Source organism: Enterobacter sp. PI-10 (genome assembly GCF_027947695.1).
Lineage (GTDB): Bacteria > Pseudomonadota > Gammaproteobacteria > Enterobacterales > Enterobacteriaceae > Enterobacter > Enterobacter vonholyi.
The window spans coordinates 229,512-285,398 of record NZ_JAJNOG010000001.1 but is presented as its reverse complement, the minus strand read 5'-3'; the positions used below and the strand labels follow the sequence as shown (position 1 = coordinate 285,398).

Here is a 55,887-nt window from a genome sequence, read left to right as displayed (position 1 = left end):
CCATTGCAAGTAAAAACGACATCAATTTAAACCTAAATAATCTGAATAATCTGCGCAGCGGAGACATCAAGTCCGACCGTAACATCACAATCAATGCCTCAGCTGTGACTACAGAAGCGGGCAGCCAGATCCAGGCAGGAGGTGACACCACACTTTACCTGATGAATAACCTGCAAAACGATGGTGAAATCCGCTCTGCGAATGATATCAACATGTTCATTTCCGGCGGCTACGGCTACTATCCGTCTTCAGTTTATAACACAGGTGTTATCAGCGCTGGCAATAAGCTGAATGCTCAGATGGAACGGATCAACCTTATCAACGGAGGAACACTGTCGGCAGAAAATGGTATCAATGTCACCAGCAACTCTTTGACGAATAGCGGTAACATAACCAGTGCCAATGATGTTCAGTTAAACACTTACAATGGTATAAGTAACGAAAAGAGTGGAATTATCACTGGCAAGTATGTCCGAACCACTGGTTTCGTAAATAACATGGGAGTAATTAATCAGACTGGCGCTGACAATCCGAACAATGATGTAATTACACCTGATAGTAACAATACTTCCACCGACAACTCCGGCTTTATTAATGATAATAACAGCTGGAATGGAAATAATATGAATAATAGCATCAGCTATAATTCAATTAAACCAAACGGCACCCCCGAGGGTAATGGTGTTTGGGAAAATGGCATGGTCTTTTATCCTGGCGATACCTACTTCGGCAGAACCATTACTGAAATAGTCTATTTCCCTGGCGGATATGGCATTAACACCGCTATGTAATAATTCATGACTCTCAAAGCCCCATTTTAGTTATGGGGCTTTTTATTTCTTTAAACCAGGGTTAAACATCCTCAGAATATCTGAAGCCAATAACATGATTATCTCTTACCCTCGTCTCGCCGTCGTTTTAGCGTCGCTCCTCGTAACGTCGCCCTGTTACGTAAAGGCTGAGTCTGCGACCACTCAGCAACAGGATCAGGCCAGGCATGACCAGCTTGCGCCTCAAAGTAAGTCGCTACTTTCTGCAGAAGGAACGCGCGCAAGTGATACATTGATTCTGACCAAAGAAGCTGTTTGCTATGATATCCAGCACGTCGTTATTGATGGCGCAGAGTCACTTCCACATTGGCTGACTTTTCGCGATCTCATAAAGCAAACAGAAAAACAGTGTGTTGGTATCAGGGGTATTAAAAACCTTCATACTGCGATGCAGAATCGCCTGATTTCTCATGGATTTATTACTACTCGCATATTAGTGCCCACGCAGAATTTACGTAATGGTATTTTGCATTTTACAATTCTGCCTGGCCGCATCAGCGAAATAGACATAAAAGAGTTAAACGGTCATTCTTTAAATGCGTGGAACAACATTCCGGAAGGCCAAAACGATCTTCTCGATTTACGAGGGCTGGAGCAAGGCTTAGAGAATATGCAGCGCATACCCGGCACTCAGGCGAGTATACGTTTGCTACCGGGCAATCGACCCGGGGATACACATATTGAAGTGACCCGCACACAGCCACAATCATGGCGCCTGGGCTCCTGGTTTGATGATTCAGGCAGTAAACACACCGGCCGTTATCAGGGAGGGCTCGCTTTTTATCTTGATAACCCAACTTCATTAAATGACATGTTTTACATTGCTTATGGTGGTGGGTTCAAAAATGAAGATGGACGTCGCAACGATAACAGCTCGGCCTTTTATTCTGTTCCATTGGGATACTGGTCGCTTGACCTTTATGCCAGCCATTATCGTTCCACGCAAACTCTCCGCAACGGTGAATTTCGCTACCAGTACAGCAGCGACGAAAAATTAATGACGGCTGTCCTTAACCGCGTGATCTTCCGCAGCGCCAGTCAGAAAACCACGCTGGCTTTTAAAACGATCAAGCGTGACTCACGCTATGACCTTAATGACGTGGAAGTGGAAGTACAGCATCGGGATACCAGCAGCTGGCAGTTAAGCCTGAATAACATTGCCTATTTTTCAGCGGGTCAACTTACGACCAGTTTCGGATACCAGCATGCGGCTCCGTGGTTTGGCGAACAACCTGATGCAGAAGAACTGGTGGGCAGCGCTGATCCACTGGCAAGGATCCTTACGCTTAAAGTTGATGGGGTCTTCCCTTTCAAACTGGCCGGAAATGCTTTTAGCTACGAGCCGCATTTTATGCAGCAAACGTCACCAGATCGGCTCACCCAACCGGATAAGTTCACTATTGGCAACCGCTGGACTGTGCGAGGGTTTGATGGAGAAATGTCGATCTATGCGGATAAGGGCTGGTATCTACGCAATGACATTGATCTTAACCTGCCAAAGTGGGGGATGCAGCCCTATATTGGCGTGGATTACGGTGAGGTTAGCGGCTCTGAAAATGATTACTGGAGTGGCGCACACCTTGCCGGGGCAGTGGCTGGCATTCGAGGCGTCAAAGGTCAATTTGGCTATGACTTTTTCATCGGTACCCCGCTTTCAAAGCCAGATGAACTGCATACCAGTCCCGTCACGCTGGGTGTTTCGCTCCAGTGGCAATACTGATGCCTGACCGCCCGCTCGAGACATATCAGGATCAATCACTCCCTGAGAGGGTTAAAACGTGTTTTTACCCTCTTCAGGCTACTCGTTTGCGCAGCGATGTTCACCTCTGCTGTAATCTGAACACCACTGGCAGCTTAACCTATTACCGCAACACCTTATGCGGAAAGTGTTTACAGTCAAAATATAAATATCACTTCGCCCATAATTCTGACTTGCTAATAGCCGATCCCGACACGTTATCTTCTCTATGTTTTTGTCCTTTGTTATCCTCAGCGTTTTAAGGACGGTTTATTTTCATCAGTAATGATCTTAGCAACTCGCAGGAATATGTAATTTGCGTTCTACACACTCAGTTATTTTGATTAAATGCAAGCACTCCCAGGAATAATACAAAATCATGAAACCTGAAAATGAAGAAAAAAGAATAATTGCAGCAATTACAAATCCACACCGTGTCCGACAAGCAGTTTCACGGCAAATAATCACTATGGAGAAATATCCCGAACCGATGACGCTGGTTATCCATGAGGGGATGCTGGCAGCCTATCGCACCAGAGGAAACTTGCTCATGAAATACTTTCAGGGCCCGATGTTAGTGGGTATGAACGCCCTGATGGACATGAATGCGAATTTCTATTTTAAAGCCTGCGGTGAGGTTAAATATGAAATCATTCCACGAAATGAAGTATTGAATATCATCGACCGGGAACGCCTCTGGAAAGAGGCTGCTCTACTCTATATGTTTGGAATCAAGCGACTCATTGAAATCAATAACGTCTCTGTAGGCCTGTCAACTTATGAGATAATACGAGAAAACATCATTGCATTAATAAATGAGAAAGACGATTTACGCCTGACAGTTAATGTCTGCGATTATATCCAGGAAAAAACACGTCTTTCGCGCAGCCGCGTCATGAAAATTCTGAGCGATCTGCGCATCGATGGTCATATAGACATTAAACGCGGCATACTTATAGCAGTGCATAAACTGCCAGAAAAGTACTAGTTAACACCTGGCGCGAAGCCACTCGCGGTGCTAAATCTTTTTTTTCTCCAGCCATGCCATCGCCCGCTCCCCTGCTTCATCCACCGGCAGATACACCAGCAGCCGCGAGCCGTTTCGCGGCGCGGAGTACCAGTACATCTGCTGCAGCGTAAAATCCCCCAACTCGGGATGGGTAAACAGCTTGAGCTGGTTCTCCACGCCGCGCACGTCGTTGCGCTGGTGCCACAGGGTTTTGAACTCTTCGGAGACCGCGAAGAAGCGCGCCAGTTTGGCCTCCCACAGCGGATCGCCCCGGTGTTCGGCCATCGCCGCCCGGAAATAGGAGACAAAGATGGGCAGCACGTCGTCGCGTCTGCCGAGGCGGGCGCGCCACGCCGGATGCGTGAGGAACAGATAAATACAGTTGCGATCTTCGGGAGGGATGTCATTGAAATCGACGCCCATCAGATGCCCGAAGCTGTCGTTCCACGCCACGATATCGAAGTTCGGTTTCTGAATGCTGGCGGGTTTCGGCATCAGCGTATCCAGCAGGCGGCGCGTGCCTTCGCTGATGCCCTCGCAGCAGACCGCCTGCGGCGCTTCACCCGGCGGTAAGCCGGCTAATACAAACAGGTGCCGGGCTTCAGTTGGGGTACATTGCAGCGCTTTTGCCACGGCCGCCATCACCGCGCTGGACGGATTGACGTCCCTGCCCTGCTCAAGCCAGGTGTACCAGGTCACGCCCACGTCCGCGAGCATCGCCACCTCTTCCCGACGAAGACCCGGCGTGCGGCGGCGGCCGCTGCGCGGCAGGCCGAGACGCTGCGGATCGAGGCTTTCACGCCGGGCGCGTAAAAATGCCCCGAGCTGTTTTCGGGTGTCATCCTGAAGTGAGACGACAGGTTCAGACATCAGCGCCATAAATCCCCCTGCATGGTAGTGCCAGTACCAGTATAAGCAAGAACTGGTACCCGTTTATTTGATGGTAGATGCTACGACCATCTGTTGAATGACGCAATGGAGTTACCATGAATACGTCAGTTGTTTCACCGGGCCGCGCTGGCCTGATATTGCTGCTAACTGGCCAGATGCTGCCGATGATTGATACCTCAATCACCAACGTGGCGCTGGACGCCATCACCCATTCGCTGCACGCTACCGCCACCGAGCTGGAGCTGATTGTGGCCCTTTACGGTGTGGCCTTCGCCGTCTGCCTGGCGCTCGGCAGCAAGCTGGGGGATAACTTTGGCCGTCGGCGTCTGTTCATGTGGGGTGTAGCGAGCTTTGGCCTGGCCTCGCTGCTGTGCGGGATGGCGGGGAACATTGAACAGCTGCTGGCCGCGCGCATCGTTCAGGGCGCGGGTGCCGCACTGATCATGCCGCAAATTCTTGCCACGCTGCACGTAACGCTGAAAGGTACGGCCCATGCAAAAGCCATCAGCCTGTTCGGCGGTATCGGCGGGATTGCGTTTATCGTCGGGCAGATGGGCGGCGGCTGGCTGGTATCGGCGGATATCGCCGGGCTGGGCTGGCGAAACGCCTTCTTTATCAACGTGCCGATTTGTCTGGTGGTGCTGGCGCTAAGCCGCCGCTTCGTACCGGAAACCCGTCGTGAGACGCCGTCACGCATCGACTGGCCGGGTACAGTGTTGCTGGCCATAATGCTTTGCTGCCTGCTGTTTCCGATGGCGCTCGGCCCGCAGTGGCACTGGTCCTGGCCGCTGAAGGCGATGCTGCTCGCCCTTGTCCCGCTGGCCTGGCTGATGGCGCTGAATGCGCGCAAAAAAGAGCGTGAGAATGCTCACCCGCTGATCCCGCCGCGCCTGCTTTCGCTTCGCAGCGTGCGCTTTGGCATTCTGATTGCGATGCTCTTTTTCAGCGTCTGGTCCGGTTTTATGTTCTGTATGGCGCTCACCATGCAAACCGGTCTGGGGATGGCCCCATGGCAGTCCGGAAACAGTTTTATCGCCCTTGGCGTGACCTACTTTGTTTCGGCCTGGTTCGCGCCGCGGCTGATTGCCCGCTACAGCACCAGCACTATTCTGCTGACGGGTCTGGCAATCCAGATTACCGGCCTGCTGGCGCTGATGGCGACGTTCCGGCTGTGGGGCATGAACAACACCACCCTGACGCTGGCACCCGCCACCGGACTGGTGGGCTACGGGCAGGCGCTCATCGTGAACAGTTTCTACCGCATCGGGATGCGCGATATTCAGCCTGACGACGCCGGGGCAGCGAGCGCCATTCTCAGCACCCTGCAGCAGGCCGCGCTGGGGCTTGGCCCGGCCATTTTTGGCGCCATTTTGCTGCACGCGCTGCAGAACCATCACGGGGATTACACCCAGGCAGTTAACGTCTTCCTGATGGTGGAAACGGCGATGATGGTGGTGCTTGCCCTGGCGACGCTGCGCATCCGCCATCGCCTGTGTCTGCCGGTGGCGAAGATCTGCCAGGCCACCAAATAAGCCTGTGAATTTGCATAATAGATCCGCAGCCGCCATTATGGGGCTGCAAAAATACAGGAGACGTTATGCAGGAATTGATTGCTCAGGTTGAAGAGTTAGGCATTGAAATTAATCACACCACCTCTTTAGTGATTATCTTTGGTATTATTTTTCTTACCGCCATCATCGTTCATTTTATTCTGCACAAAGGCGTGCTTCGCGCATTCGAAAAACGCGCGCAGGCCAGCAGCCATTTATGGCTGCAGATCATCACCCAGAATAAATTATTTCACCGTCTGGCCTTTACCCTGCAGGGGATAATCGTCAACGTCCAGGCGGTACTGTGGCTGCAAAAAGGCAGCGAAGCGGCGGAAATACTCACCACCTGCGCGAAGCTGTGGGTGATGGTGTATGCCCTGCTCTCCTTCTTCTCGCTGCTGGACGTGATTTTCAATCTGTCGCAGAAAATGGCGACCGCGTCACAGCTGCCGCTGAAGGGGATCTTCCAGGGCATCAAGCTGGTGAGCGCCATCCTGGTGGGAATACTGATTATCTCCCTGCTGATTGGTCAGTCCCCGGCGATTCTGATCAGCGGTCTGGGCGCCATGGCCGCCGTTCTGATGCTGGTGTTTAAAGACCCGATACTGGGACTGGTGGCGGGGATTCAGCTTTCCGCCAACGACATGCTCAAGCTCGGTGACTGGCTGGAGATGCCGAAATACGGTGCCAACGGCACGGTGACGGACATCGGCCTGACCACCGTTAAGGTGCGAAATTTCGATAATACGATTACGACCATTCCGACGTGGGCGCTGGTCTCCGACGCCTTTATCAACTGGAGCGGCATGTCGGCCTCCGGCGGTCGACGCATTAAGCGCAGCCTGAGCATTGATACCACCAGCATTCATTTTCTCGACGAGCAGGAACAGCAGAAGCTCATTCAGGCGAAACTGCTTAAGCCCTATCTGGCCGCTCGACATGAGGAAATAAACCTGTGGAATCAGAAGAACGGTGAAGGAGAATCGGTATTAAACCTTCGCAAGATGACCAATATCGGCACCTTCCGCGCCTACCTGAACGAATATCTTCGCAACCACCCGCGCATTCGCAAAGATATGACGCTGATGGTGCGTCAGTTGGCGCCTGACGCGAATGGCTTGCCGATTGAAATATATGCCTTCACCAATACGGTGGTCTGGGCAGAATATGAGGAGATACAGGCCGACATCTTCGACCATATTTTCGCGGTGGTGGATGAATTTGGTTTGCGTATTCACCAGTCGCCGACGGGGAATGATATTCGCTCCCTGTCGGGGGTCATCGTCAGATAATCAGTTTCGGACACCTGGAGTGAAGGCAGGTGCGGTCTGGTGCCCTCACCCCAGCCCTCTCCCACGGGGAGAGGGTGAAAAGCAGATCACTTTTTTCGGGATAGCTTAAACGCCACAAACAGGAATATAACCCACACCGGCAGCAGCATCGCGGACAGGCGCATCTCATCCATGGTGCACATCAGCACCAGAATCAGCCCCAGGAAAGCGATACAGATATAGTTCCCCGCCGGGTAAAGGAGCGCTTTGAACTGCGTTTCGCGTCCCTTGCGGCGCATCGCGGCGCGAAAGCGCAGGTGCGCCAGGCAGATCATGATCCAGTTCAGCAGCAGCGTGGCGACAACCAGCGCCATCAGCAGGCCGAAGGCCTCTTTCGGCAGGAGGTAGTTGATCAGCACCACCAGCGACGTGATGGCCCCTGACAGCAACAAAGAGTTCACCGGCACGCCGCGACGGCTGACGCGGGTTAAAAAGCGCGGTGCGTTGCCCTGTACGGAGAGGCCAAACAGCATACGGCTGTTTGAGTAAACGCCGCTGTTATAGACCGACAGCGACGCCACCAGAATGACGAAATTCAGCGCAGAAGCGACCACGTTGCTGTTCAGATCGTGGAAAATCATCACGAACGGGCTGCTGTCGGACTTCACTTCCACCCACGGATAGAGGGCCAGCAAGACCACCAGCGAGCCGATGTAGAACAGCAGGATCCGATACACCACCTGGTTAACCGCTTTTGGAATGCTTTTATGCGGGTCGCGCGCTTCGGCGGCGGTAATGCCAATTAGCTCCAGCCCACCGAAGGAGAACATGATCACCGCCAGAGAGAGAATCAGCCCTTTCCAGCCGGTGGCGAGGAAGCCGCCGTGCTGCCACAGGTTGTCGATCGTGGCGCGCTCGCCGCCGTGGCCAGAGAACAGCAGCCACAGGCCAAAGCCGATCATGCCGATAATCGCCAGCACCTTGATCAGCGCAAACCAGAATTCGGTTTCGCCATACAGGCGGACGTTGACGAGGTTAACAGCGTTAATAATGATGAAGAAGGCCGCCGCCCAGACCCACGTCGGGACATCCGGCAGCCAGTACTGCATATAGATGCCTGCGGCGGTTAACTCCGCCATCCCCACCAGCACGAACATTACCCAGTAGTTCCAGCCGGACAGGAAGCCGGCAAACGGGCCCCAGTATTTATAAGCAAAGTGCGCGAAGGAGCCTGAAACCGGCTCTTCAACGACCATCTCGCCAAGCTGGCGCATGATCAGGAAGGCAATAATCCCGGCGATACCATAACCCAGCAGAACCGCCGGGCCAGCCATCTGAATAGCGGGGCCGATGCCGAGAAACAGCCCGGTACCGATTGCGCCGCCAAGGGCAATTAACTGAATATGTCGATTTTGCAACCCACGTTGCAGCGTCGGATTCTGATCCGACGAGGCTTCGGCGCTACCATGGCCTGAAGCGGATGACGCGTCTTTCACGTCCTACCCCTGTCTCTTTTTTAGAAGGGGCACGTTTTAACACTTCATGCTGGAGGTAGCAAGGGATTGGGGCATCCCTGCCCCGGATAACGAGATGGAACGCTTAGAATTCGTAGCCAACCGAGACCTTAAAGGTGCGCGGTTCGCCCTGCGTAATATAGGTACCGGAATCGTCCACGCTGGCCCAGTAGTTTTCATTGGTCACGTTGTCGATGCCCGCGCGCACGGTCATCTGGTTTGCATTGTGGTTCACCGCGAAGCGATAGCGCATCCCCAGATCCAGCGTGGTGTAGCTGTCCAGCTTTTTGGTGTTTGCAAGGTCAGCATATTGCGCGCCGGAGTGATTCACGCGGGCGGTGGCAGTCAGGCCGTCAATCGGCTTAATGTCGTACTCTGCGCCCAGCACGGCGTAAAAGTTCGGAATACCGATCGCATCGTTACCCTGATTTACGCCGTTTTTGGTTTTGGTTAGCTCAGCCTGCAGCCAGGTAGCGCTGGCGTTCAGACGCATCCCCAGCATTGGCTCGCCGAAGACGTTCAGCTCCACGCCACGGTTACGCTGTTCAGCGTCAAGGCCGTAGTGACCGCTGTCGTCGAGGATAGCCGACGGCATTTTGATTTCGAACAGCGCAAGCGAGCCGCCTACGCGGCCAAAGTCCGCCTTCACGCCCACTTCATTCTGCTTAGAGTGAACGATACCGGTGCTCTGGCCGTAGTTGGTGGCGGTATTAGGCGCGGTTTTGCCCGGCTGCAGCGCTTCGGTATGGTTGGCATAGAGGGAAAGCGTCTCCCACGGCTTGTAGACCACGCCGTAGGTTGGCATCCAGCGGCTGCCGTCGAAGCCGTCCGCCGCGTTTTCCGCACCGGTAATTTTGTTATACCCGCGAATGACCACCTTCTGGTGGCGGGCGCCTGCGGTGAACAGCAGTTTGTCGTCCAGTACGCCCAGCGTATCGCTCAGCAGCCAGCCCTGTGTGCGCGTGCGTCCGCTGGTCAGCGGGTCGCTGTACTTTCCGCCGGAGCCGTTGAAGTTGCTGCTGTCCGGCATATCGACGCCGGTATTGTGGTAGATGTTGGTGGTCGGGTTATCCTTCGCAGCCGACATTTTCCACGCGATTTTTTCGTTTTTGGTCATCGCCGAATAGCCGACATTGACCTTGTGCGAGATAAAACCGGTATCAAAGTTACCGCGAATGCCCGCCATGCCGCTGACGGAATCGCTGATACGGTTGGTATCAAGGCGGCTGGCCGTTGCCTTGCCGCTTTTATCCACCAGCTTCGGCGCGCTGTAGATCCCTTCCTCGTGCGCGTGCTGCGCGCCCAGGCCGGTGTAGGCGGTCCAGCCGTCGGTGATGTCGTACTCGCTGCGCCACATCCCAAACTCGTTTTCGATGTCGCTGTAGGCCCACTTCTGCGAGAAGTTGCGATCGTTTTTCGGCGGCTCGGGTACGAAATCCACCGCGGAGATATTGACGCTGGTCGGGCTGCCGTGGAAGGTTTTCTTCTGATAGCCGAGATCCAGCGAGGTGCGGAAGCGGTCACCGCTGTAATCCAGGCCGGTAGAGAGCAGCGTGGTGCGGCGGCGGTCATTCGGTATGCCGGTTTCCCCTTCGCGATGGACCAGGTTCACCCGCGCGCCAAACTGGTCGCTGTCGCCGTAGCGACGGCCCGCATCCAGCGTGGTGCCTATCTGGGAATCAGAGGTATAGTCGATGCCCACTTTCGCCTGCGGGAGTTCGCTCGCGTGTTTGGGCTCAAGGTTGATCATCCCGCCCACGCCGGAGCTCGCCGCGCCGTTCATCAGCGAGTTGGCCCCTTTGAAGATCTCGATGCGATCGACCATCTGGGTATCTACTACCTGCCGCGGCAGCACGCCGGACAGACCGCCAAAGGTCATGTCGTCACCGTCAAACTTCAGGCCGCGGATGCGGTAGGTTTCCGCGCTGTTGCCATACCCCTGAACGAACTGCACGCCTGCGTCGTTAGCGACCACGTCAGCAATGGTTTTCGCCTGCTGATCTTCCACCAGCTTTGAGGTGTAGCTGATGATGTTGAACGGCACGTCCATGGCGTTCTGCTGGCCCAGCATTCCCATGCGTCCGCCGTTCGCCACCTGTCCGTCAAGGAAGGCCGGTACCAGCTGGTCGCCACCGGGTTTGAACTCGCTGGCAGGCTTAGCCTGCACGATGAGGGTATCTTCTTTTTGATCGTCAGCCGCGAAGGCGGAATGTGTTATTGCGCCAACGGCGAGCGCCAGCAGCGTTTTGTGTATGTTGGTGTTGTTCATCGTTAACTCATTTGAAAGTGCGCGCAAAAATGACCCGTTGTCGGGCCTTAGAATGTTTTTGCTGAAATGCAAATGAGAACTATACGCATTATAAATGCATTAGCAAGTGTAACCGCGTTCATGAGGAGGTATGGCGAGAAAAGAGGGTGAACAACCACCCCGTTTCGGGGTGGCTGCAATGACGTTATTTTTTCTTGTAGATATTGGCCGTACCGTGAATTTTATTGTTGGTGTTCCCTGAAGTGAGCACCAGGACATCCGCGCCTTTCTTATCGGCTTTCTCAATCAGTTCTTTTTTTGCATCATCCACCGATACTTCATTCGAGGTGTTTACCGTACCGATTTTTTTATATTGAGATGCAACTTTTTTGAACTCGCTTTTAGTGAGTAGCTGTGCAGCAAAAGCATTGGTTGTAAACAGTAACGCCGTTCCCAACAAAATAGCAGTCGTCTTTTTCATAACCTTTTTCCTTGAGATTAATCAGCAACTACGAAAAACCTCACGCATTGCGGTGAGGTTTTATGAGCATGGTAGAGAATCTCAGAGAATGCTATACGTTCGGGAAAAATCTTTTATAACAACCCGTTGCATGAAATTACTAACGAATATTAAGAATATTCGAATACACGCGCGGTGCCAGCAATATCAATGCGTACCGCCGTGCCAGGGTTCCATCCAGGCTGGCTGACGGTCTTCAGGGTCACGGGCTCGTGCTGCCCGGCGAGCCCAAGGGTGAGCGTCGACAGCTGGCCGGTGAAGTCCACATCAAGAATCGAGATTGGGCTTTCATGGGAGGCACATGCCGTCACGCTCAGCTGTTCCGGGCGCAGCATCACTCTGCCCTGCCCTGTAGCCTGCGCGTTGTCCGTGGGCACCTCACCCAGGGCGCACAGGGCGTAGCCCGCGGTGAGCTGCGCAGGCAGGATCAGCGCATCGCCAAGAAACAGCGCCGTCTCTTCGTCAACGGGACGGGTGTAGACGTCATAAGGCGTCCCGACCTGGGTGAAGCGCCCGGAGCGCATGACCGCGACCTGCGTGGCAAAGGACAACGCTTCGTTCTGATCGTGGGTGACCAGAATCGAGGCCACGCCCGCTTCGGCCAGCAGATCGGCCGTGGCTTTACGGGTCATGGCGCGCAGGCCGGTGTCCAGCGCCGAGAAAGGTTCATCCAGCAGCATCAGTGAAGGACGCTGGGCCAGCGCACGGGCAAGCGCCACGCGCTGCTGCTGTCCGCCGGAAATCTCATGGGGCCAGTGCGTTGCGAGCTGCCTGTCCAGAGAGACCATCTCCATCAGCGCCTCAACGCGCTGGCGCTTCTCGTGGCGGGTACCGTCCAGCCCCCAGGCAATGTTGTCTGCCACATTGAGGTGAGGGAAAAGCGCCCCTTCCTGAGGTACAAAACCGATCCGGCGCAGGTGGGCGGGAACAAAGTTGTTTTCATCAAACAGCGTTCTCCCCTGCATGACAATGCGCCCCGTGTCGGGCGTTTCAAAGCCGGCAAGAATACGCAGCAGCGTGGTTTTACCCGACCCGGACGGCCCGACAATCGCCGTCCTGCTCCCCGGCGCAACGCTCAGGTTTAAGCTGTCGAGCACCTGCACATCAGAAAACGATTTAGAAATGGCGGTTAATTCAAGCATGTCATAGCCCTGCAATTTTCTTTGACTGCATATAGAGAATGGCGGTCAGCGGGAGTGAAATCAGGATCATCAGCATCGCGTAAGGGGCGGCGGCAACATAGTCAATTTCACTGGTTAGCGCCCAGAATCCGGTGGAGAGCGTGCGCGTGCCCAGCGGAGAGAGCAGCAGCGTGGCGGTCAACTCGTTGCTGACGCCGAGGAAAACCAGCGCGGCACCCGCCGCCGCACCCGGCGCGGCAAGCCGCATCGTGACGCTCCAGAGCGCCTTCGCGGGCGTGCTGCCCAGGCTGCGCGCCACGTTTTCCAGCTCAACAGGCGCCTGAGCAATCCCCGCCCGCAGGTTGATGAGCGCACGGGGCATAAACATCAGCAGGTAGGCCAGGAACAGGGTAATTTCCGTCTGGTAAATGGGACGGGCGTAATGAATAGTGACGGTGACCAGCGCCAGCGCCGTGACTATGCCCGGCAGCGAACTGGTGATATAGATGCACCCTTCCAGCATCCGGAAGATGCGGTGTGGATAGCGGATACCGAGCCACGCGATGGGGATCACGCACACGGTCGTCAGAAGTGCGCCGCCCACGCCGAGCATCAGCGTCTGGCGCAGGGAGTGCCAGAGATCGGCACTCATCCAGTTTTGCACGCCGCCGAGCCAAATCCAGCGACACAGAACAATTAACGGCACGCCCAGCGCCAGCACGATCAGCACGATGAAAAACAGCTGACCCAGCGCGGCCGCCGCAGGCTTCAGCGGCCAGCGTTTCTGCTCGCGCGCGGCCCCGGCGCCAATTCGCGCGTAGCGGGCTTTTCCACGCGTCACGCCTTCCAGCATTAATATAGCCAGGCAGCACAAGGCCAGCACGCCCGCCAGCATGTTTGCCGCCGGGCCGCTGAAGGTAGACTGAAACTGGTCATAAATTGCCGTGGTGAAGGTATCAAAGCGGATCATCACGTACAGGCCATATTCCGCCAGCAGGTGCAGCGCCACCAGCAGCGCGCCGCCGCAGATAGCCAGCTTGAGCTGGGGCAGCACCACGCGGAAAAAGACCTTCCACGGCGGCGTGCCGAGCGACGCGGCGACATCTTCAAGCGTCGGGTCAAGGCGACGCAGCACCGCCGCAACTGGCATATAGATAAACGGATAGTAGGCAAGTACGGAAAGGAACACGCCCGCAGAGAGCCCGTGCATGGAGGGAACAACGCTCACCCAGGCATAGCTTTGCACAAACGCGGGAATGGCCAGCGGAGCGACCGCCAGCGCGGACCAGATGCCCCGTCCGGCAAGCTGCGTGCGCTCTGTGAGCCAGGCTATCACCACGCCCGTCACGATACACAGCGGAACCGCCAGGGCCGTCAGCCACAGCGTGTTGCCGAGCAGCTCAGCCACACGCGGGCGAAACACCAGCGCCTTAATGGTTTCCCAGCCGGTCTCAATGCCAATGGCAATGATAAAACCCAAAGGCAGAAGCGCCATTAATGAAAACAACACAGCTAACGCAACCATCGGCAGTGCAGGACGCCTGCGGACAGGCTCCTGCACTCTGTTTTTTCCGATGTCGAGACTCAGACCAGACATAAGACGTTCACTTCACTCTCAGGATCACAGCAGACCGGCTTGCGTCATCAGCTCGATAACTTTTTTACTGTTGAGCGTTGAAGGTTCAACTTTCGGTGCATCAAGATCTTTCAGCGGAACCAGTTTCGGGTTGGAGGCCGCGTTCACGCCCACTGCATACTCAAAGGCGTTGTTGGTACGCAGACTTTCCTGACCTTCTTTGCCGGTAATGTACTTGATGAAGGCCTGCGCCTGCGCTTTGTGTTTGCTGGACGCCAGCACGCCACCGCCGGAAAGGCTTACGAACGCGCCCGGATCCTGGTGTTTGAAGTAGTAGAGCTGAGTGTTTTTGCTGTTTTCACCGGTTTTGGACTGGTCGACAAAGCGGTAGTAGTGATAAATCACGCCGCCATCAATCTGGCCGGCATTGACTGCCTTCATCACGGTGCTGTTGCCTTTATAGGCAACGAAATTGGCTTTCATCGCTTTAAGCCATTCCAGGGTGGCCTTCTCGCCCTTCAGGGCCAGCATCGCGCTCACGATGGCCTGGAAATCCGCGCCTGAAGGAGATGCCGCCCAGCGGCCTTTCCACTCGGGTTTCGCCAGATCCATCAGCGACTTAGGCAGCTGCTGTTCGCTGAGTTTTGCCGGGTTATAGACGAATACCGTGCTGCGGGCGGCAATGCCGATCCAGCGGCCGTGCGCAGGACGATATTCCGCCGGTACCTGCTTCAGGGTGTCTGCATCCAGCGGCGCAAACAGGTTTGCATTATCCACCAGCACCATGGACGGCGAGTTCTCCGTCAGGAATACGTCCGCCGGCGACGCGCTGCCCTCCTGCACCAGCTGGTTACCCAGCTCGCTGTCATCACCATTACGTAGCGTGACTTTAATACCGGTTTCTTTAGTAAAACCGTCAACCCAAGACTTCACCAGGTTTTCGTGCTGCGCGTTATAAACAACGATACCTTCGTTGTTATCGGCGGCAACCGATTGTGTGGAAAGGAAAAGGGAGGAAGACAACAAGGCAAGCGAGAAGCAGGACAGCAGGCGAGAATTCATGAACATATCCTTAATAGACCAACGGGAGTAACCACTCATAGCTTTGTGGGACAGGATTAAAGCATACAACAACGCTAATGATAATTAGTATCAATCGAGTTTAGTCGTAAAAGTGTAAAATTTCTTTTTAGCAGATTTTAGAATGATAAAAATCCAAATTTTAATGAGAGATAATTATTAGATTAAGAAAACCTTAAGCCTGCCTGTAATGAATTAATTAGCCTTCTATTTATTATGACGCGAAGGTAAATCTGTTATTCATGCGCCCGGCAGATATAAAAGCCCCGATATTGCGGGGCTTTGTATGCTTATCCGGAGGTAGCTAAATTTATAAGACTACTAATTTAAAAAGCATCACATAACCGCATGAGGGGCATACACAGGATAGGTGAAGAACAATAAATGCACGCCGTTCAGCCCAAAATGGAATAACGTTGCAACCCAGAGCCTGCCGCTCCACATCCACGCCAGGCCGTAAATAATGCCGGAGAGGCTGGCAAAAATAATCAGCAGTAAACCGCCGCTATAATGCATCAGCCCAAAGATGACTGAGGCAATCAACAGCGCGACAACAGGATGAACGATCCGGGACAAGCGCTGCTGCAGGTAGCCTCTGAACAGGGCTTCCTCGGCCAAAGAGACGAAGAAAATATTCGCAAGGGCAAATTGCGCGAACCATTCTGGCGCATGTGGCTCAATTCTCAGCCCGCCCAACGCCACAGCCAGAAGTAACAGAGCGGGTACCGCAAGTACCAATATTCCCCAGCCGAGCTTGCCAATTTTATAGAGGGGTTTTGCTACGAACAACGTTGGCATGCACGTAATTAAAAAAAACGGCACCACCGCCTTGTCCATATTAAAGTACATACTGAACGGTTTGCTTTGCGGACCAACGACGACAGCATCCAGCACCTTTGGGTTATGAAAACCCGGGATCACATGCAAAACCAGGGCAACGGCGATGACCACGCACAGGCCTTCGACCAGATATGTGTATTTATTATTTTTATTACGTAGCCATTCAACAACAGACCAGCCAACAACGATTGATGCAATAACCAGCAGCGCCGGGGCGTCAAGAATACTCTGTTTCCAGCCGAGAAATGCCGTTAATCCCAGCATCAGGTAAGCCAGGCTTTTATTAAGAGAGAGTGCGGCAAGCGAAGTTGCGAGTAGATACCACATAAATGTCCTTCATGACCGGTAAATTTTAGGGGTGATGTCCCAAATATGTCCCACAATGGAAATCAGGAGGATGTGAAGGAGGCGTAACTCTATGAAATTAAATGGCGCCCTGTAGGATTGAAACCAAGCGTGCAATTTTATGATTTTAAATATAAAAACAAGCTAAATGAATGAGACGTACCCCCAATAATACCCCCAAATGCAAACGAGCAAAGCTATACCAGAAACATTCGCACTTTCAGTAGTGTGTTTCCTGTCCAACCAACGTCATTTGCGTTGACGTGGAACGGCAGGTTTTTGTCTCTCAACCCAGGCATCTACTTCTAACCGATTATACATTATCGGACTGTTATCCTTAGGCTGACAATCGCCTGAATAGTGTCGATACTCTCTTCCCTCCATCCATGATTTTTCCCGTGCAGATCTGATAGCGTTCTTTGTGAGGCCCGTGATTGCCATCAGTAAAGACTCTGTAACCCATTTATTAGGCTCGATTCGAACTGTTTGATATTCCATAACCTACACACAATTTTTAACGAGGAGGATGACAGTTGAACATATATTTGATGGACCTAAAAGAGGTTTGCCGCACCAGTGGGTTCAAAAAAACGACTATTTACAAGTGGATGAACGCGGGTGAGTTCCCAAACTCTATCAAGATAGGTAGTTCCGTAAGGTGGGTATCAACAGAAGTGGAAGCATGGATCACTGAAAAAGTTCGAGCATCTATGAAGGATAAGTAGCGTGTAAAGTTAATTTTTAACTTCGCACATTTTCAACAAGTCCACGACTAAAGGAAATAAATGCATGATGCCAAAAGCTCGCACTAACCTTTCTGATGATTCATTCATTGACCTCAAATACATAACTAACGATTCGGGGTTCACAGCAAAATACTTTTACTCAATTATAAAGCGGGGAGAATTTCCTGCTCCGGTAAAGCTTGGAAGAAGTTCGAGATGGTTACTTAGAGAATATTCTGAATGGAAAGCCAGTCACATTGTGAAAAGGGACACCAAAATGCATTTGAAGTAAAATGCAACTCGGTAGCTTGGCATGAACACTGAGCAACCAGCCGCCGCCCATTCTTGCATAAGATGGGTGGCGGTTTTATTTATGAACCTGGGATTTGATTATCTGCTTCAATTTCCTGTTTACGATGCCGATTCCAGATGCTGCTCGCCGGCATATCAAGACGAACATCAATCCAGCTGTTAGCCGGTACGTCGATTGGCTCCCCTTTTGTTTTTACAATCTCACCTTCATCACCCAGCATGTACTTGCGTTTAAACAGGCGAATTGTCAGCTCGCCGTTATCGGTTTGCTCAGCTTCAACAATGCCAAGTTCTCCCATACCGCCGGGGTCCATGGGCGGCAGGAGCTGCCAGCCTTCAGATGCCAGGCCTTCAGAACCAGTGAGGATATATACGCCGATATCAGTTCGGGAAATGCTGATCCCTTCCGCCTCGACGTTAGCTGTACCGCAACCGCACCATAAAAAACCATCATCAGCAATATCGCTTCGCTGGTTTTCCTCTTGAGATTTAACAATCCGTGCAACCGGCGAGGCTGCTTTTAGTGTTCCATCGCTGGCCTTAGTGGTGTTCGCAGTAGAATAGTATTCTGCCCAGGCGCTGCCGCCAGTAGATGTGTTGATATTACGAGCAAAAAACCTGACCGGGCCAGCAAGTGGGGAGTATAACTCTACCTGGTAGTTACCGGAGCTCATTCTGATGCATCCGCCACCGTAACCTGGAGTTGGAGCATCTTGTTGACCCGTATAAAAACCCGTTGGCTGCGAATATGAGTACGCAGCTAAATTGCTACCCAAGCCAAAAGCAGCGCCTGCCAGTAAAACTTGCCCTGACGCCGTACCAGTATCCTTCGTTGCCGCAGTTCCTAAACCGAGGTTTTGGCGAGCACCTGATGCAGTGGTCGAGCCGGTACCACCCTGTGCTATAGATAGCGCTGTCGTGAGTCCGCTGATCGATGTAATGTCGCTGTTTGCACCTTTTTCCGCTTTGCCTAAAAGCGATGTTGTAATGTTATTTAGCGATGTGGTAACGCCATCCAGTGATGTGGTAAAGCTATTCCAGGCTGGGCCCGTCCATGTTGTTCCATCTGGCAGGGTTACCGTTACATTGCCGGTTCCAGAAAAAATGCGTTGCCAATTCTGTTTGTCGTAATTCAGTCCACGCAGCGCTTCAGCACTTTGCGCCACCAGCGCGGCCGTTACCATGTTCAGCGCCACGCGGGGAATCGCTGACCATGCCGCACCGGCTTGAGTAGGCCCGGTAAAGTTGCTGACCAGCGTAAGTTGCGCATTACTCTCTACCGATTTTACGGGCAATGTATACGACACACCGCCCACAGTAGAGACAATAAAGTCACCAGCAGCAAGTTCGGTTGAGAATGAAGTTCCGGAACCGCCAACAATAGCGGAACCGTTTGTCAGGGTAATAGTGCCTGCTGACATAATAGACTCCCGAATTCTGATAATAAAAAACCCGCCAGAGCGGGTTGTCAGTAAATTGCATCAATAATGGGGATGGAGAGACTTGTCAGGCGTCGCCCTACAACACTGTACTGTGATGTCCATGAAGCGGCATTTCTTCCCCTCCCGGCACGCACCAGATTGCCGCTGCGGATCAGGCCCGCCCATTTGATGTAGTCCCAGCCGGTGTAGACCTCGCTGTTATAGCCATAGCGGCCAAGCAAAATCATGCCCTCGCCAATATCGGTATTTGACCATGATGGTGTATAGGTCTGGTTCCGGTACACAAATGGCCTGCGCGTGGTGGAGAACACGCAAACACCGCCTTTGATAATATTCAGTCCCCTTCCTAGTGTCGGACTTACGCCACTGGCAAAAATCGCGATCTGCATGGTTACGGTCGCGGCCTGATCGAGACCAGAATGATCTACCGTCGCAAGAATGTTTAAACCGTCAAACTCGATGGTGACGTTATCTGCGCTCCATTTCGCAAACACCAAATATCGATCACGTGAGATATTTGTCGTCGGCGTCGCCCAGCTCCCGGTGAAAGTGATGGTGCCGCGCCAGACGCAGTAGCCCGACATTGTGGCGTCAGTGATTGAGAGGAAATCCGTGCTGTCCTGAATCAGCAATCCCCTACCGGACGAGGCCGGGAGTATTTGCCAGATAGACGCGTCAAAAGTTTTTGCGCGCCCCCAGTTATCACTCCACCAGGTATTCATGGTGATGGTGTTATCTGATACGGTAAATCCATCCAGCATGCCGATCGTGGGAATGAGGTTTGTACCCCTGTTAAGTTTGTAAACGGTATTACGCGGGATAACGACGATCTGGCTGCCATCCACGCGCTGATTAATCGTATACTGGTTAACATCCCATGCTTCGCTGACGTTCTGGCAAAACGAAGGGCAGCGAAGCCCGGCAGTTATTTCCATTGCCGGGCCGCCATCGGCGTAGGTAATACGTAATCCTTTTGGCATAGTTACCACTCTCCAAGAACAATCAGGTTACCGCCGCCGAGATCAATTTTTACGCCCTTCCCGTCAATGGTGACGCCATTACCGTTCCCGGTGAACGCGAAATTACCGCTGGCGGCATACAGCGCGCCGTGCAGCTCACAGTTCCCGCCTTTATCAATGTTCCAGCCTGCGCCGCCGGGACCAGCGACATAGTTTGTTGATCGGATGTAATTCCCAATCTTCGCGTTAGTAATGCTGCCGTCCTGAATAAAGGCATCACGGATGAACACCTGACCGTTATAGACAAAAAATGCAGCCTGGTAATTTCCCGGATCGCTTCCCGAGTAGATACCAAACTGATCGGCAGCAAAGACCACTGTAGATTTGTAGGAACCGCCGGATGGCTCAATCGACATGCCAAAACCAGTGTTGTATTTAACGCCATTACGAACGATCCCAAGGTTCAGCGTATACGATGCCTTTGCGGTTCCATCACTGTTCACCTCTGCCGTCATTTTCTGGTTAACCGCGGCGGTTAAATCCCCGACCTGCGCCTGAACGTACTCTGACAAATCAGCAAGAGCGTGATCCACTTCAGCCACTGTCGTTTTAACAACCAGAACATCAGCGCGCACTTCGCCTAACTGCTGGTACTGATGTTCAACCGTACCGTGATTAGCCAGGGCATTCTGCATGGCAGCTTCAAGATTGGTGTCCACACCTTCCGAGATATTTTTAAAGGCATCAGAATCCCGAACAGAATCATCAATGATGTCGATGAGTTCACCGGTATCTGTCTGGCAAAGCGCGGCCACCTCGACGAAGGCAGACGCACCAAACGCGTTGATGGTTCTGATATACCAGTAATAGGTATGCCCGTTTTTCAGGTTGTGACTGGTCCATGTCGTACCCATACCCGCGCGCGTGGCTCCGGCCTCCACTGTCGCCGTATCAGCGCTGGCAAGCGGCTGCTCACCTGACGTCCAGAAATCAAACTGGGTGGAGACGTTTGTCACAGCTGCGAGGCGGGGAATGAGCATCACAGCAAAAAACGCCTGCTCTACCGTAACACCCGACGGCGGAGGCGGCGCCTCAATACTGAATTCAAGATATGCCTCAGGTGATGATGCCCCCATCTGATTAACGGCGGTGACGTGGGCTGTATAGGTATCCTGCAGCAGGCCGGTTAATCGCGTGAAGGAGCCGGGAACCTGGGCTGTGAGCACCGCCTGGCCATTCCTGCGAATGACAACCTGGTTATAGACAAACTGCCCGATGTTCTGCCAGGAGAGAACGCCTTGCACCACCTGACCAATTTCCTCTACGGTGTACTTCAGATTCTGAGGCTGAGCCACCCCACCAGATGGAAGCTGGGTAAACGGTGGGCGATCGATGGGTTTACCGATGGCGTCTCCCCACACGTCAGCAGTTTCCTGCTTCAGTGTGATCTGCACGCCGTTCTGCACGCCAAATTTCCAGTCGGTCACGCGCATCTCAACGTTAACGATCCCAAGCGAGGGAAAATTAACTTTTACATACATACCGGGGCGGTAGCGGTAGCCACTGAGGTTCAGCGTGAGATTCATTGTGCGGGAAATGCGGGTCCGCTTGAGCTTGATGTCTGCCAGGCGCTGGGCCTGAAATTCAGACGTAACGAAACGCAGCTTAAGATCCTGCGATATCTCCACGCCGTCTTCGGTTACCCACTCGCTCACAGATACTGATGGAAAATCGGCTTCAGAATAGGTCTGTTTAGGATCGACAAACGTACCGCTGATGGTGTTAACGCGCTCTGACTGTGACACCTCAGGCATGATCTCGATATCACCAGCCAGCTGACTCTCGGTAATAACTTCGGTTGCGGGACCGTAATACGCGCCAACGAGGATGCCATGTTTACCGGCGATGTAGGTTGGCTCTGCTGCGCCAGCTGTCAGCATCGCCTCAAGAATGCTCGCTTTATTTTCGCTGAGGTCAAATTCCCCGTTCAGCGTGTAACGCTTTTCCGTCGTGCCGTCGCCGTTAGTCACCAGCTCGTCGCAGATGTTGGCCGCCTCCTGAAACTGATCCCAGTTAATATCAGCATCAGCGACTTTCAGGTAACTCCGGTAATAGTCCAGCACACACAGCGCCAGATTGTTGCTGTACTCCGTGCGACCGGTGCGCGGGTCGTATACTTTACGGCCCGTCTTCTCAACCTTCACGTTCGGGATGCCGGACGGGAATTTCTCAGCATTGTATTTCAAAGACAGACGCAGCCAGGAAATCCCCTTGCCGATCATGTCATCTTTCCACGACGGGCAATTTGCCAGCATAAACGGATCCGCTGCCTGGCGGTCTATATGCACTTCATACGTGGCGCTCTCGCCATAGGAGCCGATATCATCATCGCCCAGGTAAATGGTACCCGTGCCTGAAATTGGGTGCCCCGCGAGGGTAATGGCAAGGTGAACCCATTCACCATCAGTCTGCTCGCCAGACTGTTCTTCAGCGAAAAACAGAGTGCCTGCAGATACGGTCCTGCCATAAACAACCGTTTTAGGGCTGGCAGCCGCGCGCAGCACCTGCTTACGCTCTGCAGTATCCCGGTAAGACCCCAGTGATGGCTTCTTCGTCATCATCTGTGTGGCGACCTGAGCGGCAATGGTGATTGCCATTGCGATAGCGTAGGCTCCATTGGCTGCCGCGGCGCCAGCGGCTACCGTCGCGATGATAGGGATTGCAGCAGGCATCAGCGAACCCTCCACGTACTCAGGGGCTTAATCCGAAGGCAAACCAGCCCCGCTTCTCCCGGCACCCACACTGCACCACCGTAAATTACCCCGGCGCATCGGGTACCCGCGTTTTCCACTACAGCGATATCTCCGCGCTGAGCCATCTTCACCGGCACTTCATCGAGGTATTTAGCCAGCACCTTTTCAAGTGAGCCGCCGCCGCGCAGCAGCGCCTTTTTTGCGCCCGTTTCGCTGTCGTAGGTCCCGCGCCAGCCATCGGCGAAATTATCCCCGGTCATCGCTTCCGCACAATCTGCCGCAAACAGGCAGCAGTCATGTTCGCCCCATAAAAAAGGCCGCTTTTCAGCGGCCCTTATCACGGCGATTAATCTGTTATGCCAGTCTGGATGCTTCATGCTTCCTCACGAATAGGTAAACCCTGGCGCATCTTTTTTGCTGCCCCAGTAAATTGAACGTTCTGCCATCTGCGCGACGTAACGAAATATGCGGTCGCCTGGCTGAGTGGACTGGTGTGACTCGTCGGTATAGCGGTCCGGGAACGGTCGCTGCCAGTCCTCAAAAATATTACTGACGGTGTACTGCAGGGCATTCGTTTCACCCGCCGTTGCTCCGGTGCCGGAAACCCGCCCCTTAAAAATAAGGTCGGCCACCTGAACAATGCCGTTATCATCCATAGCCACCAGATACAGTTCTGCAGGCCTTCCCACACAGCGCTCATTGAGCGTTTTGGCAAACAGCGACATATCCAGCCCGGATAGCGTCATCCTGAGCTGTGTCGGGCTTGTTGTGTTGGTTTCGCCTACATCGTCGATGGCGCCCATCGTACCCATGCCGTAATAGACATAACCTCCCAACACCAGCGTGCCGGTACCGGAATGAACGTAGGCGGTACCGGACTCAAACTGGACATTGGCCGCCAGCACGGCGGTAACCCTGTCGCGGGATAGGCAGTCCACCATCGAATCAGAAAACGGGGAATACAGCATCAGAAAGCCTCCTCAAACTCCAGCGTATAGCTGGTAAAAACGCCAGGCACGCGATTACCAGCCCCCTGCTGGTTATCCTTCAGCTTGAAAATGCCGTATGGCTTAGCGACTTCGATTTTTCCGTTAGCAGGGGGAGAGGCACGCAACATAGGCGCAAAGGGAATAACGGCAGTTCCTGCAGCAGTGCTGGTCACATCGGCGGTGACCATCTTCAGCTCGTCATTAACGGTAAAGTAATCACCGGTGCGCAGTACCAGTGTACCTGGTGTCCAGCCCTTACTGCCGAGCTGCGTACCGGTCTGGTTCGCGTCAGAAACCACCGGATTTCCGGCTGGCGTCCTGCCCCCTCTCCCCCAGTCTCTGATCTTCACCCTGCCATATTCACCATCCAGATCGGCCACCAGCGCATCGATGCGCCGGGATTTATCATCTGTAAGGTTGCTAAACGTCAGGGAGCAGATCCAGCGGGTGCCGGGGAAACGGACGGTCTGTGATGCACCATTAAACGGGGAACGAAATGTTTTTGTGTTACTTTCCGGCCGCCACGTCAGCGACGCCGGACATACATCTTCAGGCCATTCAAGCACAGACATAGTCACTCCTTATTTAAACGCCAAGCATCCTCCTGGCCTGACCGTTGGTCTGAAAATCACTCAGCATGTCCTGACGCGCTTTTTTAGCACCATCGGCAGCTCCCTGACGCGCAGCCTCCTGCATGGCACGATTAAGCGCGGCGTCACCGTTACCAGAAACATTGATATGCTGGGTGATATGGATTTCACCACCTCCCCCACCAGCAGCTGTAGTGCCGACCATCCTGACGCCAAGAGTGCCATTCGATGTTCTGGTTAGTGGCATCACAGCCTCGGGGCCAGCTTCACCCATCAATCCATCGCCTTTGGCAAATTTGAACATCGTCGGGCTGGAAATGATCGAATTACTGAAATGGCTAAGATTTGGGGAATCAAAGACGCCGCCTTTGGCAAACTTCAGTCCGCTGGCCGCGCCGGAATATGCGCCTGATGGTGTACTTCCTGCAGAGGTTGCATCACCCCCACCAAAAAGACCACCAAGAGAACCGAACAGTCCCCCGCCTCCTGCAGACTTCAACGAATTTACCAACATTGCGTTGAGGATAATTTTTTGCATAGAAGCCAGTACCGATTTCGACCAATCCTCCCAGTCAACTTTATTGCCTGATAAAGCATCGGAAATATTTCCGATAAGACCTGTCATTGAGTTGTTCACAAGGTCTGCTGTCTGCGAGGAATAATCAGAAGCGGTATCAAGCCAGTTTTTAAATCCCTTCTCGGCGCCTGCAGTCCAGTCAGCCTCAGAAGCAGCGATTGCTTTATATTTTTTGTCCAGCGCATCGAGAGCCGCCGCACGCTGTGCGATTGCTTCGGTACCGCCGTCAGTTTTGGCGAAAACACGGTCAATCTGCTGCGTTTCATCGAACCGGCTGCGCTGGCGATCGCTCATTCCTCTGGTTTCAGTTGTCAGCGTTGCCTCGTCCCTGAACTTCCTGGCCGCTTCAGTTAAATCCTTCAGGGCATCAGCCTGTTCGCGCTGCTTGCGCACGTTCTCATCAGCTTTTTGAGTCCACTTCGCCAGTTCTGTAGACGATGCCTGAATAGCCCTGCGCTGCTCATCCGTCCATTTAGTGCCGGCCTGGTGTGAAGCCGCATAAAGGTCGGAGGATTTTTCTCCCTCCGTTGCCCGCACGCGCTGCACGTCGATAGCCACGCTCAGATCGGCCATTTTCCGCGAATACTGTTCGGCGGTGCTGGCCGCTTCGCGCTCGGCTTTACTCTGCGCATTTGAGGCAGCGGTGGAGGTTTTTTTTGCCTCCGCAGCTGCTGCATCCTTTTTGGCTGCCTGATCCTTGTTGTAGATGTACTGGGTGTAAAGCGCCCCCGTCAGCTTCAGGTCTTCTGCTTCATAGACGTGCTGCTGATGGAGCTTCTCTAAACCGCTTAGGCTGGCCAGCTCGTTATCTCGGCGTGAGCGCTCCAGTGCCGTTTGCTGCTGAGGTGTTGCGTTCGCCATTGAAACGACGGGCCCGGCAAATTGAGGCGGCTTGGCACCAGCGGTCGCTGACATTGAGCGGTTAAGCAGGTCATACGCACCTTTCAGGATTGAAACGGCACCAGCCTGCTCAATAGCCTTTTGTGTTGCCTTATCGCTGGCATCGTTAACCAGCTTCTGCGTTTGCTCAACCTTTGACGCTGCCTGTTCCCTCTGGTACTCCAGCTGGTTCAGCTTGTCGGTAAGTTCAACGTTTTTGGCCGTGATATCGGCCTGATCCATGAAGGTATTGATCTGAGTCAGCGTCGGGTGACGGTTGTAGTCCTGCTGGATTTGGTCAACCGCCTTCAGGCTGTCTTTCACTTTCGCAATTTGTGAATCGAGAGCGGCCAGGTCCTGCATTTGTGCCTGTAACGATGTACGGGCATCGGCAGCAGTAGAGCGCAGCCCCAGCACCGACATCTGCTGCAGCTTACCGTTTATTTCATCCAGATTATTGGCAAAGCCAACCGCCTCCTTGTGCACCTGCTGGGTGTGCTGATACAAACCATACATCGCCGCACCGGCACCGATAATAACTCCAGGCCATCCACCGAGAATACCCAGCACCCCACTACCCAGCCGTGACATGACCGAGGCTGTATTGGTGAGGTTGTTAACTGCAGAGGCCCTGCCAGCAAGCGCCGTATTCAGTGATGCCTGAGCTGCATCAAGATTACGCTCAGCGACAATCTGAGCCTCAATACTCGTCGCCGCTGCGCGTGCCTGTTGAGCGCGGTAAACAGCCTGGCGACCAGCAGCAACGCTAACCTGTGCACCGCGAACCTGCGCCTGCGCCAGTGCGACTTCGGCAGCTGTATTAGCGAGGACAGCCCGTGTGGACTCTCCAACACTGCCGACCATATTCCCAAAATAACGGGCCAGCCCAACACCAACCAGAATGCCTGCGGTGTTAGCCACATCATCTATGTTATTTGCCAGCCCATCCAGCACGCCGGAAAGCGCGAAGGATGCATCAACGGCATCGTTCGCACCGCCCACCCACGCGAGAAAGGCGTTTTGTACTTTCTGTGCAGATCCGCTGATTGATGCCGGGAGAGTGTCGAACTCTTTGCGCAGAATCTCGACGTTGGTCAGCAACGGGACGATCTTATCTGTAGTCAACTCGCCATTGTTGGCCATATTACGCAAACCGCCAACAGTGGTACCCAGGCCATCAGCCAGCAGTTTTACCAGCCTTCCCCCGTTCTCCATGATGGAGTTGAATTCCTCACCACGCAAAACACCAGACGCTAACGCCTGGCTGAGCTGAGTGATAACGGAGCTGGCTTCTTCTGTACTGGCACCTGATAACTTCAGGGATGTAGCAACAGTTTCGGTTACTTTCGCTACTTCTGCGGAAGCGTAACCTGCTGAGCGCATGGACTGCGCAATACGGCTATATAGATTAGAGTTGGCAGTAAGCGATGTACCGGTGCGCTGGCTGATATCCATCAGGGTGCGCTGTGCTGCAGCAAAATCTTCTGTCGATGTGGACGCCAGCCGCAAGCGCCCATTCATTTGGTTCCAGGTATCGGCAAACTGAACCAGCTGATGTGTGGCAAATGCACCAGCCCACGCCCCGGCAAGTCCGGCCGCAGAAGATCGCACGGTTGCAAGTTGAGAATTAAGTTCAGCCAAAGACCGCTTCGTTTCACGCGTGGCCGCTGCAGCTTTTTTCCCGCCCTGCTCCATAGTGCGGTAGTAATCCGTTCCCATGCGGGACGCTCTGGCGATCTCAGACTGGAAAGAAGTTGAATTCGCCGAAATTTTGATGATTAGCTCGCGCAGCGTTGCCATATTTCACCCATAAAAAAGCCCGCAGCCGCGGGCATTAAAGACTGGACATCCATTCTTCAAGTTCAGAGACTTCAGCGCCTTCTTCCTGCTCACCCCATTTCAGCATCACGTCAGGAATGGTGAATTTCCCGCCCTGAGAGTTCAGCATTGCAACGGAGATCTGCGCCGCCTGAGCATCGGCGCGCCAGTCACCAATCGGACTGATGCGGTCGAACTCGATCCACATTTTGAGCTCGCTGGCGGTCATGGTCTGGCGCAGTTCGTGGAGAGTACGCCCCAACCGGAGCGCCAGCGACATCAGGAAGAAGGTCAGCGGCTGCTTTACGGCTTTCCCGCTTCTTCCTGGCTCATGCCGAGGTTGAGGGCCTGAGCCAGCAGGCGGGAGTGCACTGGACCATAAATTTTAGATACCTGCTCCTGATCCTCATCGCTGAATACTCGCTCGCCGTTTTCATCCAGCAGAACGTCAATAAACAGAACCACATCAGCCTCTTTGTTACGCAGAAACTTTTCCGCCTCCGTCAGCGTCGGTGCCTCTTCGCCCTCGGCGAGCTGGGGATTAACGATCTCCCGGAATTTCACCCAGGCATCGCCAGAGGGTTCACGCAGCGTTACCTTTGCGCCATCCCATTCAGGGACCGTGATACCTTCTTTGGTGCGATAGGCTTTCGATGCTGTAAGCGCCACGTTGCGTAATGAATTCTGTGATGTTTTTTGCGGCATTTCATTTTTCTCTTGTTACATGATCGGAGGGATAAAAAAAGCGGCCGAAGCCGCTCAGGAACCAGACGCGTAGATGCGTTTCGGTTTGCCGCGTACACGCAGAGAATAGGTAGCGCCAACAACGGAAGATGTTGCGGCAGACCATGAGCTCTGGCGTACCTCCACCAGCACGTTGAAACCATTGCCAGACGGAAATACCACACGCAGCGCACGCAGTTCGTCATTTTCGTAAGCGGTCTGCAGTGCCTCCTGCGCTGCTTCATCGCCAACCCAGTTACGGGTAATGCTCATTTCAGCAGGCGCGGCGAGGCCGTTGGTTTGCTCCTGTTCAGTTGAGCACAGCGTGGTTACGTCGATATCCCCTTTCTGCCCGCCGGTGAAGGTGATCTCCTTTGTTGCACAGGCTGCTTCCAGCCAGGTAACACCAGCCCCCGGGAAACCTGAGGCGTTAAAATCCTCGGCGGTTACGGGTGCGTCGGAGACGGCAAAGGTCATCCCCTTTGTGACTTCATACTTACTGGTCATGGTTTCTCCAGTTAAAAAAAAGACCGCCGGAGCGGTCTGTTATGGTGGGTAAAGTTAAACGGTTACCTGAAATTCGAGCGTCGCCCGGTGATAGCGCAGATCAGACTCATAGCCCGGCGTTTTCACAATGCTTTCCGGCTTCAGCACCTGCAGTGCATCAAGCGCCATATTCCTGATCGTGCGCGCTTCAGCGATGGTGCTGGAATAGACATCAACCTGCACAGAAACGGCAGATTCAGCCTGACCGCAAAGAACGTCTGCGGCCACGTCGGTAATAATCGAGAAAATTACCCAGGGTGGAGAGACTGAAGGCTTCCCGTCACTGCCGAGCGGCGCAACGTAGGGATAAACCTGCCCTCCGGCCAGCGGCGCCAGCAGAGGATAGAGATCGTCTTCCGTCATTTGCTTAATGCCTCGTCAATGGCCTGGTTCATGCGCCTGATTGCGACCTCCGTCGCCTGCTCCTGGCGTACATCGAACGCGGGACGAATGAAAGGGTGCGGCGGCATGTTAACGGTACCCATTTCGACGAATCGCCAGTAAAAGGCGTTTCTCGGGTTATTCGCCTTCATCGTGTTATCGCTGTTCCCGGTGCGCGGGTTAACACCACGAATGTGGACACCGGAAGAAATTTCCCCGCGGCGGCGGCTTTTTTGGGTCACCACCACCACGTTTTTTTTCAGTTTCCCGGTACGCACCGGAGCGCGGGCGATCACTTCTTCCTTAAGCACTTCGGCGCCAGCGCGAGTGGCATCACGCAGAACCTTGTTGTTTTCAGCGCGGCTAAGCGCCTCCAGATCCTTTGCGATGTCATTTAACCCGGAAAAATCGAGGCTCGTCTCAATCATTTTTCAGTTCCCGTTTTGCAAAGAATTTCCAGGCGAGTGCCGGTCGCATTTGCTACAGGAGGACCGATGATATTTAGCACCTGACCTTTATATGGGCCGCTGAGCACTTCCAGACGAGAAGAGGCGTTCAGCTCTGACCTGAAGCGCATCCAGACGCGAATGGTTGCCTGCGCCGTTTCCGCGCCGCCTGAAAGCTGCTCTCTGCCGCTGATCCCCTTTACCTCAGCCGGGATCGGGTTGCCACCAGTCCACGATTCAACCGGCTGACCAGATGGATCGCGCGAAGTCGTGAAGGTGAGAATTTTTACCCGGTGCCTGAATCGTCCTGGTTCCATCAGGAGCCCTCCTCAGGTTCAGATTTACCGCGCCAGTTGCGATGGATGAACATCATGCGTTCTGCTGCAGCGTTCTCATATAGCTGTACTTCGCTTTGCGCGGTGCGGTGTTCAAACATGTCAGCAAAGACAAGGAGAACGGCGCCCTTAACGCCTGCAGGAATATCAGCTGCAACTTTCCATGCTGGTTCATCACACCAGCGTATGCAGTAGTCAAAAGCTGCCTGAGCGTACAGGGTGATCAGCTCGTCCCTGTCGTCTTCCTCAAATTCAATCTGCTGCTTAAACAGGGGGAGGCCAATTACATCCAGAACATCTATCGCCATACGTTAAAAGGGCGGGTCACCCCGCCCCCTCCATCATGAGCCAGAAGAGAAACTGCCCTTGATGATTGCCGTCGGGCGATAGTGCGCCAGCGCCAGGCGCTCTTCACACAGGATGGTCAGCATGTTTTTCACGAAGTTATCGCGGTCTTCACGGCTGACTTCCACGGTGGCATCCATGCGATCCCACACCTGTGAGGCCATATCAAAACCGCCCACCGTAAAGGTGCCGGCGGCCTGCGCCTTAGTCGGAACCACTGGCAGGCCCCACATGATGTTGCTGGTAAACGCCTGAGGACCACCGAAGATATAGCGGCCTTCGTTGTCTTTCAGCAGCGCAATGTTGTGCCAGTCGCGCGGGTTCAGGACGATACCGGAAGCGCTAAACTCAGATTCGGTCACCTGATAAATGGCGTGAGCGATAATGTCAGCGCGGGTGTCTCCGGCGGCATTCAGCGAGGTATCGTAGGCGGTTGCCACTTTGTTCAGACCTTCCAGGTTATCCCCGGTGCCGTCGCCGTTCAGCAGCTGGCCTTCTTCCTTCAGTGCCAGACCGTACATGAGGCGGTTGTTAACGTAGGACTGCAGCATTGGCGCATCGTCCATCACCTGACGTGATGCCTGCACCCAGTGCGCGATGGTCTTTACGTTCGCGGTCTGTTTGCTGAAGGTGATATCCGATTCAGGTTTCAGCGCTTTCTCGGCCACCACATCGGCGTTATTGGTAAACACCTCTTCACGGACGTATTCCAGGGAGTTACTGGAAATGCGGCCCTGCGCCAGCAGATCACGAATGGTCAGACGGCGCAGGCCCGGCATGATGATGCCTGGAACCTGCATCGGCTGGATCAGGCTGCCTGCAGAATCGGAATCACTGCCCAGCGACTTGTTAAAGGTTTTCGCGTCGAAGCTGCCTTTGCTTCCGTTCCAGGACTTCTGCAGTTCTTCCGCAGCGCGTTCGGAGAAGGATTTCTTCTCACCCGGATTTTCGGCACCGGAGGCCAGTTTCTGCTCAAGATCGAAGAGGCGAATTCCGGATTTGGTCAGTTCTTCCTGTACTTTCGCAAGGTCGGACTGCAGCTGCTTAGAAACCTGGCCAGTGCTTTCGATTTCTGCTTTCTGCGCATCGAAAAGCTGGGACATTTTCTGCTGTGACTCTTCGATGGCTTTTTGAATGAGAGCGAGTTCAGACATAATTAATTACCTAAATTAGAAGGGAAAGATTTGATGCTCTGAAGCAGAGCGTTGATTTGTGCTTCGTTTCCGTCGCCCTCGGACTCGCTCCGAATCGCTGACTTAAACCGGGCTATTAACCCAACTGCCTGTGATTTGGTGAGCCCGACTGAATCCCTCAGCCAGTTCTCCACATCACGGATCGTTTCAATACCGTCGACACTTTTCATGGCTGCAATGCCAGCCTGTTCATTGGCGGGGAAAGTGCAGACGCTGATTTCGCGCAGAGCCTGGATATTCTTAAAAATGCGGCCTGAGGGAATGATGGTGTAATCGTCTTTCGCAACGGAAAAGCCAACCGACATCCCCTCAACCGTACCGTGCTGCATTGCCGCTTTCAGGTCGGTGGCGCCGCTGTGCCCTGGCGTAAGTTGACCGCGCACATACAGGCCTTTTTCGTCTTCAGCCAGGCTGTCCCATTTACCAACCGGCAGCTCCCACGTCTTGTGGTTGAAAAACATCGCGACTTTGCGGGTCTGGTTCGCCAGTGCGTTTTTAAACGCCCCGGGCAGAATGATGTCGCCATCGGAATCGGTGTTATTAAAAACAGAGGCATAGCCTTCAAAAATCCCCTGTTTACCGTCACCGGTGAATTTGATTTCTGTCTCGTCGAAGGACAGCGTTTTTACGATTTCAGGCATCACGGCCCCCATAAAATTAAGCCCCGTTATTTCGGGGCTCTTTGTTGGTTCCTAAGTCGGTAATCGGCACATACTGCGCCTGTCGCATCGCCACATCGCCACCAGGCAATGGCGGCATATTGTCCGTTCGGCGCATTTCGTTGATGGTACGGAGTCCAGACTCTCCCATTGCCTTCATGAACGCGGCACGGGAGGCAGAATCGCCCCTCAGCAGACCATCAAGATTGTGCTCAGCATGTAGGCGGCCAACGTCATTAGACGGGATCAGCCATCGCTGAATGCTGTTTTCCCACCGGGAGATATAGGGCTGCAGCGTGTACTGCAGGAAGCCGAGATTCTGTTGCTCGATACCCGATCCCCAGCTCGTTGACTTCTCAACATCGCCGACAAGGTGAGGCGGTACGCCAAAGAACCGCGCCAGCTCGCTAACCTGGAATTTTCGGGAGGCCATCATTTCGGCATCCTGTGGCGTTACGCCAATTGCCGATGTGGAAAAGCCCGCTTCCAGAATCCAGAGGCGTTTTTTTACCGGGCCGCCGGCGATCTCTTTGAAGTTCTCTTCAACCTGCGAGCGCTGCTGTTCAGTCAGCACCTTTTCGCCGGTTGAAAGGATTTGCGGAGACTTGGCGCCATTGGCAAAGAAATCGCGCTGCTGGTCCTCCATCGCAACTGCCACACCTGCCGATTTACAGGCAAAAGCAATAGGTGAAAGGCCGACCAGCCCGGTGAATCCGAAGCCTTTAAGGTGAAAAATCTCTCTTTGGGAAAAGTTGGCGTATTCGCTGTCGCGTTGATAGCGATAAACCACTTTTTTACCGACAAGTTTCACATCCATATTGGCAGACTGAAGCGGGAGAAGGCTGATCACATCACCCGCGCTGTTGCGGTCAACCAGTGCATAAGCGTTACCGTAGAAACAAAGCTGCATTGTCATGGCCTCCCTGAATTCCTGGGCGGTCATGTACTGATTCGGTGAGTAGCGCAGCAACCGCGCCAGCGGATTGCTCAAATCCACTTTTTTGCGGTTGTCATTCTGATCTGTTTCGAAGACATCGAGTGGTAAACATGCCGTAAGCGTTGAAATCAGGCTCACGCAACGCCACACCGTAGAAATTTGCAATATCCGTTCATCGTTAATGGATGAATCGCCTAGGTGTCCGTGGGCCGAAACGGGCCCCGTCTGTGAGCCCTGATTTGGGGTGACTAAACGCCCGCCGACAAACCAGGACTGCAGCCTTGCCCACCAGCCATTATTGGTTCGCAGGTCAATCGTGTATTTAGGTTCTTCCATCACATGCTCAGCGGTCGGAAAATGAAGTCATCGAAGTCACCACCCTGTTCGGTAACTTCCCCATTAGCAGCACCAACGGACATTGTCATTGCGACCATGCCATCAATACGGCCCGTTGCTTTGGATTTATCGAGCTTGCGGTTGCCAGCAGCATCTTTCACCACTACCGCATTCACAGCACACATCGTTAATACGGGGTGCATGCCATGCCTCACACGCCCGTTAAGCATCAGAGACTCCAGCGTGTCTACAGCTGGCCCCATATCCTTAAAGCCCTGGCCGAACTCGACCAGAGGGAGGTTCAGCCCAATGGCATCGGCATCCTTCCTGAACTGGTCAATGCGCCAGCGGTCAAAAGCCATCGAGGTAAGGTCGAAATCACCGATAATTTCAGCGATATCCGCAACGACGAATGAGTAATCCACCGAAGCGCCTGGCGTGGTGCGCAGCAGCCCCTCTCTCACCCAAACGTCATAGGGTGCGCGGTCCGTTTTGGTTCTCTCTTCAAGAGTCTTTTGCGGTGTCCAGAAGAAGGGGAAAACATCCCAGACACCATCATCTGCTTCACCAGCTATAACCAGCGCCGTTAAGTCGTTCCTGGCTGACAGATCCAGCCCCGCGTACCACTTCCTCGGCGTGTTAATAGGCATCTCTCCGCAAAGCTCCCACACACTGCGGGAGATGAACGGCGATACGGTAGACACTCGCTGATTGAGGTTGAGGTTTCGGAAGGTATTTTCGAAGCTTGGCATTCGGCCAGCTTTCTCAGCCTGGCGCGCCATGTCTTTTTCTGACCTGAATGTTCCCAGCGCCGGGTTCGCAGCCAGCCAGGACTCACGTTTACTGATATCAGCGTCCTTTGGCGCTTCATAAACGTGGCACACGATGTGCGGATCTTTCGATTTGACCGCATCATCAATCCAGATGCTCAGCAGGTCAGCATCGTTTGCTGCCTGCGTACTGATAACAATCAGCAGCGGGTTTTCATGGGCACCCTGCGCGGTAGTTATTGCATCGATAAAATCATCCTGCGGCCCCCTAACCTGCCCGGTTTCATCGAGAATGGCCAGAATGGGGGAAAGGCCGTGCGTCGTCTTACCTTCTGCGGATAAAGCCTTGTATTCGACGTTACACGGCAGGCCGATCAGCTTTTTGCCGCTTGGTGTTATGTGCACTATCTCCTGCAGACTGGGGCTCAGGTTAACCATCTTCACTGCGAGGTTAAAAACGATGGCCGCCTGTTCCCGGCTAAGTGCACCGCTGACAATTTGCGTGTTCTGCACCGCTTCTGGCCCCACCAGGTGAGCCAGCAGGATTCCGGCGATTAAGCCTGTCTTCCCATTTTTTCGTGCGATGCTAAGGATCGCCATATCCGTTCCGGCTGGATTGTCGTAAACCGCCAGGATGAATTCTTTCTGAAAGGGGTCCAGCCTCATTGGCTGGCCGATAAGCTTGCCTTCCGGCACGATGCAATAGCGCTCGATGAACGCTATTACACGCTCACCTCGCGTCATAGTCTTTTATCCGTGCTTGGGAAAGGCGATCAGGTTGTCGTCCTGGTCCTGATGCTCGCTTTTCGTGTTTCGTGCATCACGATCATTCTTATTGCGTTTCTTCTGGTCGCGGCTTTCGCCGTTGGTTGCGTGGGAATGGATCTGCAGGTCACGGCGCTGAGCCAGGATGGTTCGCTGCAGTTCAACAATTTGCTTACGGAGGTCTTTGATTAGCCCTTCGTCTCGCGCCTCTCCGCGAACGCGTTCTTCTTTGCGTAAATCCTTGCGTAAAACGGTGATATAGAGCTGGTTATTTGCCAGTTCTACAGCGGCCAGAAGGTCGGCTGGCGTCCAGCTGTCCAGAGCTTTCGATCTGATATTGTCATGCCAGAATGGTTCGGCTTTTTTTTCCAAACCTGCATGGGACGGAGGATCGATGGTGTCCACTGCTGCATTTTTCATGGCCTGAACCGCTGCCGCCGAACTGTCGGAACGGGTTCGTTTATCTGCCATATGTCAACACCTTAAAACTAAAAAAATCGGGTTAGCGTTAAAATCAAACTTTGGCGGCGGTCATTTGGGGCAAAGGTTTTGAAGATTTGATCCCCCCCTGCCCTGATGCGATTCATTCTCATTTGATATCGTTGCATTTGAAATGATTTCGCATGGTATGTAATCGAGTTGACGCCGCCGCGCTATGCCGAATGTTTGTTTACCTGTTCGAGTTTCTGAGCGCCTTTCCCACGCCCGGAGACAACATGCCCAGAGACGGTTACTGTCGGCACCTCCTGCCCTACAGCATGCGAGAACTGAATGGATGTCACGTCCTTCATCTCCACGCCATCAATCACCAGGCGAACGAATTTTCCATCGCGGTATTCAATGCTGAGGTCTTTCATTACGTGCTCCAGTGAGACGCAGGATCGAGCGGGTAGCCATTGGCATCACAGCCTATTACCGCGCCGCTCTTCTCCATTCTCTGTTTCGTTGAGTCGTGATGTGCTTTGCACAGTGGCTGCCAGTTCTCTTTATTCCAGAACAGGTACTGTGCTTTCGATATAGCAAGTGGGTTGCCCGACTTCAACGCGTCTTTGAGTTTGTGCGGTTCGATATGGTCAACGACTGTGGCCGCTGTGATCCTTCCCTGCTGTTCGCACATCGCACACACTGGATGCTGTTGCAGGAAACGAAGGCGGGCTTTGTCCCATCGGCTTCCATAGATGCGAGGTTCTTTCATGAGGCATCCATTAAATTAATTGTAGCTTCACTCGCTAAGAATTATCTTATTATCTCCCTTGTTACAGGAGTTCCAATATGACTAATTTCACAGTACGTGTTGAGTTGCATGATGCAGATAGCGATGATTATGAAAAGCTTCACGATGAGATGAAGGCAGAAGGTTTCAGCAAAAGAATTAGAACCGATGATGGCACCTGGGAATTGCCTACTGCCGAGTATTCGATGGTCTCTGAACTGAAACCTTCGCAAATACTAAGCAAAGCAGAAGCCGCCGCTAATAGGGTGCAGCCAAAACCTAAACCTTCAATACTTGTCACCGGCCAAGAAACTCCCCGTATTTTCTCGGGGCTGAAAAAAGTTAAGTGATAACCTTCGGCCCAGCTTCAGTTGGGCCTTGTTCCAATCGCCATGCTTTACGCCGCTCTGTCCTAGGTTCATTGTCAGGGTGGTGTTCAACCGTCGGGAGGTCAGCGTGGTCCACCAGCGAGTAACACGGGTAAATCACCCGGCCACCGAATGCCTCACCGACGGCGTAATCAGCTGCCAGCGTTTTATTCCATGCGCTTAGCATGCGCGCCAACCTGCCCTGAGGAGGGCTATAACATACGCCGTGAATCAGCTTGCTTAATACGATGTGGTCACCACAGACGCGGTCCGCATCCACCAGCATTCCGGCTATCTCTTTCTGATACTGCGGCGGTCTGCCGGTACCGAGATAAAAGCTCAGCATGTCGTCAGGGAAACGCGCCAGCCAGTCAGTTACCTTATCGGTGAAACCCTGCACAGGCAGCGCGTCGTCTTCCAACACCACTACCCGGCAAGGTTGCTCTGCGGCCCATTCGATAGCGCGCCGGTGATTCCAGTTCGCACCGTGGTTACCTTCATCAATCAGCAGATGTGCATCCATCAGTTCAGCAAGACGTTGCACATGTCCTAAGCGGGAATGATGACCAACCACCACAAGCTTAATCTCTTCAGCCACCAGCGCATCTCCAATAAAAAAAAGCCGCACGAGGGCGGCTACTGTTTGTATATCAGGGTGTTACTTCGCTTTAACCCCGGGTAAAGTGGATGCTCAGCCCGTCAGTGGTGGGACACTGGTGTCCTCATATAATGAGGGGGCTGATTACCTCACAGGAGAACAAGGAATGAATACTGAATTAGGCGATGTTTTGATGTCACTTCAAAACAAGAATAAGACCCTGGAAATACAGCAGATTGTTCAAAGTTTGATAATCAAAATGTTGCTTGCAAAATCCTCAATGGAAGATCAAAAAGCGATTATAAACATAGTTAAAAGCTCGCTTCAAAATTCTCATAGCGATCCGGAAATGGGAATTAAAGAGATCGCGGTAGCGTATCTTGAAGAGACTTTCGAAATTCGCTAAAAGCAATTGAACTCGACTTGATAGAGATTTTTACCTGTCTAATAGCATCCTTATTTGAGGATGCTATTTTTTTCGTTCCATATACCTTTTTTCCTTTCTTCATCTTATCCTCACTACCTTCTGCTATAGAGTAATCATTTATGCTTCCACCAGGCGCTCTCCTTACCGATCCCATCAGTTTTGAAAACGGTGTGAACCAGAGGGCCGGTTACCAGCCTTTCAGCGAATGACTGCGCAACGATACCGAACGCCAGCATGTCCCCCACTGCGGCGCCAGCCTGTTCTTTCTTCCAGAAACGATAACTCTCGATCCGGTAGTAAAGGCGAATAATGCCGTGAGCGAACGCCATCACATCAGAACGGGTGCCACCCAGCAGGCCAGCATTAAGCATCACATCGTTGCGGTGCGCTTCAATGAACTCCTGATATATGCGTTCCGGATGATTCTGCTTTGCCCAGGTATCGGCGTAGGTCTTTGGTTCTGATCCGACGTACACCTTCCCAGGCTCCATTTCTTCCCATGGCGCGCGAAGCATTTCGACATCGGTACCATCGGTACACCAGACGAACCGGTATTCAGGGTGATCGCGCAGGTGCTGCCAGATATGCAGCCAGCGCCGGAAGTAGACATTCATCTTCACGTCAGGAACGCGGTACAGCTCTACATCTGTCGGGGCCGCCTGCAGCTGATCCACCAGCGCGATACGGCCACAATTTCGAAGCGAGACAGCCCACTTGGTCAGCATGTCAGGTGCGGCCGCCATTTTCGTGCCGCGCTGCGGGTCTGGCTGGCTGGTAAGCAAAGTTGTTATTACCACGTCGCGCTGAGATCTATATTCGGCATAGCCTGTATATCCTGAATCCCGGCGCTGCCCGTAAATCACAGCGTTCTTTTTATCGAGCGCTTCACGTTCTGGCCTCGGTATGCTGCGCGTGCCTTCTTCGTATTCATCCATTGAGTGAATCAGCTTTTCAGAGCCAACCACATCAGCGAACGCCCACGACGTTAAGCCAGCGTTATAAATCCGAAGTGCCAAATCAGGATGCTCATACATGCCCCGGCCATACACCGGATCGAACCCACCCACCTTCTCGATAACGCTGCGGTGGTAGTACAACATCACGCCACGCTGCCCGGTGTAAGTAATGTGCTTATCATCCCGGTACAGAACGGTCATATCGTTAATCTTTCGCGGACCAGCCAGATCGAGAAACTGATAAGCCAAGTGCGGCTCTGGAGATTCGATGTAAGGCTGGTGCCAGTTATCAGCAATGGGCCAGGCATCATCATCCCACAGAAAAAGATGCTCGCACCCGGCATCCATCAAGGCTGACAGGCTGGCGTTCTTCGAGGCAACAATGCCGAGTGATGTTTCATTGCGAAGCAGCTGCACGCCGTCGGGGACTACCGCTGGAGGTTTTGAACCATCATCGACCACAAACACCAGCGATCCGGCAGGCAGGTGCTTCATGTGCTGTTCAAGCGCTCTTTTCAATACGTCGGCGCGCTGGTGTGTCGTTATTGCAATGCCTACCCGTGATGAAATGTCGCAGGCGGGTGCAAAAGGGATACCATCAATAGTTACCTGCATAAAAATTCCGCGCATAGGTTAGACAAGAGAAACCCCTAATGATAATTTCAATAAGCAACTGATTTAAACTCAACCAATTAAACAGGATTACCAAATGGATAACGTAGATTTTTCATTGATCAGACAAAGAGCTGACCGCCAAGGTAATGTGCTTAACAAGCTAAGAGATAATTTTTTCCAAGAAATAGTGCAAGAACATCGCGAAATGTATGGAGATTCAAAATCAAAATTATATGACATATCCTACAATGATGACGTGTTCAAACTGGACTTATCGCCTATTGGTGTGAATGTACACATTGAAGAAAAATTTATCTTTCAAAATAGAACCGTTGTTAAGCAAATTTCATTTATGCACCGAGATGATTTCACAAAAGAAAAAATAAACATCATAAATTTCTTTATTGGTACTGATGGGCAATACTCATTAAAAGAAAATGGCGAACCTATAGGTTTAATCAGCTCCGAATATTCTTATGACATTTTCTTCCCAAATCTATTTAACGCCCTTAAACAGCAGGGCTTGTTAACATCTGATTACTAATCCAAAATGCGGCAGGTATTTGGTTAGCACCTGCTGCAAAGAATTATTCCTTGGAGAGGACACCAAATCACATTACGCTTAGGGGGATATTGCCATCGCGCTGAGTCTAACAATGGTGATGGCAATATAAATTCCCTGAGGCGGTCATTTTTTCTCATCTAGTAACTTATTTATTCTTTCTTTTGCAACTTCTAACATATGCAATCCAGCATTTAAACCACCTGCTGTTCGAGAAAAATGCTGATTGATATCAAAATAAGTATCTTCGACAAACCCTTCAGTGACTTTGCTTACCTTGGCGCTAGCGATCCACTCTAAAGCAGAGTCTTGAATATCAATATTAATTTCAAATCCTCTGTATTCCGTCTTCATGGTATCTCCATATATTAAGATCTTCTGGAGTTAGCATGACACGCATCTCAACACATGATCAAGTATCGAGTAACACACGGAAGTGGCTCTGTAATGCCGCTATTGCTGCTGTCTTTTTTCTTCGGCTTGCCTGATGTCGGCTTTATCGCGATTGCACTGACCCAGAGCAGAAAGCAGACTGGCATTCAGGGCAACGCTTTGCCCCCATGACATCGGATCCGGGATAGCCGGATAAGGCGTCTCAGCCGTGAGGTTTGCCGGAAGCGGCACCACCGGCACCTTGATGTAAACTGTCCGCGTATTGCTGCAGCCGCTTAACTGCGCCATCAGGAACAGGGCGGCGAGCACAATCATCGTTCGCAACAGCAACCTTGATATCTGACGAGGCTCCCGATGCGTCCAGTGCGATCTGCTCTTTTGCATGCTGGTTGACCTCGGAGATGGTGTTGAAAATGGTCATGGTGGTCAGAACGTTAGAGGTCACTGACTCAGCGGCGTTAATCTGCTGCTCTGCGGTTTCTGCGCGCGTCTGCTGCTGACTGGCAGCGTTGTGGTAGTGCATTGCCAGCCAGCCAAGGCAGACAATCAGGCACACCAACACCACGGAGATAATGGCGGTAAGGCGGTTCACTGATCTATCCCCCAGCATGCCAGTGCGCTTTCCTGGACGCGACGCTCGACCTGACCGTAACAGCCATTTTTCTGGCCTTTGGTCAGGCGACAATCCCGGCCGCCGTCTTTAATCCACCAGCGTATAGCCTCACAGGCACCTTTCCGGTCTCCGGCGTTAATTCGCTGATAGAACGTCGACGGGTAGCACTTTCCGGGGCCGATGTTGTACGGACAGAACGATGCGATGCCTACCTTTTGCGGTGCTGTCAGAGGGACCTTAATGTTCTTGTCGACCCAGGCAAGCGCCCTATCACGCTCGATAGCGTTGACCTTCCTGCATTGCGCCTCGGTAGCAGTCATGCCTTTTACCACGCGCTTGCCGTCGATAACTGTCACGCCATGGCATAGTGACCAGACGCTACCGGGATCCATCACAGCAATGAGCGCATTGCCTTCTTTCTCACTGATGAACTGGTCAAACAGCACTGGCGCTGATGCTCCAGCGGCAATCAGGGATAACATGACAGCACTGAGTTTTGCTCTTGTCGATGCCATGTTAATTATCCTGTGGTGGTGCGGTGATGTAGCCCTTCTTCAGGGCCTTCTCGTATGCCTTGGTCTGGCGTCTTTTGAAGTAAAGGTTGGTCAGGTAAGTGGCTATGCCGATAAGAAAACCACCAACCACTGCAACCTTGTTCCAGTCGAGGTCGTGCAACCATTGCAAAATGCCGCCTCCACAAATAAGACTGCCGGACACGCAATACGAGACTGCGGATGCAATTTTGTCAGGCATATATCGGATCATCTCTATCTCCTCGCGTAATGGCGGGAGCTGTGTGTAAGGGGTCAGGCTCTCGGGACGATTTAACAAGTAGGCGTGTCGATGATGGTTCCCGGATCCTGAAATAGAAAAAGGCCACCAAATGGCAGCCTTAGAAAAGAAAAACCTCGCCGAAGCGAGGCTATTTGAATTTGAGGCACCTCATCCAACAAACCACCCGAGGTTAATTGGATTTTGACGAGATGCTTTTGGATGAGCGCTGAACCCAAAGGTCAGTATTTTCACACAGCAATTTTGCGAAAAGCAGCGCCCATTCAAAATGAACTTAAAAACACATATCGGACAAGAAGAGCAATTCCGTATAGCGAAATCAGGATACCAATGATACCTATCAGAGCAACCTGCCCAGGGTTAAATGTCACAGTCTGGTTACCCTGACATCAAAGAGCTAGAAATGGTGCCGACTACCGGAATCGAACTGGTGACCTACTGATTACAAGTCAGTTGCTCTACCTACTGAGCTAAGTCGGCATTGGTCCGCCGCCGGGGCCTCGAACCTCGTACTACAACATTTAGTTGCCGCTCTTCCCGATGAGCTAGTGGCGGTCTGGTGGCCCTTGCTGGACTTGAACAAGCGACCGGGCGATTATGAGTCGCACGCTCTAACCAACTGAGCTAAAGGGCCGGGAGCGAGATGATACACAGGCCAAATTAACCACGCAAATCCAAAGGTAAAAATCAGACGTTTCTCCAAATATATACTCATCGAAAATGACGCGGATCACATAATGCGTACGCGCTATAAGTCATATTAAACAATGAATTAGAAATGGGAGACATCTATGCAGCTTTCAGGATTGAAAGAATTACACAAAGACATGAGACGAAATGGTGTTACTCGGACTCAGTTTCAGTACCGGCATAATCAGGTAGCCTTCGATGTACTGTTTTTCACAGATGGCTCCCCATACAAACTACTTTTCGGCGCTATAGGCGAAAAGTGTTGTTTCGTGGTAAACGTCAAACCGGGCTATTCAATAGATCCCTTCTTACAGCCTAAATCGGCATATAACGACTTATGTCGTGTTTTAGGTATCGAGTACGACCCTAAAAATCCTTTCAGTACTGCAAAATTCTTTCGACACTTTGCAGAAGCAGTTCCACATACAATAACAACGACCAAAGAACCGAAGACGCCACTAAACATTCAAGCAAATCTTAGCGATGAGGGAGATAAAATCTTCTTCAGCCATTGGCGAAACAACGGTGACAGCAGCCATGTAACTGGCGCTAACCTTGAAAAAACGCAAAAAGCATTTGGAAGCGAGATCGCAAATTTCTGCCATGAACGGAATATCAGTAGCTGCTGGACTGTAACGGAGAAGAGAAAACCTGAGTAATACTGAACAATGTAAGCTGTGTGACGCAGTGACTACTCTTAACAGACTACAATAGTTTTTGCGTACGCGTGAGGTTTATTTTAAATTATTATTCGAAAACAAAAACCCTAGTTCACTGGCTATTTTTTCAGCACACAGAGGTTCGCAATGCTTTTAGGTGATAATGAAAGATACATGATAAAATGTGATGTCGATCTTGATCCGTTTCCCAAAGAGGCACCATCTATGCTTCTTCGGAACTGTATGCCTACTCTATTCGAGTTGAAGAAAAAAAAGGAAGCATTCTACGAGGTCAATAAAGGACGTTCAGTTATACGCTTGGTGGACATCAAAGAAACCCAATCCGATTATCGACTCCTATTCCAATATGCTAATCGTGATGTTTCAGATCCTGCATTTGCTAACCTTAAAACTGGTGAACGACGCATAGCGAAAAAAGACGAGGATGAGGGTCTTGGTGCGACCTTACATATGGTTATCGAGAAGAATGCAAAAAACGAAGCTTTTCCAAACACTTACACAGCTGTGATAGAAGAAGTTCCAGGAATTACCAGAGCTCTTCTTTCACAAGCTTTGACCGCATTTTTCAAGCACTGTGGCTTCACATTCAGGAAACCTGATGGTAAAAACGATTTAGTTTGCAGACCTATTGTTAGCATCGATTTCCATGCCTCTTCAACTTTAGAAAAAACCCTCTCCACAGGCTATCTAGCCGGAATAACAGCCGTCAGGAAGGTAGCCAAGGATTCCCTTGATGAAGAAGGTTTGATCAGAGTAGATGAAGAAATTTTGAAGATCTCAACAAAATTTAAACGAGGTGAAGGCGCAGTAAAAGCGGTGAAGCGTGCTTATGATAAGCTACGCGGCATGGGTTACGGAACTATGCGCATAACATATAAGGATGCCAACAGGCGAACTGGTAGCGACAGCTTTAGTTTGAACACAGACCGAAGTCTGAAGGAACTTGCTACAGCGCAACTGGCACAAAGGGATAAGGCTATCCTAGCGACAAACATAGATGTGTGCCAAGAACAAATGCACCCTGAACTATTGAGAAAAATGATCACTTTTCTGGTAAAATGAATGTAACTACAGGAGGGAGGGATATGTCACTTTTTGCTAAAATATTAACGCCTGTTGACTACCTGATGATCTCACATAATGAGAAAAAGTGGTTTGACTTCTTTTTGCCAGTTATTGCTGCAGGCATAGCGGTGCTTATTTTAAATCTTTTACCAAAAAGCATATCAATAATTGGTAAGGATAGTTTGGTTTCTTTGGTCAATGGCATTTTACAAATCCTCTCTGGTTTTTACATAGCCTCTATGGCAGCCGTCGCTACCTTTCAAAAGAAAGGGATGGATAGCGTTATGGACGGTGTCCCCCCCAGACTTAGAGGTAAAAAATTGACAAGACGGAGATTCTTAACATATCTCTTTGGTTATTTAGCGTTTATAAGCATAACACTATATTTTGTTGGCGGAGCTTTACAACTCACCAGCAGCAGCATTAAAGAATTTCATATTTTCCAATATGGTTGGTTAAAAAACATCTGTGTATTTATTTATCTTTCTTTTGTATGCAACATTTTATCAACAACTGCTTTAGGAATGTTTTTCATGATTGATAAAATGCACGAAGAAAAAGCTGAGCTTAATATCCCTGAGAAAAACAAAGTGAGTAATGATAACGATGATGAAGACCAGCGTTAATGCTGGTCTTAGCAAAATTAAATATCCAACATACTCCGAACCCCAGCGATAAACCCAAGTGCGGTCTGTAAATCTTTCCTTATGGTGCCATCCGAGCAATTTCTCGTTTTTGCAATTGAACGCAAAGATATACCTACCACGAAGTGAGCTATAACAAGCTCATACTCTTCTGGCTTATACTTCCGCAAACGCGCCACACAACCGTCAATCATGATCCCTTCATCATCATCGCACTGAAGGCGTGATTTCTTACCATGTGGCAGAAGTCCTTTGAATCCGGCTGCGATTGGTTGCCAGTCGACCCCGTTACTATCAGCAGCGGCCCAGGCTCCCCAACGATCCATAACGTCGTACATATCACGCATTAGTTTTTCCTTCACTTGTTCTTTTTCGCTGATGAGTGTCCCCTGAGGGCTAGATTGTTTTAGCGATGTTTCCTGTTCCATACCTCAAACCCTCGTCACGTTGCTGGCTTCCCAATCGAGATCAAGCTCGCTTTGCGGCTTACCGACCAGGTAGTTAAATGGTTTTTTCTCGCCTTCCAGGAACTGGTGAGAGCGAGAGTCGAAATTAGCTCCGATGTCACCGATCCACCCTTCCCCTTCTCGTTGCTTCAACAAACGAATCATTGAGGCGGGAAGATTGATTGCGGCCTTTTCGTCTTTGTCGAGGCTCTCATAACCCATACGATCCGCTTTTCTCTGCGCCAGCTCACGGGGAATGTTGCGCCAGACGGCCATAACGTTGTCGGGCATGTCAGTCAACGCACCGGTGCCTTTTACGTCCATCTTTCCAGTTGGAGCGGAGTCGTTTGTTTTTCTGGCATGGGTAACCAGCAGGACGTGACAGTTATGCTCGTTCTTGAAGTCGCACAGTGTATCGATGAAGTCCTTCTGACCTGTGTAGTCTTCTTCGTCTAACCCACATTTAGCCAGGTTATCTATGACGAACAGCTCAATGCCATAGCGACGCCGGGCATAGGCAAAAATCTCAAGAAGCCGGTCGGCTTTGGCCGTTCCAGTGAGTTTGAATACCCAAAGGCGGTCAGAAAACCATTCGTTGGTCATAATGATTTCTTCACGCTTCGGTGAGGAGGTGCAGATGGTTTGCCGCGTGAGTCGGGCAAGCATTTTGCCTGGTTTAAGCTCCAGAGAAGCAATACAGGTCCTGACGCCCTGACTCATAGCATCAATCGCAATATGTCCAACGAGCTCGGTTTTGCCATGCCCATTCACGCCATTGACGAGGGTCAGCTCACCGGCACGGAACTTAAAGTTGTTGTTCAGCGAAGCCCATGGGCTTGTAAACAGGCCAGTATCCCGATGTTCGAATGCCTCGATAGTTTCCTGAAGCAAATCCCCTGCTGAGCAAAGCTCATCGGGATCGAAGAATTTAGCGCGCTCCATGTATTCCAGAATGGAGTCGCTGTCCATGCCGTTCATCAGGCAATCGTTGATATCTTTGTGCGGAAGTTCAACCATGCGGCAACGATGTTCACCAAGACGTCTGGCGATTTCTTTTGCAGCTTCACGGCCCACATCATCGTTGTCCAGGCACAGCCAGATTTCCTGAAAGCGATCGAGGTTGTGGTACTCATATTCAATCCACTGCTGCTTGGCACCCTTCCCACCGCCAAATGGAACAGACAGGGCATCATAGCCAAGCTGCGTAAAGGTCATGCAGTCAATCTCACCCTCGCACAGCACTACCAGACGGGTGTTTTTATCCAGTGCCTGCCAGCCAAATAGGCATGGTTCACAATCAGCTTCAGCCATGATCAGCTTTTTGCCGTTTGGCCGTTCGGTACCAATACGTTTTACCTGCAGCAGTTCGCCGTTCCGAATGTACGGGAATGCCACGGCAGGCACTTCGCGGTTTTCGTCGTGGTACCAGACCACCGCGTCTGTCACTTTAAAACGATCGGCTGTTTCACGGGTAATGCCACGCGAAGCAAGGTAGTCGTAGCATTTGCTGGCCGATTTAACGCCCTTCCTCGTCGGACGCGAGAACGTTTTTTTCTTCGCTTCGAAGTGGTAATCGTCATTTTTCAGGCCAAGAAACTCTTTCGCTTCTCGCATAGCGTCATGCAGCTGACAGTTACGCACTAGCACCCAGAGATCCAGTAGGTCACCACTGTCACCGCTGGCGAAATCAGCCCATGACTTTTTACCACCGATATTAACCTTGAGGCTTTTGCCTGAGTCACCGTTAATATTGCCAGCACACCACTCTTTGCTTTCGAGGTGTCCCTTCGGAAGGAGAAACTTAGCGACGCGTTCAGCGTTATCCCATAATTTTTCCGAGAGTTCAGCAGGGGTCATTACACACTCCTCAAATCAAATTTAACAAAACACCACGACACAAAGTCCTTGCGCAAAACACCATGGTTGTATCCGGCCACAAGCAACCTTTTGATGAGTGTTTTCATTTGCGTTGTCCGCCACGATTCAAACGCTCAATAGCCGCCTGATTAATAAAAACCTCAGATGAACCGTCATTTGACGGAGTGAACCATGAGTTTGATGCTGAGCCTCCCGGAGTGGAGGCTACTGAAGGATTCGACGTTACGACTGGTTTCTCATCATTCCAGCGCTCACCGTTCAAATACGTAGCAGGAAGTAACTTGTCGAACCCAAGTTGCTGCGCCCTAGCTCTTATTCGAATGTCATCAGCTAGCAGTGTGGCGAAGTCCTCTGGTGTGCCATGGTTAGATTTTTTCCATTCCTTAAATTTTGTTTGAAAAGCAGACCTAGCCTTGACCTTTGCATCCTTACGAAGTCCAGCCATCCAAAAGATATTTTCAAATGCTGCTTCAACTGGATCACCGCTGTCGTCCCCATTCTTTAGTTCTGACTTTTCCTGTGCAGGTAAACTTTTCTGTTCATCTGGAGCATCACAATTTGTCCGAGGAAAATCGGACATTGTATTTAGTTCCTTTCCTTTCCCTTCCTTTCCTTCCTTCCTTTCCCCTTGGTACGCGCCATCATCGCGTGGTTCACGCGTGCTCATCGCGCCACAACCCGCATCAGATAAGGGTTTCAGAATTTCACAGCCAGAAATGGCCGGAAGCTCAGATTTTGACTCTTTATTGTTAATAACTTGGTGGTTTTTGAACGAAGGAATCACACCATACTCACCCGTGTTATTAGCGTACTTAACGAGAAAACCACGCGTATTTAACGCGTGAAGTACGCGTGACATATCAACTTCGTCGTAAGGAAGAATCGCAGCTTTAAGCCTTAAAGGCCGCCATTTAAAGCGACCTTCCCGGTCGCATTGAGTCCAAAGACCTATAAAGGTCAGGCGAACTGGCAACCCTGTTTCTTTCTCAAGTTCGAATAACTCATCATGCAGGAAGAATTCGGGTTTAATTGTTCTAATGCGCGCCATAGCTCCCCCTTTCAGAATGGAAAGAAAGGACCATGTAATAGACTACGAAGTATTGTCTCTTTTTTATGAAGCTCTGTTTTTCAGGTTTCATAATTACGCTTCTCCATTTATCAGGCCGAGTAAGTCCCCAACCTGATGGCTGTATTTGTTCTAATAGCGGGTTATAAATTACTGGTTCAGTTTTTCTTGCGTCTGGCTTCTCTCAAAACTGAATCAGCTTCACCAGCGTTGAATTTCAATGCAGCGGCAATGCCAGGGAGATACATCAGCATTTCACCGATATTGCGGAGATCTTCTCTAGCAGATTTATCATCGTAATCGGCATTATCACATGCCCAGAAAATCACGTTCCCCATGGAACTGAGACCAGAAATAATTCCATCAAAGGCATCATGAGAGTTTGAACTTATTTTATTGAGTTCATCCGTAGATTCATTCCTTGAACAGGACCTAGTGAGAATTTGCTCAATCTGACTCATGATTAACCTCCGCGTCCTTCACTGACAGCCAATGGTTTGCGTACTTGAGCAATTTTGGCTCTTCAAGATTGTCTAGCTTATGGCCTCCATGCTTTACAGCTTGTTCCAGCCAATCTTCTAACAGTGTGAAAAAACCAACAATCTGTCCTTTAAGCGCATCCTGTTCGTCAGTAAGTCTCCCGGCAGAAAAACCTAAGCCACACATATCCATGACAACAAACTGTAGATTGCCTCCTAACCCTCTCCCATTCTCACGTAAATATTTGAGGTAAATCATTCCAAGTGCCTTTCCTGACTCACAACCGCCAAAATAGCCACCATCTCGCGGAACGCACCAAGAGTTGTAACCTGGCTTACCCTCAATTCGGTCTACAAAAGGAAGTCTTGCCCAAATAGAGCAGCGATTTTTGTGAAACTTGAGTTGAGTTGATTTAGACATTAGCCACCTCCTGAATACGAACGCGACCAGTGGAAGAGAAAGCGTAAAACTGCATAGATGCCGTACCAGCATCAAAACCAGATGATACTTCGACAATCAAGCAGCAAAAGTTTGCTAAAAAACCAGTTTGGCGTAATACCAGAAAGCAACAATGATATTTTTTTTCAGGGCGAGTTTGGGTATCATGAGAACATGCCATAATGTAATCCTTAGTTACGTTTTGGTTAGAGGCCCAGCCCGGACGGCCATCCGGATGGGCTTCGCACTGCACTAGGTGTATTTCACCTTCACTAAAAAAGCTACTCCATGGTGAAATACACTGCAAGCTTTTTTTAAATATTTTTTTAGCGTATACTGACATACACCTAATCAAAGGAGTGTCAGTAATGGCAACAGGTGCAAAGAACGCGAAGTCGCAAATGACTACTGTACGTATTCCCCATGAAGTGATGGAGGACATAGAGTCACTCAAAGAGGATGGCGAGAGTACCGCTGGTTTTTTAGTTACTGCAGCAAAAGGCGAAATCAAGCGTCGGCTACGCAAGAAATCTAAAGACGATCCCGAATAGTGAACATTCGGGCCCCCAAAGGCAGCGTTCCTGGCGCTGCCTTCTTCCTGCCCAGAGTGGCCAATAAGCATTAGCGAACCTCCAAATTTTTACCGCCGCCAACGAAATCAAGCTTCAACTGACTGAGGCTTTCTACCAAAGATTCCGCTTTTTCGAGCAGTACAAGATCGTCCTGACGTTTACGCAAACGGCGGCCGGCGTCACTTGAGTCTTCATCCGATACCTTACGAGCTCCAGCCACAATCGCCTGCAGTTCTTGAACTGAGTAATTGAGGTAGCCATGGGCCTGACGATCTAACTCTTCCATGTAATCGTAAACCTTAGCCTGCAGCTCGTAGCTATAACTCATTGCCATCAGGCAGGCCTCGCGTTTGGGGAAGTTGTAGCAAGACTGGGCTCGCCCTTTGCCATCAATGTAATCTCCAAAAAATTTTGGAGATTGAGTTTCACCCAAGACTTTTGGCACTTTCGCCATAAAACTGTCGTGGCGAAGCTTACGATATTTTTTACATGGGAAGGACATCCCCTCCTCTTCCGCTTTCACCTGACGTTCGGTATTGATGTAATCGACCATTTCTAAGCTACTCATAGTCGGCGTAGAAATGCCATGCAGGCCGATTTTAGGTTGAGAGAGGTCCTCCCCAATAGGGGCATATAATTTATTCATGATGGTTTACCTATCTTTAATTAGTTGATAGCTGTCGCAACAATTAGATCTTAACCAGATACTAATTAAACGACACGCAACAAATGCACATAGGGGATTCTTTATCAGGCTACCTCCATCCGAGACTCTTCGATGCGCTGGTTAATCCAGTCATCGATTTCACTTTCGACAAAGGCAATGGAGCGGGAGCCAATTTTGATGGAAGATGGGAATTTACCCTGACTCATAAGGCGGTATAACCAAGCCTTGGAGTAGCCGGTTCGGCGCTGAACTTCAGAAAGCCGAATTAAAGATTGAGACATGATAACTCCTTAGTATTCCAATGTAGTACACAGAAGAATACTAAGAAGGTTGAAAGCCATTTGAAATACCAAAAGCACTCCATTAATGACTTGTTTTGACTAGACAAAAAAACGCGAACCAATCTAAATTACGTCAGGACAAAAATGGACAATAATCATCTGTTTTTGTCCACAGATGAGGATAATGAATCCCAACATCTTTGTATTGTTTTTCTTTCAATATCATTTTGCATAAAATTTGATCGAGTAAATCTATAAACAGCCGATGCAGGATTAGAACCACCATGATTATAAAAAAGCTTAAGCAATTCAGTAACGAAGGCTCTTTCAGCAAGAGAATTGTCATTTCTGGTAGAAATTACCCCAGCTCTTGCTTTATCTATTTCGGCAAGGACTCTTATAAGACTATCATCTTCACCATGAAATACTCTTCCATGCCACTCAGGTAGGTAACTAAACAAACTATTTTTTTCGAGCTCGCAAATTTCTTTTAAAAGCTGTTTATACTTATCAAGTGTTTCAATTCCATCCGCATAAGCTTGTCTTATTTCTCCTGATGCATAACCATACATAATATATACTAATCTTTTATGAAATTTATATGGTCTGCCATTGAATAATTCACGCTCCTTGTCAGTGAAGTCATTAATCTGCTGCCAATATGCAAACATATCAGCTGCATGCACCCCAGATATAACTCTATTCAAGGCCTTAAATTTTATATACCTATTAGGATCAATAACAGGGAGAATAACCACTCCCCCATCTAACAACGCTCTCGCGATGTATTTGTCATTCAATATTTTAGATAAGATGTCATTACAAAAAATGATTTCTTCATGTGAGCAGATAGTTTCATGTTTTTTCTCTAGATGGCGTAGAAGTTCGTCAAAATCCTCATGAGTCTTAATATTACTATAAATAGCATCAATTTTATTTCTTTCATCAACCCAACGTCGAAAATCATATTTGCCAGATATAAAGCTTAGATTTTTCGCTTCGGGAAAAGAAGGAATCCATAACGGGTTGCTATCATCAATTTTTTTTATGATTTCAAAACATTTTTTTAGAGAATCTGCGTTCACCATTAATACCCCTCACAATCCTGACTTTAGCAACTATATTACCCATTAGGATAATGTTTTTTCACAAAGCTAACTAGAGGAAGCCATTTAGTTTAAATATATTATCGTCTACTGAGGTAAACATGTCCATCCCTAACCGTATCCAAATACAGCATTATGAAAATCATGGGTGACTATTATCGGATACAGAATTAACGATATTCCAGCCTAACCATACGATTCACTAATTTCCTGGCTTATCCATTCATTAAATTTAATTTCGATGAATTTGTATAAGTTGCAGACATGACAAAAAAACCTAGTCACGAATGACAGGTTTGATAAATGATTTAAATTTTATAGAGAGATGTATTTAAAATGATACACAAAGTTTTAAGATAAAAACCTTGATATATGATATAAGAATCGAATAAAAAATACTACTGCAGTTAGTTTTAACTGGAGAGAGGGACGAAACATCCCTAACCACATGGATTCACGAAGCCGCAATACACAGCTTACTTGTATCCTTAATAAGAATACGAATCCAAATTTTAAAGAACTATCAGTATTATCGCTTAGCTTCTTCCAGTTTTTCTAGGAGAAACTCATGAACGAGTTTTGAAGACAGTGCAGCCTACATTTCGGTAGGCCAACCCATTCATTTTAAAGAGCAGCGTGCTAAAAACGCTATGGTAACTCGCTTTTCAGCGACGTAGATTGCTATAGCAATCATTGTCTGTACAAGTACAAGATAGATCACTACTGTCTACATGTCCAGTTATCATTGATTTTAGTTGTGGTTAAAATGTTGGAAAAGCTTAACCCCCTATCGAACCAAAATTTACTTATACCTGTAACCTCTTTTAAGGCGCAAACAATGAGTGAAGAACGTGAGTACAAGAATCTAAACCTCAACAGAGACTGCATTGAGCCTCTTACAAGAGAATTCTGCGCCCAAAATGGGTTAGAACTTCGTTTTTTTGGTCCAAAGCCCGGTTCGCCAGGACTTAGGATTTGTATTGGTAAAGTTGGTATTGAGGATGGGACACTTGATGTTCACTTCATCAAAAATGAGGGCACTACAACCCTTCAGTGGAATACAGGTAAAAACCATGACATTAGTCATGCGCTAGCCGACGTGTTGCTTGACACAATTAACCCTGATGAGTTTAAGAGCGTGAACATGACGCTCATAGGATTTGAGAGGGAGCAAATACGAACAGTTATAGAATTGATGACAGAAGGGGATGATGCTGAGTTCACACTTGATACTGCTGAGAACAATGGGAGCTTAGTTTTCAAACTAAATTGTAAGGCTCACGGAGACCACCTTGTGGTAACGCATCATTCAACAAGACGCCTACAGATCCAGGGGCGTCCACTGACCTGCTATAGAAAACTGGTTTATCTTATGGCGGATATGTTGGATATGGCAGGTCTGGAACTGGTGCTTAGCCGACGAGATGAAAGCGTCGCTGAAATTGTAAGAAAGGAAGTTGCAGCAGAGTTCTTAAGGAAATTATTACCGAACTCCTACGATAACCTGCCTAGTATCACGAGGAATTTGCTACTTGCTGGCCAGTGTGTCAAAATCTCAAGCCCACAACTACCTGAGTACTCCATGCTCTTTTTCCCAGAGCTTAGATCGCTTGAAGGGGCATTAAAAGGTAAGTTAGCTAGCTTCGGTTTTGACTCCGATCAGAACGATTTTGGATATTTCTTCTCTCCTGCCGGGGGTGGGGGTTTCGAACTTAAATCGTCATTCGATGGTCATATCAGCGATGAGCAAACTAGAAATTTGCTGGGTAAAGCCTACACTTTTTTCAACAAACATCGCCACGGTCTCTTTCACATGCAAAGCGTTGAAGATGCTAGCAGACAGATCGGTTCCATAGAGCAACTTCTAAGCCTCTCCGCAGATGCTTATACCCACTTGGATAATTTGTATAGATAATATGTTTAATATCAGACAGATAGATAACAATATGTTTCCAATAGTTGTTATAGCCACAAGCTACAACAACCCTTTGTCTTGTCTGAACTCTATCGCTGAACATCTCCATGACCAAGAGTTTAGCGGTAAGGTACTTTTTGATTTACTGTGCTCTAATGGTCTGGAGAGCAATAGGTTCATGTCGGCTGTTTTTGACGGTGATAAGTTTAGTAAAAGCACGTTCAAAGTTGAATCCCTAGACACATTCCCTTTAGAGATTGTTGAAAACCAAAACGCTTACTTTTCAAACCATAAATGGTTGCTTGCGAATTCAATTCTAAGCAACCATCAAGTTCTTAATTTTCAATAAAATACCTAGAATATAAAGATACATTTAATATAAATTATCTAAGTAATCAGCATACCACTGAAGCATCTCACGCCGCCCATCAATGTACTGAGCATGATTGTATGTGCCACGTATCGTATTTCTATCAGAATGCGCCAGCTGCGCCTCTATCCAGGCAGAATTGAATCCCTGTTCATGTAACACAGTGCTCATGGTGTGCCTGAAGCCATGGCCAGTAGCTTGACCGGCATAGCCAATACGTTTAATCACCTGGTTAATGCTGGCTTCGCTCATCGGCTTCCCTGCGTCATTACGCCCCGGGAAAACATACTTTCCTCTACCGGTAATCTCTTTGAGTTCGAGCAACAGCTTCTTGGCTTGTCTCGGAATAGGAACGAGGTGTGGTCGGCGCATCTTCATGCGCTCTTTTGGGATTAGCCAGAGATCTTTGCTGAGATCAAACTCGGACCACTCCGCGGCACGAAGTTCGATAGTTCGAACACTCAGGTACATGAGAAGTAATGTCGCGATGCGGGTAATTTTACTGCCGCTGTATGCGTCGACAGCTTGTCTGAAGGGACCAAGTTGAGCTGGTGAGAGATGAGGGAAATGTTGCTGTTTGGGGGATTTGAGAGCCCCAGCCAAATCAGTCACTGGATTGTACTCGGCCCTTCCGGTGATGACAGCATAAGTGAATATCTGGCGGCAAGCCTGTCTCGTTTTCTTGAGCTTATCCAGGACACCGCGTTCCTCCATCTTCTTTAGAACAGAAAGCATGTCCATGGGTTTAATATCGGTAATCGCCTTTCTACCGATATAAGGGAAAATATCTTTTCGCAGATATTCGAGAATGTCGTCAGCATAACCGGAAGACCAATTCGGTTTCTTATGTTCATGCCATTCAAGTGCAAGAGACTCAAAACTGTTATTCACCGCGAGTATTCTGGCTTGCTTCTCCGCCTGCTTAACCTCAGACGGATCTTCACCATTAGCGAGTAATCGCTTGGCTTCATTTCGCTTATCTCTCGCCTCAGCGAGGGTTACATCAGGGAAAACGCCAATAGACAGGAGTTTTTCTTTTCCTGCCAGGCGGTACTTCAGACGCCAGTATCTGGAACCATTCGGGTTAACTAGCAGGTACAGGCCACCGCCATCCGTCAGTTTGTAGGGCTTGTCCTGAGGCTTAGCTGTGCTTATCTGGCGTGCCGTTAACTTCATTGGGGGTATCTCTTTTCATTGAACCTGCATATACCCCCGAATGTACCCCCACTTTGGTGTGGATTTCAATACAATTTAGTAGACGTAGGGAGAGCGAGATTTAGCTTGATTGCTTGGTATTACTGGATTGAGTAGACTTTGAGAGACGTTAGTAGAAGTGATAATGGCACGCCCTGTAGGATTCGAACCTACGACCTACGGCTTAGAAGGCCGTTGCTCTATCCAACTGAGCTAAGGGCGCACTGAGAAGTGTGTACTTCGCGGTGGTGAAACGCGAAGAATTATACGGTCAATGGCAGGTGAGTCAATGCCTTTTCCGTTTTCAGAGTCAATTACCGCTAGCCGATTGTAAATACGGCTATTTTCTCAACATTTTGTCCTGTTTCACCGTAAAATTTAGCGCTGCGAAAAGGCTTAGTTGCATTTAAGTAACGCCTGCTGTTTTCCCGAACCTCAGCTCGTCACACTAGAGTCAGGTATCCCGGCCGCCTGGAGGCTGACAGACAACAGGACAATGGAGTGACAGCGCAAAACCTGATCGATACGCCCCCCCGGTTACAATACATATCTCAGGACATCGTCGGCATTAAGCTTGAGCCCATCGTCGCCCTTACCTCCTTGCGCCAGGTTGGCGTCGAGGTCCTTAGCGTTCTGGCCGACATGCGGCACAGTGAGGACTTTTTTTGCGATCGGTCCGCAGACTGGTCGATAACGCTGCTTGAAGCGCAGCTTGCCGCGTTAAAAAATACGCCGCACGGTCATAACCTTTTTATTAATCTGCCGATAACCGTTCTGACAGAGCCCACGTCTTTTCAGCGACTTATAAGATTATCCTGCGTGCCGCTCAATATTGAGTTTGTCGA

The 55,887-nt window shown here is 50.7% G+C and carries 62 protein-coding genes and 3 tRNA genes (2 of these 65 running past the window's edge); 16 read left to right on the top strand and 49 right to left on the bottom strand.

The features are described 5' to 3' along the window. The 3 genes from LRM19_RS01410 to LRM19_RS01400 form a co-directional block, all read left to right on the top strand. Positions 1–791: the end of a filamentous hemagglutinin N-terminal domain-containing protein gene (locus LRM19_RS01410; RefSeq protein WP_271367023.1), read on the top strand. 1,867 nt of this gene lie to the left of the window's left edge; 791 of the gene's 2,658 nt are visible here — the last part of the coding sequence; the start codon falls outside the window, past its left edge; its stop codon occupies positions 789–791. Positions 792–885: 94 nt separating this feature from the next. Beyond that, on the top strand, positions 886–2,550 hold the full coding sequence (locus LRM19_RS01405; RefSeq protein ID WP_271367022.1) for a ShlB/FhaC/HecB family hemolysin secretion/activation protein: 1,665 nt from the start codon (positions 886–888) through the stop codon (positions 2,548–2,550). A gap of 397 nt (positions 2,551–2,947) precedes the next feature. Beyond that, a complete protein-coding gene (locus LRM19_RS01400; RefSeq protein ID WP_271367021.1) occupies positions 2,948–3,556 on the top strand; it encodes a helix-turn-helix domain-containing protein in 609 nt (202 codons plus the stop codon). Between the two features lie 30 nt (positions 3,557–3,586). On the opposite strand, the gene LRM19_RS01395 is transcribed toward LRM19_RS01400, so the two are convergent. Continuing rightward, positions 3,587–4,456: a helix-turn-helix transcriptional regulator gene (locus tag LRM19_RS01395; RefSeq protein WP_111963351.1), complete on the bottom strand. Its 870-nt coding sequence runs from the start codon at positions 4,454–4,456 to the stop codon at positions 3,587–3,589. Between the two features lie 107 nt (positions 4,457–4,563). Here LRM19_RS01395 and LRM19_RS01390 point away from each other — a divergent pair, with 107 nt between their 5' ends. Further along, complete coding sequence (locus LRM19_RS01390; protein WP_271367019.1) at positions 4,564–6,000, top strand: MFS transporter; 1,437 nt, start codon at positions 4,564–4,566, stop codon at positions 5,998–6,000. A gap of 65 nt (positions 6,001–6,065) precedes the next feature. Further along, positions 6,066–7,310: a mechanosensitive ion channel family protein gene (locus tag LRM19_RS01385; protein ID WP_115874409.1), complete on the top strand. Its 1,245-nt coding sequence runs from the start codon at positions 6,066–6,068 to the stop codon at positions 7,308–7,310. An 86-nt stretch (positions 7,311–7,396) separates the two neighbouring features. On the opposite strand, the gene pheP is transcribed toward LRM19_RS01385, so the two are convergent. The 8 genes from pheP to xisR form a co-directional block, all read right to left on the bottom strand. Next, on the bottom strand, positions 7,397–8,785 hold the full coding sequence (pheP, locus tag LRM19_RS01380) for a phenylalanine transporter (protein WP_115874408.1): 1,389 nt from the start codon (positions 8,783–8,785) through the stop codon (positions 7,397–7,399). 103 nt (positions 8,786–8,888) lie between these two features. Further along, positions 8,889–11,072 (bottom strand): TonB-dependent receptor, encoded by a 2,184-nt coding sequence (locus tag LRM19_RS01375; RefSeq protein WP_271367016.1) that lies wholly within the window; start codon positions 11,070–11,072, stop codon positions 8,889–8,891. A 184-nt stretch (positions 11,073–11,256) separates the two neighbouring features. Next, a complete protein-coding gene (gene yahO, locus LRM19_RS01370; protein ID WP_023310654.1) occupies positions 11,257–11,532 on the bottom strand; it encodes a DUF1471 family periplasmic protein YahO in 276 nt (91 codons plus the stop codon). Between the two features lie 149 nt (positions 11,533–11,681). Beyond that, entirely contained in the window at positions 11,682–12,713 is a 1,032-nt protein-coding gene (locus LRM19_RS01365) for an ABC transporter ATP-binding protein (protein ID WP_271367014.1), read from the bottom strand. A 1-nt stretch (position 12,714) separates the two neighbouring features. Continuing rightward, the gene (locus LRM19_RS01360; protein WP_271367013.1) at positions 12,715–14,289 is read right to left on the bottom strand and encodes an ABC transporter permease; all 1,575 of its coding nucleotides are present in this window, start codon (positions 14,287–14,289) and stop codon (positions 12,715–12,717) included. A 24-nt stretch (positions 14,290–14,313) separates the two neighbouring features. Next, positions 14,314–15,330, bottom strand: coding sequence for an iron ABC transporter substrate-binding protein (locus LRM19_RS01355; RefSeq protein WP_047748646.1), 1,017 nt, complete (start codon positions 15,328–15,330; stop codon positions 14,314–14,316). A gap of 354 nt (positions 15,331–15,684) precedes the next feature. Further along, positions 15,685–16,515 carry a CPBP family intramembrane glutamic endopeptidase gene (locus tag LRM19_RS01350; protein WP_271367011.1) on the bottom strand — a complete coding sequence of 277 codons (831 nt, stop codon included), beginning with the start codon at positions 16,513–16,515 and terminating at the stop codon, positions 15,685–15,687. Positions 16,516–16,782: 267 nt separating this feature from the next. After that, entirely contained in the window at positions 16,783–17,031 is a 249-nt protein-coding gene (gene xisR / locus LRM19_RS01345; RefSeq protein WP_061715832.1) for an excisionase family protein, read from the bottom strand. 50 nt (positions 17,032–17,081) lie between these two features. Here xisR and LRM19_RS01340 point away from each other — a divergent pair, with 50 nt between their 5' ends. Further along, entirely contained in the window at positions 17,082–17,258 is a 177-nt protein-coding gene (locus tag LRM19_RS01340) for a helix-turn-helix transcriptional regulator (RefSeq protein WP_271367677.1), read from the top strand. A gap of 371 nt (positions 17,259–17,629) precedes the next feature. Here LRM19_RS01340 and LRM19_RS01330 read toward each other — a convergent pair whose 3' ends face one another. From LRM19_RS01330 to LRM19_RS01230, 21 genes are all read right to left on the bottom strand, one after another. Continuing rightward, positions 17,630–18,991, bottom strand: coding sequence for a phage tail fiber protein (locus LRM19_RS01330; protein ID WP_271367009.1), 1,362 nt, complete (start codon positions 18,989–18,991; stop codon positions 17,630–17,632). Positions 18,992–19,038: 47 nt separating this feature from the next. After that, complete coding sequence (locus tag LRM19_RS01325; protein ID WP_271367008.1) at positions 19,039–19,992, bottom strand: DUF6453 family protein; 954 nt, start codon at positions 19,990–19,992, stop codon at positions 19,039–19,041. Between the two features lie 2 nt (positions 19,993–19,994). Then, positions 19,995–22,703 (bottom strand): phage tail tip fiber protein, encoded by a 2,709-nt coding sequence (locus tag LRM19_RS01320; RefSeq protein WP_271367006.1) that lies wholly within the window; start codon positions 22,701–22,703, stop codon positions 19,995–19,997. Beyond that, positions 22,703–23,101 carry a DUF6950 family protein gene (locus LRM19_RS01315; protein WP_271367005.1) on the bottom strand — a complete coding sequence of 133 codons (399 nt, stop codon included), beginning with the start codon at positions 23,099–23,101 and terminating at the stop codon, positions 22,703–22,705. The genes LRM19_RS01320 and LRM19_RS01315 overlap by 1 nt, the downstream gene beginning before the upstream one ends. Before the next feature lie 6 nt (positions 23,102–23,107). Beyond that, positions 23,108–23,692, bottom strand: coding sequence for a hypothetical protein (locus LRM19_RS01310; protein ID WP_271367003.1), 585 nt, complete (start codon positions 23,690–23,692; stop codon positions 23,108–23,110). After that, entirely contained in the window at positions 23,692–24,285 is a 594-nt protein-coding gene (locus LRM19_RS01305; RefSeq protein WP_271367002.1) for a hypothetical protein, read from the bottom strand. The genes LRM19_RS01310 and LRM19_RS01305 overlap by 1 nt, the downstream gene beginning before the upstream one ends. A gap of 13 nt (positions 24,286–24,298) precedes the next feature. Continuing rightward, positions 24,299–27,559: a phage tail tape measure protein gene (locus LRM19_RS01300; protein ID WP_271367001.1), complete on the bottom strand. Its 3,261-nt coding sequence runs from the start codon at positions 27,557–27,559 to the stop codon at positions 24,299–24,301. Positions 27,560–27,593: 34 nt separating this feature from the next. Continuing rightward, positions 27,594–27,857: a phage tail assembly protein T gene (locus LRM19_RS01295; protein ID WP_000050396.1), complete on the bottom strand. Its 264-nt coding sequence runs from the start codon at positions 27,855–27,857 to the stop codon at positions 27,594–27,596. A 23-nt stretch (positions 27,858–27,880) separates the two neighbouring features. Then, on the bottom strand, positions 27,881–28,282 hold the full coding sequence (locus LRM19_RS01290) for a phage tail assembly chaperone (protein ID WP_001135721.1): 402 nt from the start codon (positions 28,280–28,282) through the stop codon (positions 27,881–27,883). A 54-nt stretch (positions 28,283–28,336) separates the two neighbouring features. Further along, complete coding sequence (locus LRM19_RS01285; protein ID WP_271366999.1) at positions 28,337–28,807, bottom strand: phage tail tube protein; 471 nt, start codon at positions 28,805–28,807, stop codon at positions 28,337–28,339. Between the two features lie 54 nt (positions 28,808–28,861). Next, positions 28,862–29,209, bottom strand: coding sequence for a tail completion protein gp17 (gene gp17, locus LRM19_RS01280; RefSeq protein WP_271366997.1), 348 nt, complete (start codon positions 29,207–29,209; stop codon positions 28,862–28,864). Beyond that, complete coding sequence (locus tag LRM19_RS01275; RefSeq protein ID WP_016063565.1) at positions 29,206–29,655, bottom strand: HK97-gp10 family putative phage morphogenesis protein; 450 nt, start codon at positions 29,653–29,655, stop codon at positions 29,206–29,208. Before LRM19_RS01275 ends, gp17 begins: the two co-directional genes overlap by 4 nt. Continuing rightward, a complete protein-coding gene (locus LRM19_RS01270; protein WP_271366994.1) occupies positions 29,652–29,990 on the bottom strand; it encodes a phage head closure protein in 339 nt (112 codons plus the stop codon). Before LRM19_RS01270 ends, LRM19_RS01275 begins: the two co-directional genes overlap by 4 nt. Beyond that, the gene (locus tag LRM19_RS01265; RefSeq protein WP_271366993.1) at positions 29,990–30,316 is read right to left on the bottom strand and encodes a head-tail connector protein; all 327 of its coding nucleotides are present in this window, start codon (positions 30,314–30,316) and stop codon (positions 29,990–29,992) included. Before LRM19_RS01265 ends, LRM19_RS01270 begins: the two co-directional genes overlap by 1 nt. Before the next feature lie 33 nt (positions 30,317–30,349). Next, the gene (locus LRM19_RS01260) at positions 30,350–31,507 is read right to left on the bottom strand and encodes a phage major capsid protein (RefSeq protein WP_271366991.1); all 1,158 of its coding nucleotides are present in this window, start codon (positions 31,505–31,507) and stop codon (positions 30,350–30,352) included. 2 nt (positions 31,508–31,509) lie between these two features. Next, entirely contained in the window at positions 31,510–32,187 is a 678-nt protein-coding gene (locus LRM19_RS01255) for an HK97 family phage prohead protease (protein ID WP_271366990.1), read from the bottom strand. A 16-nt stretch (positions 32,188–32,203) separates the two neighbouring features. After that, positions 32,204–33,478, bottom strand: a complete 1,275-nt coding sequence (locus LRM19_RS01250) for a phage portal protein (protein ID WP_271366989.1) — start codon at positions 33,476–33,478, stop codon at positions 32,204–32,206. Next, entirely contained in the window at positions 33,478–34,992 is a 1,515-nt protein-coding gene (locus LRM19_RS01245; RefSeq protein ID WP_271366988.1) for a terminase large subunit, read from the bottom strand. Before LRM19_RS01245 ends, LRM19_RS01250 begins: the two co-directional genes overlap by 1 nt. 6 nt (positions 34,993–34,998) lie before the next feature. Further along, positions 34,999–35,484, bottom strand: a complete 486-nt coding sequence (locus LRM19_RS01240) for a terminase (RefSeq protein ID WP_271366987.1) — start codon at positions 35,482–35,484, stop codon at positions 34,999–35,001. 182 nt (positions 35,485–35,666) lie between these two features. After that, entirely contained in the window at positions 35,667–35,870 is a 204-nt protein-coding gene (locus LRM19_RS01235) for a hypothetical protein (RefSeq protein ID WP_271366986.1), read from the bottom strand. Continuing rightward, on the bottom strand, positions 35,870–36,208 hold the full coding sequence (locus tag LRM19_RS01230) for an HNH endonuclease signature motif containing protein (RefSeq protein WP_271366985.1): 339 nt from the start codon (positions 36,206–36,208) through the stop codon (positions 35,870–35,872). The genes LRM19_RS01235 and LRM19_RS01230 overlap by 1 nt, the downstream gene beginning before the upstream one ends. Before the next feature lie 77 nt (positions 36,209–36,285). Here LRM19_RS01230 and LRM19_RS01225 point away from each other — a divergent pair, with 77 nt between their 5' ends. Further along, positions 36,286–36,576, top strand: a complete 291-nt coding sequence (locus LRM19_RS01225; protein ID WP_271366983.1) for a hypothetical protein — start codon at positions 36,286–36,288, stop codon at positions 36,574–36,576. Here LRM19_RS01225 and LRM19_RS01220 read toward each other — a convergent pair. Further along, positions 36,569–37,222 (bottom strand): hypothetical protein, encoded by a 654-nt coding sequence (locus LRM19_RS01220; protein ID WP_442876237.1) that lies wholly within the window; start codon positions 37,220–37,222, stop codon positions 36,569–36,571. The genes LRM19_RS01225 and LRM19_RS01220 overlap by 8 nt on opposite strands. Positions 37,223–37,358: 136 nt before the next feature. On the opposite strand from LRM19_RS01220, the gene LRM19_RS01215 reads away from it, so the two are divergent. Beyond that, positions 37,359–37,598 carry a hypothetical protein gene (locus LRM19_RS01215; protein ID WP_271366981.1) on the top strand — a complete coding sequence of 80 codons (240 nt, stop codon included), beginning with the start codon at positions 37,359–37,361 and terminating at the stop codon, positions 37,596–37,598. Between the two features lie 134 nt (positions 37,599–37,732). On the opposite strand, the gene LRM19_RS01210 is transcribed toward LRM19_RS01215, so the two are convergent. Beyond that, on the bottom strand, positions 37,733–39,190 hold the full coding sequence (locus tag LRM19_RS01210) for a glycosyltransferase family 2 protein (protein WP_271366980.1): 1,458 nt from the start codon (positions 39,188–39,190) through the stop codon (positions 37,733–37,735). 94 nt (positions 39,191–39,284) lie between these two features. Between LRM19_RS01210 and LRM19_RS01205 the strand changes: the two genes are divergently transcribed. Then, positions 39,285–39,734 carry a hypothetical protein gene (locus LRM19_RS01205; protein WP_271366979.1) on the top strand — a complete coding sequence of 150 codons (450 nt, stop codon included), beginning with the start codon at positions 39,285–39,287 and terminating at the stop codon, positions 39,732–39,734. Positions 39,735–39,878: 144 nt separating this feature from the next. Here the strand turns inward: LRM19_RS01205 and LRM19_RS01200 are convergent, their stop codons facing one another. The 6 genes from LRM19_RS01200 to LRM19_RS01170 form a co-directional block, all read right to left on the bottom strand. Beyond that, on the bottom strand, positions 39,879–40,106 hold the full coding sequence (locus LRM19_RS01200; protein WP_271366978.1) for a hypothetical protein: 228 nt from the start codon (positions 40,104–40,106) through the stop codon (positions 39,879–39,881). A gap of 99 nt (positions 40,107–40,205) precedes the next feature. Continuing rightward, on the bottom strand, positions 40,206–40,529 hold the full coding sequence (gene lysC / locus LRM19_RS01195) for an Rz1-like lysis system protein LysC (protein ID WP_442876236.1): 324 nt from the start codon (positions 40,527–40,529) through the stop codon (positions 40,206–40,208). 204 nt (positions 40,530–40,733) lie between these two features. Then, the gene (locus LRM19_RS01185; RefSeq protein ID WP_271366974.1) at positions 40,734–41,273 is read right to left on the bottom strand and encodes a lysozyme; all 540 of its coding nucleotides are present in this window, start codon (positions 41,271–41,273) and stop codon (positions 40,734–40,736) included. Between the two features lies 1 nt (position 41,274). Beyond that, a complete protein-coding gene (locus tag LRM19_RS01180; protein WP_058654329.1) occupies positions 41,275–41,523 on the bottom strand; it encodes a class II holin family protein in 249 nt (82 codons plus the stop codon). A 431-nt stretch (positions 41,524–41,954) separates the two neighbouring features. Next, positions 41,955–42,030, bottom strand: a tRNA-Thr gene (locus LRM19_RS01175). A 77-nt stretch (positions 42,031–42,107) separates the two neighbouring features. After that, positions 42,108–42,184: transfer RNA gene (locus LRM19_RS01170), tRNA-Ile, on the bottom strand. Positions 42,185–42,341: 157 nt separating this feature from the next. Here LRM19_RS01170 and LRM19_RS01165 point away from each other — a divergent pair. The 3 genes from LRM19_RS01165 to LRM19_RS01155 all read left to right on the top strand — a co-directional run bounded on the left by LRM19_RS01165 (position 42,342) and on the right by LRM19_RS01155 (position 44,611). Next, the gene (locus tag LRM19_RS01165) at positions 42,342–42,899 is read left to right on the top strand and encodes a DUF6037 family protein (protein ID WP_271366973.1); all 558 of its coding nucleotides are present in this window, start codon (positions 42,342–42,344) and stop codon (positions 42,897–42,899) included. Positions 42,900–43,046: 147 nt separating this feature from the next. Further along, on the top strand, positions 43,047–43,982 hold the full coding sequence (locus LRM19_RS01160) for a hypothetical protein (protein ID WP_271366971.1): 936 nt from the start codon (positions 43,047–43,049) through the stop codon (positions 43,980–43,982). A gap of 23 nt (positions 43,983–44,005) precedes the next feature. After that, complete coding sequence (locus LRM19_RS01155; RefSeq protein ID WP_271366970.1) at positions 44,006–44,611, top strand: hypothetical protein; 606 nt, start codon at positions 44,006–44,008, stop codon at positions 44,609–44,611. A 17-nt stretch (positions 44,612–44,628) separates the two neighbouring features. Here LRM19_RS01155 and LRM19_RS01150 read toward each other — a convergent pair whose 3' ends face one another. The 6 genes from LRM19_RS01150 to LRM19_RS01125 all read right to left on the bottom strand — a co-directional run bounded on the left by LRM19_RS01150 (position 44,629) and on the right by LRM19_RS01125 (position 49,118). Then, positions 44,629–44,976 carry an antiterminator Q family protein gene (locus tag LRM19_RS01150; RefSeq protein WP_271367674.1) on the bottom strand — a complete coding sequence of 116 codons (348 nt, stop codon included), beginning with the start codon at positions 44,974–44,976 and terminating at the stop codon, positions 44,629–44,631. A gap of 84 nt (positions 44,977–45,060) precedes the next feature. Beyond that, positions 45,061–46,932: a toprim domain-containing protein gene (locus LRM19_RS01145; protein ID WP_271366969.1), complete on the bottom strand. Its 1,872-nt coding sequence runs from the start codon at positions 46,930–46,932 to the stop codon at positions 45,061–45,063. Between the two features lie 103 nt (positions 46,933–47,035). Beyond that, positions 47,036–48,001 (bottom strand): hypothetical protein, encoded by a 966-nt coding sequence (locus tag LRM19_RS01140; RefSeq protein WP_271366967.1) that lies wholly within the window; start codon positions 47,999–48,001, stop codon positions 47,036–47,038. Between the two features lie 176 nt (positions 48,002–48,177). Then, positions 48,178–48,480, bottom strand: coding sequence for a hypothetical protein (locus LRM19_RS01135; protein ID WP_048026855.1), 303 nt, complete (start codon positions 48,478–48,480; stop codon positions 48,178–48,180). Further along, positions 48,467–48,919 carry a hypothetical protein gene (locus tag LRM19_RS01130; RefSeq protein WP_141240646.1) on the bottom strand — a complete coding sequence of 151 codons (453 nt, stop codon included), beginning with the start codon at positions 48,917–48,919 and terminating at the stop codon, positions 48,467–48,469. Before LRM19_RS01130 ends, LRM19_RS01135 begins: the two co-directional genes overlap by 14 nt. Further along, positions 48,912–49,118 (bottom strand): hypothetical protein, encoded by a 207-nt coding sequence (locus LRM19_RS01125; protein ID WP_271366964.1) that lies wholly within the window; start codon positions 49,116–49,118, stop codon positions 48,912–48,914. Before LRM19_RS01125 ends, LRM19_RS01130 begins: the two co-directional genes overlap by 8 nt. 187 nt (positions 49,119–49,305) lie before the next feature. Between LRM19_RS01125 and LRM19_RS01120 the strand changes: the two genes are divergently transcribed. Next, positions 49,306–49,488 carry a YlcI/YnfO family protein gene (locus LRM19_RS01120; protein ID WP_176463071.1) on the top strand — a complete coding sequence of 61 codons (183 nt, stop codon included), beginning with the start codon at positions 49,306–49,308 and terminating at the stop codon, positions 49,486–49,488. A gap of 70 nt (positions 49,489–49,558) precedes the next feature. Here LRM19_RS01120 and LRM19_RS01115 read toward each other — a convergent pair whose 3' ends face one another. The 3 genes from LRM19_RS01115 to LRM19_RS01105 form a co-directional block, all read right to left on the bottom strand. Further along, positions 49,559–50,155 carry a Rha family transcriptional regulator gene (locus LRM19_RS01115; protein ID WP_271366963.1) on the bottom strand — a complete coding sequence of 199 codons (597 nt, stop codon included), beginning with the start codon at positions 50,153–50,155 and terminating at the stop codon, positions 49,559–49,561. A 104-nt stretch (positions 50,156–50,259) separates the two neighbouring features. Further along, positions 50,260–50,457, bottom strand: a complete 198-nt coding sequence (locus tag LRM19_RS01110) for a helix-turn-helix transcriptional regulator (protein WP_271366962.1) — start codon at positions 50,455–50,457, stop codon at positions 50,260–50,262. A gap of 155 nt (positions 50,458–50,612) precedes the next feature. Further along, positions 50,613–51,545 carry a hypothetical protein gene (locus tag LRM19_RS01105; RefSeq protein WP_271366960.1) on the bottom strand — a complete coding sequence of 311 codons (933 nt, stop codon included), beginning with the start codon at positions 51,543–51,545 and terminating at the stop codon, positions 50,613–50,615. Positions 51,546–52,401: 856 nt separating this feature from the next. Between LRM19_RS01105 and LRM19_RS01100 the strand changes: the two genes are divergently transcribed. Together LRM19_RS01100 and LRM19_RS21170 are read left to right on the top strand one after the other, a co-directional pair. Beyond that, positions 52,402–53,478, top strand: a complete 1,077-nt coding sequence (locus LRM19_RS01100) for a type II toxin-antitoxin system RnlA family toxin (protein ID WP_271366959.1) — start codon at positions 52,402–52,404, stop codon at positions 53,476–53,478. Beyond that, positions 53,444–53,827 (top strand): type II toxin-antitoxin system RnlB family antitoxin, encoded by a 384-nt coding sequence (locus LRM19_RS21170; protein WP_407065520.1) that lies wholly within the window; start codon positions 53,444–53,446, stop codon positions 53,825–53,827. Before LRM19_RS01100 ends, LRM19_RS21170 begins: the two co-directional genes overlap by 35 nt. Positions 53,828–53,851: 24 nt before the next feature. Here the strand turns inward: LRM19_RS21170 and LRM19_RS01095 are convergent, their stop codons facing one another. Next, complete coding sequence (locus LRM19_RS01095) at positions 53,852–55,024, bottom strand: tyrosine-type recombinase/integrase (protein WP_271366957.1); 1,173 nt, start codon at positions 55,022–55,024, stop codon at positions 53,852–53,854. Between the two features lie 164 nt (positions 55,025–55,188). Next, positions 55,189–55,265 (bottom strand) — tRNA-Arg (locus LRM19_RS01090). Between the two features lie 278 nt (positions 55,266–55,543). On the opposite strand from LRM19_RS01090, the gene LRM19_RS01085 reads away from it, so the two are divergent. After that, positions 55,544–55,887, top strand: the beginning of a protein-coding gene (locus LRM19_RS01085) for an EAL domain-containing protein (protein ID WP_271366956.1). It continues 355 nt past the right edge of the window; the window shows 344 of its 699 coding nt (coding positions 1–344); the start codon lies at positions 55,544–55,546; its stop codon lies beyond the right edge, outside the window.

Bases quoted from the DNA above. Each gene is read 5' to 3' on its own strand.
- LRM19_RS01300 (WP_271367001.1), bottom strand. From the start codon at position 27,559: ATGGCAACGCTGCGCGAGCTAATCATCAAAATTTCGGCGAATTCAACT.
- LRM19_RS01405 (WP_271367022.1), top strand. From the start codon at position 886: ATGATTATCTCTTACCCTCGTCTCGCCGTCGTTTTAGCGTCGCTCCTC.
- LRM19_RS01205 (WP_271366979.1), top strand. From the start codon at position 39,285: ATGGATAACGTAGATTTTTCATTGATCAGACAAAGAGCTGACCGCCAA.
- LRM19_RS01185 (WP_271366974.1), bottom strand. From the start codon at position 41,273: ATGGCATCGACAAGAGCAAAACTCAGTGCTGTCATGTTATCCCTGATT.
- LRM19_RS01145 (WP_271366969.1), bottom strand. From the start codon at position 46,932: ATGACCCCTGCTGAACTCTCGGAAAAATTATGGGATAACGCTGAACGC.
- LRM19_RS01275 (WP_016063565.1), bottom strand. From the start codon at position 29,655: ATGATTGAGACGAGCCTCGATTTTTCCGGGTTAAATGACATCGCAAAG.
- LRM19_RS01160 (WP_271366971.1), top strand. From the start codon at position 43,047: ATGCTTTTAGGTGATAATGAAAGATACATGATAAAATGTGATGTCGAT.
- LRM19_RS01375 (WP_271367016.1), bottom strand. From the start codon at position 11,072: ATGAACAACACCAACATACACAAAACGCTGCTGGCGCTCGCCGTTGGC.
- LRM19_RS01315 (WP_271367005.1), bottom strand. From the start codon at position 23,101: ATGAAGCATCCAGACTGGCATAACAGATTAATCGCCGTGATAAGGGCC.
- LRM19_RS01305 (WP_271367002.1), bottom strand. From the start codon at position 24,285: ATGTCTGTGCTTGAATGGCCTGAAGATGTATGTCCGGCGTCGCTGACG.
- LRM19_RS21170 (WP_407065520.1), top strand. From the start codon at position 53,444: ATGCTTATACCCACTTGGATAATTTGTATAGATAATATGTTTAATATC.
- yahO (WP_023310654.1), bottom strand. From the start codon at position 11,532: ATGAAAAAGACGACTGCTATTTTGTTGGGAACGGCGTTACTGTTTACA.
- lysC (WP_442876236.1), bottom strand. From the start codon at position 40,529: ATGCAAAAGAGCAGATCGCACTGGACGCATCGGGAGCCTCGTCAGATA.
- LRM19_RS01285 (WP_271366999.1), bottom strand. From the start codon at position 28,807: ATGACCAGTAAGTATGAAGTCACAAAGGGGATGACCTTTGCCGTCTCC.
- LRM19_RS01270 (WP_271366994.1), bottom strand. From the start codon at position 29,990: ATGGAACCAGGACGATTCAGGCACCGGGTAAAAATTCTCACCTTCACG.
- LRM19_RS01360 (WP_271367013.1), bottom strand. From the start codon at position 14,289: ATGTCTGGTCTGAGTCTCGACATCGGAAAAAACAGAGTGCAGGAGCCT.
- LRM19_RS01180 (WP_058654329.1), bottom strand. From the start codon at position 41,523: ATGATCCGATATATGCCTGACAAAATTGCATCCGCAGTCTCGTATTGC.
- LRM19_RS01240 (WP_271366987.1), bottom strand. From the start codon at position 35,484: ATGGCAGATAAACGAACCCGTTCCGACAGTTCGGCGGCAGCGGTTCAG.
- LRM19_RS01150 (WP_271367674.1), bottom strand. From the start codon at position 44,976: ATGCGTGATATGTACGACGTTATGGATCGTTGGGGAGCCTGGGCCGCT.
- LRM19_RS01325 (WP_271367008.1), bottom strand. From the start codon at position 19,992: ATGCCAAAAGGATTACGTATTACCTACGCCGATGGCGGCCCGGCAATG.
- LRM19_RS01165 (WP_271366973.1), top strand. From the start codon at position 42,342: ATGCAGCTTTCAGGATTGAAAGAATTACACAAAGACATGAGACGAAAT.
- LRM19_RS01140 (WP_271366967.1), bottom strand. From the start codon at position 48,001: ATGGCGCGCATTAGAACAATTAAACCCGAATTCTTCCTGCATGATGAG.
- LRM19_RS01255 (WP_271366990.1), bottom strand. From the start codon at position 32,187: ATGCCTGAAATCGTAAAAACGCTGTCCTTCGACGAGACAGAAATCAAA.
- LRM19_RS01290 (WP_001135721.1), bottom strand. From the start codon at position 28,282: ATGCCGCAAAAAACATCACAGAATTCATTACGCAACGTGGCGCTTACA.
- LRM19_RS01115 (WP_271366963.1), bottom strand. From the start codon at position 50,155: ATGAATAAATTATATGCCCCTATTGGGGAGGACCTCTCTCAACCTAAA.
- LRM19_RS01100 (WP_271366959.1), top strand. From the start codon at position 52,402: ATGAGTGAAGAACGTGAGTACAAGAATCTAAACCTCAACAGAGACTGC.
- LRM19_RS01355 (WP_047748646.1), bottom strand. From the start codon at position 15,330: ATGAATTCTCGCCTGCTGTCCTGCTTCTCGCTTGCCTTGTTGTCTTCC.
- LRM19_RS01350 (WP_271367011.1), bottom strand. From the start codon at position 16,515: ATGTGGTATCTACTCGCAACTTCGCTTGCCGCACTCTCTCTTAATAAA.
- LRM19_RS01400 (WP_271367021.1), top strand. From the start codon at position 2,948: ATGAAACCTGAAAATGAAGAAAAAAGAATAATTGCAGCAATTACAAAT.
- LRM19_RS01295 (WP_000050396.1), bottom strand. From the start codon at position 27,857: ATGTCGCTGGCGCTCCGGTTGGGGCGTACTCTCCACGAACTGCGCCAG.
- LRM19_RS01320 (WP_271367006.1), bottom strand. From the start codon at position 22,703: ATGCCTGCTGCAATCCCTATCATCGCGACGGTAGCCGCTGGCGCCGCG.
- LRM19_RS01225 (WP_271366983.1), top strand. From the start codon at position 36,286: ATGACTAATTTCACAGTACGTGTTGAGTTGCATGATGCAGATAGCGAT.
- LRM19_RS01200 (WP_271366978.1), bottom strand. From the start codon at position 40,106: ATGAAGACGGAATACAGAGGATTTGAAATTAATATTGATATTCAAGAC.
- LRM19_RS01230 (WP_271366985.1), bottom strand. From the start codon at position 36,208: ATGAAAGAACCTCGCATCTATGGAAGCCGATGGGACAAAGCCCGCCTT.
- LRM19_RS01330 (WP_271367009.1), bottom strand. From the start codon at position 18,991: ATGTCAGCAGGCACTATTACCCTGACAAACGGTTCCGCTATTGTTGGC.
- LRM19_RS01250 (WP_271366989.1), bottom strand. From the start codon at position 33,478: ATGGAAGAACCTAAATACACGATTGACCTGCGAACCAATAATGGCTGG.
- gp17 (WP_271366997.1), bottom strand. From the start codon at position 29,209: ATGACGGAAGACGATCTCTATCCTCTGCTGGCGCCGCTGGCCGGAGGG.
- LRM19_RS01265 (WP_271366993.1), bottom strand. From the start codon at position 30,316: ATGGCGATAGATGTTCTGGATGTAATTGGCCTCCCCCTGTTTAAGCAG.
- LRM19_RS01260 (WP_271366991.1), bottom strand. From the start codon at position 31,507: ATGTCTGAACTCGCTCTCATTCAAAAAGCCATCGAAGAGTCACAGCAG.
- LRM19_RS01215 (WP_271366981.1), top strand. From the start codon at position 37,359: ATGAATACTGAATTAGGCGATGTTTTGATGTCACTTCAAAACAAGAAT.
- LRM19_RS01340 (WP_271367677.1), top strand. From the start codon at position 17,082: ATGGACCTAAAAGAGGTTTGCCGCACCAGTGGGTTCAAAAAAACGACT.
- LRM19_RS01105 (WP_271366960.1), bottom strand. From the start codon at position 51,545: ATGGTGAACGCAGATTCTCTAAAAAAATGTTTTGAAATCATAAAAAAA.
- LRM19_RS01310 (WP_271367003.1), bottom strand. From the start codon at position 23,692: ATGCTGTATTCCCCGTTTTCTGATTCGATGGTGGACTGCCTATCCCGC.
- LRM19_RS01095 (WP_271366957.1), bottom strand. From the start codon at position 55,024: ATGAAGTTAACGGCACGCCAGATAAGCACAGCTAAGCCTCAGGACAAG.
- LRM19_RS01365 (WP_271367014.1), bottom strand. From the start codon at position 12,713: ATGCTTGAATTAACCGCCATTTCTAAATCGTTTTCTGATGTGCAGGTG.
- LRM19_RS01395 (WP_111963351.1), bottom strand. From the start codon at position 4,456: ATGGCGCTGATGTCTGAACCTGTCGTCTCACTTCAGGATGACACCCGA.
- LRM19_RS01120 (WP_176463071.1), top strand. From the start codon at position 49,306: ATGGCAACAGGTGCAAAGAACGCGAAGTCGCAAATGACTACTGTACGT.
- LRM19_RS01210 (WP_271366980.1), bottom strand. From the start codon at position 39,190: ATGCAGGTAACTATTGATGGTATCCCTTTTGCACCCGCCTGCGACATT.
- LRM19_RS01385 (WP_115874409.1), top strand. From the start codon at position 6,066: ATGCAGGAATTGATTGCTCAGGTTGAAGAGTTAGGCATTGAAATTAAT.
- LRM19_RS01135 (WP_048026855.1), bottom strand. From the start codon at position 48,480: ATGAGTCAGATTGAGCAAATTCTCACTAGGTCCTGTTCAAGGAATGAA.
- LRM19_RS01125 (WP_271366964.1), bottom strand. From the start codon at position 49,118: ATGGCATGTTCTCATGATACCCAAACTCGCCCTGAAAAAAAATATCAT.
- xisR (WP_061715832.1), bottom strand. From the start codon at position 17,031: ATGGAATATCAAACAGTTCGAATCGAGCCTAATAAATGGGTTACAGAG.
- LRM19_RS01155 (WP_271366970.1), top strand. From the start codon at position 44,006: ATGTCACTTTTTGCTAAAATATTAACGCCTGTTGACTACCTGATGATC.
- LRM19_RS01245 (WP_271366988.1), bottom strand. From the start codon at position 34,992: ATGACGCGAGGTGAGCGTGTAATAGCGTTCATCGAGCGCTATTGCATC.
- LRM19_RS01390 (WP_271367019.1), top strand. From the start codon at position 4,564: ATGAATACGTCAGTTGTTTCACCGGGCCGCGCTGGCCTGATATTGCTG.
- LRM19_RS01130 (WP_141240646.1), bottom strand. From the start codon at position 48,919: ATGTCTAAATCAACTCAACTCAAGTTTCACAAAAATCGCTGCTCTATT.
- LRM19_RS01110 (WP_271366962.1), bottom strand. From the start codon at position 50,457: ATGTCTCAATCTTTAATTCGGCTTTCTGAAGTTCAGCGCCGAACCGGC.
- LRM19_RS01235 (WP_271366986.1), bottom strand. From the start codon at position 35,870: ATGAAAGACCTCAGCATTGAATACCGCGATGGAAAATTCGTTCGCCTG.